The sequence below is a fragment of the Paenibacillus sp. FSL H3-0310 genome (genome assembly GCF_038002785.1).
GTDB lineage: Bacteria > Bacillota > Bacilli > Paenibacillales > Paenibacillaceae > Paenibacillus_AQ > Paenibacillus_AQ odorifer.
Genome location: NZ_JBBODC010000002.1, coordinates 922742 through 980412, shown reverse-complemented (window position 1 = coordinate 980412; position 57671 = coordinate 922742). Strand labels below are relative to the sequence as shown.

The 57671-nt window shown below is 45.6% G+C and carries 52 protein-coding genes, 1 tRNA gene, 3 rRNA genes, 1 other RNA gene and 2 riboswitches (1 of these 59 cut by a window edge); of the genes, 44 read left to right on the top strand and 13 right to left on the bottom strand.

What is annotated here, in order from left to right:
• Positions 1-294: 294 nt before the first annotated feature.
• The 22 genes from MHH63_RS23765 (at position 295) to MHH63_RS23660 (ending at position 22528) form a co-directional block, all read left to right on the top strand.
• Entirely contained in the window at positions 295-1908 is a 1614-nt protein-coding gene (locus MHH63_RS23765; RefSeq protein ID WP_445321774.1) for an anthranilate synthase component I family protein, read from the top strand.
• Complete coding sequence (gene pabA, locus MHH63_RS23760; protein ID WP_036678733.1) at positions 1905-2486, top strand: aminodeoxychorismate/anthranilate synthase component II; 582 nt, start codon at positions 1905-1907, stop codon at positions 2484-2486. Before MHH63_RS23765 ends, pabA begins: the two co-directional genes overlap by 4 nt.
• A complete protein-coding gene (locus tag MHH63_RS23755) occupies positions 2483-3364 on the top strand; it encodes an aminotransferase class IV (RefSeq protein ID WP_341172163.1) in 882 nt (293 codons plus the stop codon). The genes pabA and MHH63_RS23755 overlap by 4 nt, the downstream gene beginning before the upstream one ends.
• The gene (folP, locus tag MHH63_RS23750; protein ID WP_076305368.1) at positions 3361-4218 is read left to right on the top strand and encodes a dihydropteroate synthase; all 858 of its coding nucleotides are present in this window, start codon (positions 3361-3363) and stop codon (positions 4216-4218) included. The genes MHH63_RS23755 and folP overlap by 4 nt, the downstream gene beginning before the upstream one ends.
• 30 nt (positions 4219-4248) lie before the next feature.
• Positions 4249-4611 carry a dihydroneopterin aldolase gene (gene folB / locus MHH63_RS23745; RefSeq protein WP_076138480.1) on the top strand — a complete coding sequence of 121 codons (363 nt, stop codon included), beginning with the start codon at positions 4249-4251 and terminating at the stop codon, positions 4609-4611.
• An 11-nt stretch (positions 4612-4622) separates the two neighbouring features.
• Positions 4623-5174, top strand: a complete 552-nt coding sequence (gene folK / locus MHH63_RS23740) for a 2-amino-4-hydroxy-6-hydroxymethyldihydropteridine diphosphokinase (protein WP_076186832.1) — start codon at positions 4623-4625, stop codon at positions 5172-5174.
• Positions 5126-5335, top strand: a complete 210-nt coding sequence (locus tag MHH63_RS23735; protein WP_076099929.1) for a helix-turn-helix domain-containing protein — start codon at positions 5126-5128, stop codon at positions 5333-5335. The genes folK and MHH63_RS23735 overlap by 49 nt, the downstream gene beginning before the upstream one ends.
• Before the next feature lie 33 nt (positions 5336-5368).
• Positions 5369-6385: a tRNA dihydrouridine synthase DusB gene (gene dusB / locus MHH63_RS23730; protein WP_076130084.1), complete on the top strand. Its 1017-nt coding sequence runs from the start codon at positions 5369-5371 to the stop codon at positions 6383-6385.
• Positions 6386-6586: 201 nt separating this feature from the next.
• Entirely contained in the window at positions 6587-7066 is a 480-nt protein-coding gene (gene greA, locus MHH63_RS23725; RefSeq protein WP_036678719.1) for a transcription elongation factor GreA, read from the top strand.
• 248 nt (positions 7067-7314) lie between these two features.
• Complete coding sequence (gene lysS, locus MHH63_RS23720; RefSeq protein WP_341172162.1) at positions 7315-8832, top strand: lysine--tRNA ligase; 1518 nt, start codon at positions 7315-7317, stop codon at positions 8830-8832.
• A 406-nt stretch (positions 8833-9238) separates the two neighbouring features.
• A 16S ribosomal RNA gene (locus tag MHH63_RS23715) occupies positions 9239-10796 on the top strand.
• 232 nt (positions 10797-11028) lie between these two features.
• Positions 11029-13954, top strand: a 23S ribosomal RNA gene (locus tag MHH63_RS23710).
• Between the two features lie 73 nt (positions 13955-14027).
• Positions 14028-14144, top strand: a 5S ribosomal RNA gene (rrf, locus tag MHH63_RS23705).
• The 16S, 23S and 5S rRNA genes sit together here, the layout of an rRNA operon.
• Before the next feature lie 432 nt (positions 14145-14576).
• On the top strand, positions 14577-16034 hold the full coding sequence (guaB, locus tag MHH63_RS23700; RefSeq protein ID WP_036679982.1) for an IMP dehydrogenase: 1458 nt from the start codon (positions 14577-14579) through the stop codon (positions 16032-16034).
• A gap of 125 nt (positions 16035-16159) precedes the next feature.
• Positions 16160-17554, top strand: a complete 1395-nt coding sequence (locus MHH63_RS23695; protein WP_076130392.1) for a D-alanyl-D-alanine carboxypeptidase family protein — start codon at positions 16160-16162, stop codon at positions 17552-17554.
• A gap of 112 nt (positions 17555-17666) precedes the next feature.
• Complete coding sequence (pdxS, locus tag MHH63_RS23690; protein WP_036679980.1) at positions 17667-18548, top strand: pyridoxal 5'-phosphate synthase lyase subunit PdxS; 882 nt, start codon at positions 17667-17669, stop codon at positions 18546-18548.
• An 18-nt stretch (positions 18549-18566) separates the two neighbouring features.
• A complete protein-coding gene (gene pdxT, locus MHH63_RS23685) occupies positions 18567-19163 on the top strand; it encodes a pyridoxal 5'-phosphate synthase glutaminase subunit PdxT (RefSeq protein ID WP_076130391.1) in 597 nt (198 codons plus the stop codon).
• A gap of 74 nt (positions 19164-19237) precedes the next feature.
• Positions 19238-20524: a serine--tRNA ligase gene (serS, locus tag MHH63_RS23680; RefSeq protein ID WP_341172161.1), complete on the top strand. Its 1287-nt coding sequence runs from the start codon at positions 19238-19240 to the stop codon at positions 20522-20524.
• A 67-nt stretch (positions 20525-20591) separates the two neighbouring features.
• Positions 20592-20680, top strand: a tRNA-Ser gene (locus MHH63_RS23675).
• Between the two features lie 145 nt (positions 20681-20825).
• Positions 20826-21167, top strand: a complete 342-nt coding sequence (locus tag MHH63_RS23670; RefSeq protein ID WP_036679977.1) for a hypothetical protein — start codon at positions 20826-20828, stop codon at positions 21165-21167.
• An 11-nt stretch (positions 21168-21178) separates the two neighbouring features.
• Complete coding sequence (locus MHH63_RS23665) at positions 21179-21331, top strand: small acid-soluble spore protein P (RefSeq protein ID WP_076138623.1); 153 nt, start codon at positions 21179-21181, stop codon at positions 21329-21331.
• Between the two features lie 105 nt (positions 21332-21436).
• The gene (locus tag MHH63_RS23660; protein WP_076130388.1) at positions 21437-22528 is read left to right on the top strand and encodes a hypothetical protein; all 1092 of its coding nucleotides are present in this window, start codon (positions 21437-21439) and stop codon (positions 22526-22528) included.
• A 104-nt stretch (positions 22529-22632) separates the two neighbouring features.
• On the opposite strand, the gene MHH63_RS23655 is transcribed toward MHH63_RS23660, so the two are convergent.
• A complete protein-coding gene (locus MHH63_RS23655; RefSeq protein ID WP_076187218.1) occupies positions 22633-23202 on the bottom strand; it encodes a GNAT family N-acetyltransferase in 570 nt (189 codons plus the stop codon).
• Positions 23203-23718: a tRNA adenosine(34) deaminase TadA gene (tadA, locus tag MHH63_RS23650; RefSeq protein WP_256716154.1), complete on the bottom strand. Its 516-nt coding sequence runs from the start codon at positions 23716-23718 to the stop codon at positions 23203-23205. It lies immediately after the preceding gene.
• A gap of 310 nt (positions 23719-24028) precedes the next feature.
• Between tadA and MHH63_RS23645 the strand changes: the two genes are divergently transcribed.
• The gene (locus MHH63_RS23645) at positions 24029-26356 is read left to right on the top strand and encodes an ATP-binding protein (RefSeq protein WP_312150937.1); all 2328 of its coding nucleotides are present in this window, start codon (positions 24029-24031) and stop codon (positions 26354-26356) included.
• Positions 26346-27047: a 23S rRNA pseudouridine(2604) synthase RluF gene (rluF, locus tag MHH63_RS23640; RefSeq protein ID WP_036679985.1), complete on the top strand. Its 702-nt coding sequence runs from the start codon at positions 26346-26348 to the stop codon at positions 27045-27047. Before MHH63_RS23645 ends, rluF begins: the two co-directional genes overlap by 11 nt.
• A gap of 113 nt (positions 27048-27160) precedes the next feature.
• On the opposite strand, the gene motB is transcribed toward rluF, so the two are convergent.
• Both motB and motA read right to left on the bottom strand, forming a co-directional pair.
• Positions 27161-27976 (bottom strand): flagellar motor protein MotB, encoded by an 816-nt coding sequence (motB, locus tag MHH63_RS23635; protein WP_076130384.1) that lies wholly within the window; start codon positions 27974-27976, stop codon positions 27161-27163.
• A complete protein-coding gene (gene motA, locus MHH63_RS23630; protein ID WP_036679967.1) occupies positions 27960-28760 on the bottom strand; it encodes a flagellar motor stator protein MotA in 801 nt (266 codons plus the stop codon). The genes motB and motA overlap by 17 nt, the downstream gene beginning before the upstream one ends.
• Positions 28761-28966: 206 nt before the next feature.
• Here motA and MHH63_RS23625 point away from each other — a divergent pair, with 206 nt between their 5' ends.
• Both MHH63_RS23625 and MHH63_RS23620 read left to right on the top strand, forming a co-directional pair.
• On the top strand, positions 28967-29260 hold the full coding sequence (locus MHH63_RS23625) for a hypothetical protein (protein ID WP_036679966.1): 294 nt from the start codon (positions 28967-28969) through the stop codon (positions 29258-29260).
• A gap of 228 nt (positions 29261-29488) precedes the next feature.
• Positions 29489-29776, top strand: a complete 288-nt coding sequence (locus MHH63_RS23620) for a 4a-hydroxytetrahydrobiopterin dehydratase (protein ID WP_076130383.1) — start codon at positions 29489-29491, stop codon at positions 29774-29776.
• Between the two features lie 81 nt (positions 29777-29857).
• Here the strand turns inward: MHH63_RS23620 and MHH63_RS23615 are convergent, their stop codons facing one another.
• The 6 genes from MHH63_RS23615 to MHH63_RS23590 all read right to left on the bottom strand — a co-directional run bounded on the left by MHH63_RS23615 (position 29858) and on the right by MHH63_RS23590 (position 35710).
• Positions 29858-30214 carry a c-type cytochrome gene (locus MHH63_RS23615; protein WP_036679962.1) on the bottom strand — a complete coding sequence of 119 codons (357 nt, stop codon included), beginning with the start codon at positions 30212-30214 and terminating at the stop codon, positions 29858-29860.
• A 127-nt stretch (positions 30215-30341) separates the two neighbouring features.
• Positions 30342-30827, bottom strand: coding sequence for a GNAT family N-acetyltransferase (locus MHH63_RS23610; RefSeq protein ID WP_076280416.1), 486 nt, complete (start codon positions 30825-30827; stop codon positions 30342-30344).
• Positions 30828-31016: 189 nt separating this feature from the next.
• Positions 31017-31508, bottom strand: a complete 492-nt coding sequence (locus tag MHH63_RS23605; RefSeq protein ID WP_036679958.1) for a C40 family peptidase — start codon at positions 31506-31508, stop codon at positions 31017-31019.
• A gap of 5 nt (positions 31509-31513) precedes the next feature.
• Positions 31514-31656, bottom strand: a riboswitch (cyclic di-AMP (ydaO/yuaA leader).
• Positions 31657-32018: 362 nt separating this feature from the next.
• Positions 32019-32447, bottom strand: a complete 429-nt coding sequence (locus MHH63_RS23600; protein ID WP_076130394.1) for a C40 family peptidase — start codon at positions 32445-32447, stop codon at positions 32019-32021.
• A 57-nt stretch (positions 32448-32504) separates the two neighbouring features.
• Positions 32505-32643, bottom strand: a riboswitch (cyclic di-AMP (ydaO/yuaA leader).
• Positions 32644-32861: 218 nt separating this feature from the next.
• Positions 32862-33692, bottom strand: a complete 831-nt coding sequence (locus tag MHH63_RS23595; RefSeq protein ID WP_076130393.1) for a hypothetical protein — start codon at positions 33690-33692, stop codon at positions 32862-32864.
• A gap of 11 nt (positions 33693-33703) precedes the next feature.
• On the bottom strand, positions 33704-35710 hold the full coding sequence (locus MHH63_RS23590) for a M1 family metallopeptidase (protein ID WP_076187210.1): 2007 nt from the start codon (positions 35708-35710) through the stop codon (positions 33704-33706).
• A gap of 103 nt (positions 35711-35813) precedes the next feature.
• On the opposite strand from MHH63_RS23590, the gene MHH63_RS23585 reads away from it, so the two are divergent.
• Complete coding sequence (locus MHH63_RS23585) at positions 35814-36320, top strand: YwhD family protein (protein ID WP_341172160.1); 507 nt, start codon at positions 35814-35816, stop codon at positions 36318-36320.
• A 79-nt stretch (positions 36321-36399) separates the two neighbouring features.
• Here MHH63_RS23585 and MHH63_RS23580 read toward each other — a convergent pair whose 3' ends face one another.
• Both MHH63_RS23580 and MHH63_RS23575 read right to left on the bottom strand, forming a co-directional pair.
• A complete protein-coding gene (locus tag MHH63_RS23580; RefSeq protein ID WP_038568063.1) occupies positions 36400-36873 on the bottom strand; it encodes an AbrB/MazE/SpoVT family DNA-binding domain-containing protein in 474 nt (157 codons plus the stop codon).
• A gap of 204 nt (positions 36874-37077) precedes the next feature.
• Complete coding sequence (locus tag MHH63_RS23575; protein WP_076278004.1) at positions 37078-39144, bottom strand: transglycosylase domain-containing protein; 2067 nt, start codon at positions 39142-39144, stop codon at positions 37078-37080.
• A 181-nt stretch (positions 39145-39325) separates the two neighbouring features.
• On the opposite strand from MHH63_RS23575, the gene MHH63_RS23570 reads away from it, so the two are divergent.
• The 3 genes from MHH63_RS23570 to argS all read left to right on the top strand — a co-directional run bounded on the left by MHH63_RS23570 (position 39326) and on the right by argS (position 43255).
• Complete coding sequence (locus tag MHH63_RS23570) at positions 39326-40504, top strand: hypothetical protein (RefSeq protein ID WP_341143718.1); 1179 nt, start codon at positions 39326-39328, stop codon at positions 40502-40504.
• Positions 40505-41129: 625 nt separating this feature from the next.
• Positions 41130-41573: a DUF1934 domain-containing protein gene (locus tag MHH63_RS23565; protein WP_076218776.1), complete on the top strand. Its 444-nt coding sequence runs from the start codon at positions 41130-41132 to the stop codon at positions 41571-41573.
• The gene (gene argS / locus MHH63_RS23560) at positions 41570-43255 is read left to right on the top strand and encodes an arginine--tRNA ligase (protein WP_341172159.1); all 1686 of its coding nucleotides are present in this window, start codon (positions 41570-41572) and stop codon (positions 43253-43255) included. Before MHH63_RS23565 ends, argS begins: the two co-directional genes overlap by 4 nt.
• Positions 43256-43383: 128 nt before the next feature.
• On the opposite strand, the gene MHH63_RS23555 is transcribed toward argS, so the two are convergent.
• A complete protein-coding gene (locus MHH63_RS23555) occupies positions 43384-44550 on the bottom strand; it encodes a S8 family peptidase (protein ID WP_036679942.1) in 1167 nt (388 codons plus the stop codon).
• A gap of 460 nt (positions 44551-45010) precedes the next feature.
• On the opposite strand from MHH63_RS23555, the gene rpoE reads away from it, so the two are divergent.
• The 14 genes from rpoE to MHH63_RS23485 form a co-directional block, all read left to right on the top strand.
• Positions 45011-45559 carry a DNA-directed RNA polymerase subunit delta gene (gene rpoE, locus MHH63_RS23550; RefSeq protein ID WP_036679939.1) on the top strand — a complete coding sequence of 183 codons (549 nt, stop codon included), beginning with the start codon at positions 45011-45013 and terminating at the stop codon, positions 45557-45559.
• A gap of 325 nt (positions 45560-45884) precedes the next feature.
• Positions 45885-47492, top strand: coding sequence for a CTP synthase (locus MHH63_RS23545; protein WP_076130377.1), 1608 nt, complete (start codon positions 45885-45887; stop codon positions 47490-47492).
• Positions 47493-47762: 270 nt separating this feature from the next.
• A complete protein-coding gene (locus MHH63_RS23540; RefSeq protein ID WP_036679935.1) occupies positions 47763-48149 on the top strand; it encodes a response regulator in 387 nt (128 codons plus the stop codon).
• A gap of 207 nt (positions 48150-48356) precedes the next feature.
• Positions 48357-49211, top strand: coding sequence for a class II fructose-1,6-bisphosphate aldolase (fba, locus tag MHH63_RS23535; protein ID WP_036679934.1), 855 nt, complete (start codon positions 48357-48359; stop codon positions 49209-49211).
• A 188-nt stretch (positions 49212-49399) separates the two neighbouring features.
• Positions 49400-50653 (top strand): UDP-N-acetylglucosamine 1-carboxyvinyltransferase, encoded by a 1254-nt coding sequence (locus tag MHH63_RS23530; RefSeq protein ID WP_036679932.1) that lies wholly within the window; start codon positions 49400-49402, stop codon positions 50651-50653.
• Between the two features lie 164 nt (positions 50654-50817).
• On the top strand, positions 50818-52170 hold the full coding sequence (rho, locus tag MHH63_RS23525) for a transcription termination factor Rho (protein WP_036679930.1): 1353 nt from the start codon (positions 50818-50820) through the stop codon (positions 52168-52170).
• A 25-nt stretch (positions 52171-52195) separates the two neighbouring features.
• The gene (locus MHH63_RS23520; protein ID WP_038568079.1) at positions 52196-53473 is read left to right on the top strand and encodes a radical SAM protein; all 1278 of its coding nucleotides are present in this window, start codon (positions 52196-52198) and stop codon (positions 53471-53473) included.
• A gap of 121 nt (positions 53474-53594) precedes the next feature.
• Positions 53595-53792: a 50S ribosomal protein L31 gene (gene rpmE, locus MHH63_RS23515; protein ID WP_036679927.1), complete on the top strand. Its 198-nt coding sequence runs from the start codon at positions 53595-53597 to the stop codon at positions 53790-53792.
• A gap of 117 nt (positions 53793-53909) precedes the next feature.
• Positions 53910-54178: signal recognition particle sRNA large type (ffs, locus tag MHH63_RS23510), an RNA gene on the top strand.
• Positions 54179-54315: 137 nt separating this feature from the next.
• Positions 54316-56085 (top strand): DNA polymerase III subunit gamma/tau, encoded by a 1770-nt coding sequence (gene dnaX / locus MHH63_RS23505; RefSeq protein ID WP_076187199.1) that lies wholly within the window; start codon positions 54316-54318, stop codon positions 56083-56085.
• A 47-nt stretch (positions 56086-56132) separates the two neighbouring features.
• A complete protein-coding gene (locus tag MHH63_RS23500) occupies positions 56133-56444 on the top strand; it encodes a YbaB/EbfC family nucleoid-associated protein (RefSeq protein ID WP_036679924.1) in 312 nt (103 codons plus the stop codon).
• Positions 56445-56482: 38 nt separating this feature from the next.
• Positions 56483-57082 carry a recombination mediator RecR gene (gene recR, locus MHH63_RS23495; protein WP_036679922.1) on the top strand — a complete coding sequence of 200 codons (600 nt, stop codon included), beginning with the start codon at positions 56483-56485 and terminating at the stop codon, positions 57080-57082.
• A 137-nt stretch (positions 57083-57219) separates the two neighbouring features.
• Positions 57220-57471 carry a DUF2508 family protein gene (locus MHH63_RS23490; RefSeq protein WP_076187197.1) on the top strand — a complete coding sequence of 84 codons (252 nt, stop codon included), beginning with the start codon at positions 57220-57222 and terminating at the stop codon, positions 57469-57471.
• Between the two features lie 42 nt (positions 57472-57513).
• Positions 57514-57671, top strand: partial view of a pro-sigmaK processing inhibitor BofA family protein gene (locus tag MHH63_RS23485; RefSeq protein WP_370510561.1) — the 5' portion only. 100 nt of this gene lie beyond the right edge of the window; 158 of the gene's 258 nt are visible here — the first part of the coding sequence; it begins with the start codon at positions 57514-57516; its stop codon lies off the right edge, out of view.

Below are 57671 nucleotides of genomic sequence, written 5' to 3'. Positions count from 1 at the left end.
TTGGTGGTGATGGAGACTCTTTTCGTTGATTTAAAAGGCATTTGGTTCTGTTCATATATGAAGGACCAGACGTGGTGATTTTATTATTGTTGAAAAAAGCTCTGGTTTTTGCAGAAAACGAAAAAATCATAATAATTTCCTATCGCTGAGGGCTTTTCAATAATGCCTTAAGTACAGTATACTGACAGGCAATATACTACTGACGATTGGACAAAACTAAGCAAATGCTTACGAAGCGAGTTTTATTGCGAAGTGATGTCTACGAAGTAATGGCTTCATAAAACTTTTAGGAGGATGGCTTTGGAAATCATAACAACCTGGAACGAGTGGGAACAATGGGCTGCTGAAGACTGGAGCATGTTTCCCTTGATTATAAAATCACCCCGGTGCACCAACGAATTACCCGCGTCCTGGGGGCAAGCCTGGGAGTTAGCTTCCCAGTATTCTGTAGTTTTAGAAAGTGGTAAGGGTGGCCGTTATACGTACTTGGGCTTAAAACCTGTTTCGATATTGAAAGGCAAGGAGGATAACGCGGAAGTATTTAGCTTCCCTACTGAATCTTTGGAATCAGCATCAGTGGACGAGGAGAGGACACCTGAGGCAACAACACTGCATGGACAACCGCTGGAGCTACTGCAGCAATGGATGTCGGATTTTACGTCGCCTAAGTTAAAGGATGAAGATGTTCCTCCTTTCTCTGGTGGATGTATTGGATTCCTTGGTTATGATGTGGTTCGTTCTTTGGAACGGTTGCCGTCTCTTGCCCAAGATGATCCTGATTTTCCTGATTATCTTTTTATGAGGTTTGACGAGATATGGATTTATGATCACGAAGAGCATGTGCTGTATTGTGCTGTCCACGTTCCAGTTCCAGCAGACTGTGGGCTGGAGGATCTGCAAAATCTCTATCTTGGCAGTATAGAACAGGCTGGACAAATGGTAGAGCAGTGGCAGCTGATATCTTCAGCTGCAGGATTGGATGATGAGGCCGTGGGCAGCATTGAGGCCCTTACAGTTTCATCAGGAGAGTGGCCGGGCATGGCCTCGGCTTTCTCGCCTGAGAAGTTTCAGCAGGCAGTGCTGGACGTTCAGGAATACATCCGCCAAGGCGATGTCTTCCAAGTGAACCTCTCGCTGCGCCAGGAGACGCAGCTGAAGTCCTCGCCGGAGGATGTTTACGAGTGGCTGCGCAAGCTCAACCCGTCCCCGTACATGGGGCTCTTGCGGTCGCCCGGCTTCGCGCTGTCTAGCGCTTCACCGGAGCTGCTCGTCAAGCTGCACGGTGACAAAGTGAGCGCCCGGCCCATCGCCGGCACCCGGCGCCGGGGACTCACTCCCGCGGAGGATGCCGCCATGGAGGCGGAGCTTCGCGGGAGCGAAAAAGAGATCGCCGAGCATATCATGCTTGTCGATCTGGAACGCAACGACATCGGGCGTGTCGCTGCATACGGTTCCGTCAGCGTGCCGGAGCTGATGACGGTGGAGCGCTACTCTCATGTGATGCATCTCGTTTCGCAGGTAGAGGGCCAGATTTCACCGGATAAAGACGCGTATGCGGTTATCGCAGCTTTATTCCCCGGGGGGACTATTACAGGGGCTCCCAAGGTAAGGACAATGGAGATTATTGAAGAACTGGAGCCGGTTCGACGTGGGCCCTATACAGGATCGATGGGTTTTATTGACTATAACGGCAATATGGAATTAAATATTATTATAAGAACGCTGGCTGTAAAAGACGGGGTCGGATATATTCAGACAGGTGCCGGCATAGTGATCGATTCTGATCCCTACCGTGAATACCGTGAATGCCATAATAAAGCCAAAGCGGTAGTGAAGGCAGTACTCTGTAGTGAACTGCAGCAGGAATTGCCAGCTACCAGCGGAGCCGAAGGGGGAGTAGCACTGTGATCTTGGTCATCGATAATTATGATTCCTTTACGTATAACCTCGTACAGTATTTAGGTGAGCTTGGGGAAGAGGTTAAAGTGCACCGCAATGATGAAATTACCATCGAAGAGATTGAAAAGCTGGCACCTGACCATATTCTAATTTCACCAGGCCCATGTACGCCAAATGAAGCGGGAATTAGTCTGGAATTGTTGCATCATTTCAAGGGGATCATTCCGATCTTCGGCGTATGCCTTGGACATCAAGCGATTGGACAAGCATTTGGTGGCAATGTCATCCGTGCTGAGCGTTTAATGCATGGAAAGACATCGCCTATTTACCATAACGGGACCTCAGTTTTTGAAGGTCTGGAGTCTCCATTTACAGCTACCCGATATCATTCACTGATTGTAGAGCGGGAGAGTCTCCCAGATTGCTTGGAGATTACGGCTGAGACTGAAGAGGGGGAGATTATGGCATTGCGCCATAAAGAATACCCTATTGAAGGTGTGCAGTTCCACCCGGAATCTATTATTACGGATCATGGTCATACGATGCTGCGTAATTTCTTGAAACGGAGAGCCGGAGAAACGGCATGAAATATATAGGATTTAACAATGGTGTCATTGACGCCCGAGAAGCCGTGGTTTCTGCCTTGGATCACGGCTTTTTGTACGGCATTGGCTTGTTCGAAACCTTTCGGACCTATGGGGGAGTTCCCTTTTTGCTGGAGCGTCATTTGAAGCGTATGGCAGAGGGGTGCAAGGAACTGGGCATTCCATTTGAGGCAGAAGCGGCACATCTACTTGACTGGATTAAGCGCGTTATGGACAAAAATGAATTAAAAGAAGCTTATATACGCTATACCGTAACAGCTGGTGAGGATATTCTCGGATTACCTGCTGGTGATTATCAAAAGCCCAATCATTTGTTGTACATCAAAGCGCTGCCGAAAGTACCAGATAAGCTTTACAGTGAAGGCAAAGAGCTGCAACTGTTGTCCTTGCGGCGTAATACTCCTGAGGGAACAGTGCGATTCAAGTCGTTGCATTATATGAATAACATTCTGGCTAAGCGTGAGCTTAGAGGGTATGCTTCTGCGGCAAATGGTGCTGAAGGACTAATGCTGACGGCAGAAGAATTTATTGCGGAGGGCATTGTCAGCAACATCTTTTTTTTAAAAAACAACAGGCTCTATACCCCAGATCTCACCACAGGCATTCTTCCGGGAATTACCCGGGAAATGGTGCTGGAGCTGGCTCTTAGTGCAGGCCTTAGTGTTGAAGAAGGAACATATCACTGGGAGCAGTTGAAAGCTGCTGATGAAGTGTTTCTTACCAATTCCGTACAAGAAATTGTTCCTGTTACCGGGGTGTGGCACGGAGATGCAAGATTTACTATAGGTACTGGCCAGTGTGGAACAATTACTGCTGGCTTGATTTCATTATATAGAGATAGGACGGCGATTGCGAAATGAGACCAGTCCTCTTTAAGCGGACATACCGTTGTGGAAATACAGACTTGGAGTTAGGAAATCGAACATTGATTATGGGCATCCTTAATGTTACCCCTGATTCTTTTTCAGATGGAGGACTTTGGGATCATCCGGACAAAGCCGTTGAGCATGCGCTGCGTATGGCTGCAGAGGGTGCGGATATTATTGATATCGGCGGTGAATCTACTCGTCCTGGTCATCAACCGGTGGGACTTGAAGAGGAGTTAGCCCGTGTATTGCCTGTGATCGAGAGTATTCATAAGGCGGCACCTCATCTTCCGTTATCCATCGATACCTATAAAGCTGAGGTAGCCCGCCAAGCTTTAGCTGCGGGTGCTCATATCATTAATGACATATGGGGTTGTAAGGAAGATCCGGAAATGGCGGCAGTGGCCGCTGCTGCTGACTGTCCTATTATTTTGATGCATAACCGGCAGGACCGTAATTATACGAATCTGAGTGCGGATATGTCGGCTGATCTTAAGGAAAGTATTGATCTTGCGTTAGCCGCAGGTGTTAAGCCGGCCAATATCATATTGGATCCAGGTATCGGCTTTGCTAAGGATTATAATGAAAACCTGCAGGCAATGATGCTTTTAGACGGGTTGACTGAGTTAGGCTATCCGTTGTTACTGGCGACATCCCGCAAAAAATTCATCCGCACGGTACTTGATTTGCCGTCTGATGATGTTGTGGAAGGCACCGCAGCTACAGTAGCTTTTGGTATTGCTCAGGGTTGCCAGATCGTCCGTGTACATGATGTATCTCTAATTAAACGAACGGTTAAGATGTGTGATGCGATGTTGTATGCTGCACCTCCAGTGGTGCGTGAATAGCTATATTTTACGAAAAAGGGCGGATTAATCATGGATAAAATGACAATGCATCGCATGGAATATTACGGATACCACGGTGTATTTGAGGAAGAGCGTAAGCTGGGACAACGTTTTTACATTGATTTAGAGCTAGAGCTTGATTTGCAGGGTGCGGGCTTGAATGATGATTTGAATCAAACTGTGAATTATGCTGAAGTTCATGAATTAGTCAAAAACATTGTCGAAATAAAGTCTTTTAAGTTGATCGAAGCTTTGGCAGAATATATTGCATCCTCCGTACTGGACACTTATACTGTTATCAATGCAGTAACGGTTAAGGTAACTAAACCTCATCCGCCTTTCGACATTCATTTTCAGGGAGTGACTGTAGAGCTGCGCAGAACTAGAAAGTGAGAACAAGGTCCATGAATATACATTCCACCTCTGAAGAATCAGAGGCTTATATTGCTTTAGGGGCTAATTTGGGTGACCGCGAGGGCACACTGTCAGAGGCTTTGAACAGACTGGACGCTCATGATGAAATATCGGTGGTCCGCTGCTCCAAAGTTTACGAGACAGAGCCAGTAGGTTATTTAGATCAGCCGCAGTTTCTCAATATGGCAGCAGCTTTGCGAACGACACTTGCGCCCGAGTCCTTGCTGGAAGTGATGTTGGGGATTGAAACGCAGTTGGGTCGTATCCGGGATATCCGCTATGGACCGAGAACGGTAGATTTGGATTTGTTGTGGGTTGAGGGTCAGATGCTCGATACACCACATTTAACGTTACCGCATCCACGCATGTTAGAGCGTGCTTTTGTATTGTTTCCGCTCAGTGACATCGTTCCACAGAATGAACAATCTTCCGGACTTCGCAAGCTGATTACAGCAGCGCTTCAAGACATAGACGGGAAGGAAGGAATTCGGTTGTGGACAACAAGCGTTTGGGACGGAGGGTCAGGGCATTCCGTAAGCTAAAAGGGTATACTCAACAGGATCTTGCGGATCTTGCCGGAATTTCCTTGGCTGTGCTTGGTGCAGTCGAGAGGGGTAACAGACGATTAGAAGATCAAATTTTAGATAAAATTGCGAATGTTCTAGGGGTTACAACAGAAGAGCTTGTGGATCCCAACTCATAATTTCCAAGAATTAAAAGGCAGGAAGTGATACGAATGCTGAAGATTGGCGATATTGAGATGAAAAATCAGGTTGTTCTGGCACCTATGGCTGGCGTGTGCAATCCGGCTTTTCGTCTGATCGCTAAGGAATTTGGTACAGGTCTGGTCTGTGCGGAAATGGTAAGCGATAAGGCCATTATTCACGGAAATACACGTACTCGCGAAATGTTGTTTGTAGATGAACGGGAGAAACCGCTTAGTTTGCAGATTTTTGGCGGGGATAGAGCATCACTGGTGCAAGCAGCTAAAGTCGTTGATAAAGAAACCAATGCTGATATTATCGATATCAATATGGGATGCCCAGTGCCAAAAGTGACTAAATGTGATGCGGGAGCCCGCTGGCTTTTGAATCCCGACAAAATCTATGAAATGGTCTCTGCGGTTGTCGATGTTGTCGATAAACCGGTAACCGTGAAAATGCGGATTGGCTGGGATAGCGAGCATATTTTTGTCGAAGATAATGCGCGTGCGGTTGAACGTGCCGGGGGTAAGGCTGTCAGCGTACACGGTCGTACCCGCGAGCAGCTTTACACAGGCCATGCGGACTGGAACTACATCAAGATGGCAAAAGAAGCAGTTTCCATTCCCGTTATTGGCAACGGGGATGTTAATACACCTGAAGATGCTCGGGCTATGTTGGATCAGACTGGCTGCGATGGCGTAATGATCGGGCGTGGAGCACTCGGTAATCCTTGGATGTTGTATCGTACCATTCAATATTTGAGCACCGGCGAGCTTATGCCTGAACCTGGTTTGGATGAGAAGATTAAGGTTGCTATTCTTCATATGGATCGTCTGGTAGCTCTTAAGGGAGAAGCTGTAGCTGTCCGTGAGATGCGTAAGCATATGGCTTGGTATTTAAAAGGCTTGAAGGCTGCCGCTAGAGTGAAGGATGTCCTTATGACAGAAACAAAACGCGATGGAATGGTGAGGATATTGAATGATTTTGTCGTTCAATTAAAGCATGAAGAAGAGAGCAAGGGCATTGAAATGTCTTCTTCTGCTGTATAATCGCCTTTTTTCTGCTGATATTTGAACACATCTGACTTTATATGTGGTGTCATTGACATTTTGTAGCGGTTCCAATATAATTTCACAGTATAAAATCGCCGTTACAGTAAGAGCAATGCAGCAGGGAGGGTTCTTATCCTTCTAGATTAGCATATAGTATGGTGTTTTCAATAATTGTATACGACAGGAGAATCGGTTGAGATGAGCGATAAAGAAGTCATCCTTACGCCGGACGGGCTAAAACGTCTGGAAGATGAGCTGGAGACCCTCAAATCCGTAAAACGCCGTGAGGTTGCTGAACGGATTAAGGTAGCGATTGGCTACGGAGATATCAGTGAGAACTCGGAGTATGAAGACGCGAAGAATGAGCAAGCTTTTATCGAAGGACGCGTTCTCACTTTGGAGAAGATGCTTCGCAACGCGCGTATCATCAATAGCGACGAGATCGTTACTGACGTAGTAAGTATTGGTGTTACTGTAAGTGTCGAGGATTTGGAATATGGGGACACTATGGAGTATACGATCGTAGGTACAGCAGAATCTGATCCACTGAATAACAAGATTTCCAACGAAAGTCCGGTAGGCAAAGCTATTATCGGAAAAAAAATAGGTACGGTAGTTGATGTTTCTACACCTGCAGGAGTTATTCAATATAAAATTCTCGATATCAGAATGAAGTAATATACAGACCTTAATGTCTGTAAATAGATGTGCTGCCATATGTATTAGTCATTTCACTGTACATAGGTAGATAAGGGAACATGTTTGGGAAAGCTTCCTTAGGGAAGCTTTTTTCAAATCATCCAGAAACGATAGGTAAAACAAACTGCTTATATTTTGAGCTGGAACGGGACTGTCCTCTAACTATGGAGACGGAGCCGTTTCTTCTTGTGTATATGATATTACTGAGTTATAAGGGGATGAATCGCATGACCGAGGAAATGAACAATGTGGACAATGCAGAGAATGAACTTAGTGAGCTTTTGCAGATCCGCCGTGCCAAACTGGACGAGCTAAGAGGACTTGGTATTGATCCTTTTGGCAAAAAATACGAGCGCACAGCTAACGCTGGCGATATCGTAGCTAAGTATGATGGACTTTCCAAAGAGGAATTGGACGAGCTTTCTGTTGAAGTGAGCATTGCTGGGCGTATTATGGCAAAACGCGTTATGGGTAAAGCCAGCTTTGCGCATATCCAGGACCTTAGCGGAAGAATTCAGCTTTATGTTCGTCAAGACAGCATTCCTGAAACTCAATACGCGGCTTTTAATGTTCTCGATCTGGGAGATATTATCGGCGTTCGTGGAACAGTATTCAAAACCAAAACAGGCGAGACCTCCATCAAAGTGCATAATCTCGAAGTCTTGTCCAAATCCCTGCTGCCACTTCCTGAAAAATATCATGGTCTTAAAGATGTAGAACTGCGTTATCGCCAGCGCTATGTTGATTTGATTATTAATCCGGAAGTTCAACAGACCTTTATTGCCCGTTCAAGAATTATTCAATCGATGCGTCGTTATTTGGATTCACTTGGTTATCTTGAAGTTGAAACACCTACACTTCATACGATCGCCGGTGGAGCAGCTGCGCGTCCATTTATTACTTACCACAACACACTTGAAATGCAGCTGTATATGCGGATTGCTATCGAGCTTCACTTGAAACGCCTTATCGTTGGCGGTTTGGAAAAAGTGTACGAAATCGGTCGTGTCTACCGTAACGAGGGAATGTCGACTCGTCATAATCCAGAGTTCACTATGATTGAGTTGTACGAAGCATATGCCGACTACAAGGACATCATGAATCTCACGGAGAATATGATTGCACATATTGCCCAAGAGGGATTAGGTACACAACTGCTGGATTACCAAGGCAAAGAGGTAAATCTGTCTCCAGGATGGCGTCGTGTAACTATGGTTGATGCTGTTAAAGAAGTAACCGGTGTTGATTTCAGCGTTCACATGACAGATGACGAAGCACAAGCTTTGGCAAAAGAACATCGTGTGCCTGTTGAGAAACATATGACGTTCGGTCATATCCTTAATGCTTTCTTCGAGCAATTTGTAGAGGAAACTCTAATTCAGCCAACCTTTGTAATGGGACACCCTGTTGAAATTTCACCACTTGCGAAGAAAAACGATGAGGATCCACGCTTTACCGATCGTTTTGAGCTGTTTATTGTGGGTCGTGAGCACGCTAATGCATTTAGTGAATTGAATGATCCGATTGACCAACGTCAACGCTTTGAGGCACAGATCCAGGAGAAAGAGCAAGGTAATGACGAAGCTCATGAGATGGACGATGATTTCATCCGCGCCCTGGAATATGGTATGCCACCTACTGGCGGACTGGGAATCGGCGTAGACCGTTTGATCATGCTGCTTACCAATTCTGCATCGATTCGCGATGTATTGCTGTTTCCACATATGCGTAACCGTACTGAATAGTATCTATACAACATAGGGCTTAAGGGAGCTGTCTAAGGGCAGTTCTCTCAGCTACTGTTGATTAGAAGCGGTGCTTTCACTTCATTGCTCCTATAGAATGTAGAGATTTAATATTAGTTTCAAAAAAACTCTTGCAATGCATCTCCATACATGATATATTCTAAGTCCGGCCAAGAAGTACACATGCCGAGCTCGAAAAAGAAGTTAAAAAAAGAGCTTGACATTAAATAGCCGAACATGATATAGTATAAGAGTTGCTGCTGAGACATTAAACGGCGCCAACGAGAACTTGATCTTTGAAAACTGAACAACGAGTGAGTAGGAAATCACGCAAGTGAAATCCAAAATTAGAGAATTAATTTTCTCGTCAGATGTTTCAAAATGAGCATATCGCTCTTTTCAATACTAATTGGAGAGTTTGATCCTGGCTCAGGACGAACGCTGGCGGCGTGCCTAATACATGCAAGTCGAGCGGAGTTACTTTGAAAGCTTGCTTTCAAAGTAACTTAGCGGCGGACGGGTGAGTAACACGTAGGCAACCTGCCCTTCAGACTGGGATAACTACCGGAAACGGTAGCTAATACCGGATAATTTCTTTTTTCTCCTGAGAGAAGAATGAAAGACGGAGCAATCTGTCACTGAGGGATGGGCCTGCGGCGCATTAGCTAGTTGGTGGGGTAACGGCCCACCAAGGCGACGATGCGTAGCCGACCTGAGAGGGTGAACGGCCACACTGGGACTGAGACACGGCCCAGACTCCTACGGGAGGCAGCAGTAGGGAATCTTCCGCAATGGGCGAAAGCCTGACGGAGCAACGCCGCGTGAGTGATGAAGGTTTTCGGATCGTAAAGCTCTGTTGCCAGGGAAGAACGTCCGGTAGAGTAACTGCTACCGGAGTGACGGTACCTGAGAAGAAAGCCCCGGCTAACTACGTGCCAGCAGCCGCGGTAATACGTAGGGGGCAAGCGTTGTCCGGAATTATTGGGCGTAAAGCGCGCGCAGGCGGCTATTTAAGTCTGGTGTTTAAACCTTGGGCTCAACCTGAGGTCGCACTGGAAACTGGGTGGCTTGAGTACAGAAGAGGAAAGTGGAATTCCACGTGTAGCGGTGAAATGCGTAGATATGTGGAGGAACACCAGTGGCGAAGGCGACTTTCTGGGCTGTAACTGACGCTGAGGCGCGAAAGCGTGGGGAGCAAACAGGATTAGATACCCTGGTAGTCCACGCCGTAAACGATGAGTGCTAGGTGTTAGGGGTTTCGATACCCTTGGTGCCGAAGTTAACACAGTAAGCACTCCGCCTGGGGAGTACGGTCGCAAGACTGAAACTCAAAGGAATTGACGGGGACCCGCACAAGCAGTGGAGTATGTGGTTTAATTCGAAGCAACGCGAAGAACCTTACCAGGTCTTGACATCCCTCTGAATCTGCTAGAGATAGCAGCGGCCTTCGGGACAGAGGAGACAGGTGGTGCATGGTTGTCGTCAGCTCGTGTCGTGAGATGTTGGGTTAAGTCCCGCAACGAGCGCAACCCTTAACTTTAGTTGCCAGCAGGTAATGCTGGGCACTCTAGAGTGACTGCCGGTGACAAACCGGAGGAAGGTGGGGATGACGTCAAATCATCATGCCCCTTATGACCTGGGCTACACACGTACTACAATGGCCGGTACAACGGGAAGCGAAGCCGCGAGGTGGAGCCAATCCCATCAAAGCCGGTCTCAGTTCGGATTGCAGGCTGCAACTCGCCTGCATGAAGTCGGAATTGCTAGTAATCGCGGATCAGCATGCCGCGGTGAATACGTTCCCGGGTCTTGTACACACCGCCCGTCACACCACGAGAGTTTACAACACCCGAAGTCGGTGGGGTAACCCGCAAGGGAGCCAGCCGCCGAAGGTGGGGTAGATGATTGGGGTGAAGTCGTAACAAGGTAGCCGTATCGGAAGGTGCGGCTGGATCACCTCCTTTCTATGGAGAATCGTTCTCTGCAATGAGGACATTCAAATCGGAAGTTTAACTTCCAAAACTCAGGTTTAGGCCTGTTACTCACTCGTTGCTCAGTTTTGAGAGTTTAAGCTCTCAAGTAAGACTTGATCCTTGAAAACTGGATACCGAAACGAATTTGCGTTTTAGAACATCTTTTAGCAACTTGTGCAAACAAGTAAATGTTATTAGTGAGATTTTTCTTTGGAAGAATCAAGGTTAAGCTAATAAGAGCACACGGAGGATGCCTAGGCGCCAGGAGCCGACGAAGGACGTGGCGAACAACGAAACTGCCTCGGGGAGCTGTAAGCAAGCTTTGATCCGGGGGTGTCCGAATGGGGAAACCCAGCTGTGGTAATTCGCAGTTACTCATTTCTGAATACATAGGAAATGTAGAGGCAGACCAGGGGAACTGAAACATCTAAGTACCCTGAGGAAGAGAAAACAATAGTGATTCCGTCAGTAGCGGCGAGCGAACGCGGAACAGCCTAAACCTAAGAGCTTGCTCTTAGGGGTTGTGGGACGTCTCACATGGAGTTACAAAGGAATATGGTAGGTGAAGAGGTCTGGAAAGGCCCGCGATAGAGGTAAAAGCCCTGTAACCTAAACTGTATTCTCTCCGAGACGGATCCCGAGTAGTGCGGGGCACGTGAAACCCCGTATGAATCCAGCAGGACCATCTGCTAAGGCTAAATACTACCTGGCGACCGATAGTGAAACAGTACCGTGAGGGAAAGGTGAAAAGCACCCCGGAAGGGGAGTGAAATAGAACCTGAAACCGTGTGCTTACAAAAAGTCAGAGCCCTATTAATGGGTGATGGCGTGCCTTTTGTAGAATGAACCGGCGAGTTACGTTTAACATGCAAGGTTAAGCCGAGAAGGTGGAGCCGCAGCGAAAGCGAGTCTGAATAGGGCGAATTAGTATGTGGACGTAGACCCGAAACCGTGTGATCTACCCCTGTCCAGGGTGAAGGTGCGGTAACACGCACTGGAGGCCCGAACCCACGTACGTTGAAAAGTGCGGGGATGAGGTGGGGGTAGCGGAGAAATTCCAATCGAACTCGGAGATAGCTGGTTCTCCCCGAAATAGCTTTAGGGCTAGCCTCGGTATAAGAGTAGTGGAGGTAGAGCACTGATTGGGTGCGGGGTCCGCAAGGATTACCAAGCTCAGTCAAACTCCGAATGCCATATACTTATTGCCGGGAGTCAGACAGTGAGTGCTAAGATCCATTGTCAAAAGGGAAACAGCCCAGACCATCAGCTAAGGTCCCCAAGTGTGTGTTAAGTGGGAAAGGATGTGGAGTTGCACAGACAACCAGGATGTTGGCTTAGAAGCAGCCACCATTGAAAGAGTGCGTAATAGCTCACTGGTCGAGTGACTCTGCGCCGAAAATGTAACGGGGCTAAACACACCACCGAAGCTATGGCTAGATACTATGTATCTGGGGTAGGGGAGCGTTGTGTAGGGGTTGAAGGTGTACTGAAAAGAGCGCTGGACACTACACAAGTGAGAATGCCGGTATGAGTAACGAAAAGATCAGTGAGAATCTGATCCGCCGAAAGCCCAAGGTTTCCTGAGGAAGGCTCGTCCGCTCAGGGTAAGTCGGGACCTAAGGCGAGGCCGAAAGGCGTAGTCGAAGGACAACAGTTTGAAATTACTGTACCACCGTAATCCGCTATGAGCGATGGGGTGACGCAGGAGGGTAGTGACGCGGACTGATGGATGTCCGTCTAAGCAGTGAGGCTGATGTGTAGGCAAATCCGCACATCATTAAGGCTGGGCTGTGATGGGGAGCGAAAATTGTAGTAGCGAAGGTCATGATCTCACACTGCCAAGAAAAGCCTCTAGCCAGGAGAAGGTGCCCGTACCGCAAACCGACACAGGTAGGCGAGAAGAGAATTCTAAGGCGCGCGGAAGAACTCTCGTTAAGGAACTCGGCAAAATGACCCCGTAACTTCGGGAGAAGGGGTGCCCCGGTAGTGTGAATAGCACGAGGGGGCCGCAGTGAAAAGGCCCAAGCGACTGTTTAGCAAAAACACAGGTCTGTGCGAAGCCGCAAGGCGAAGTATACGGGCTGACGCCTGCCCGGTGCTGGAAGGTTAAGGGGAGTGGTTAGGGGTAACCCGAAGCTATGAACCGAAGCCCCAGTAAACGGCGGCCGTAACTATAACGGTCCTAAGGTAGCGAAATTCCTTGTCAGGTAAATTCTGACCCGCACGAATGGCGTAACGACTTGGGCGCTGTCTCAACGAGAGATCCGGTGAAATTTTAATACCTGTGAAGATGCAGGTTACCCGCGACAAGACGGAAAGACCCCATGGAGCTTTACTGCAGCTTGATATTGAATTTGGGTACGATCTGTACAGGATAGGTGGGAGCCGTAGAAATCGGAGCGCAAGCTTCGGTGGAGGCGCCGTTGGGATACCACCCTGATCGTATCTAGGTTCTAACCTAGTACCCTTATCGGGTACGGGGACCGTGTCAGGCGGGCAGTTTGACTGGGGCGGTCGCCTCCTAAAGAGTAACGGAGGCGTTCCAAGGTTCCCTCAGAATGGTTGGAAATCATTCGCAGAGTGCAAAGGCATAAGGGAGCTTGACTGCGAGACCTACAAGTCGAGCAGGGACGAAAGTCGGACTTAGTGATCCGGTGGTACCGCATGGAAGGGCCATCGCTCAACGGATAAAAGCTACCCTGGGGATAACAGGCTTATCTCCCCCAAGAGTCCACATCGACGGGGAGGTTTGGCACCTCGATGTCGGCTCATCGCATCCTGGGGCTGAAGTAGGTCCCAAGGGTTGGGCTGTTCGCCCATTAAAGCGGTACGCGAGCTGGGTTCAGAACGTCGTGAGACAGTTCGGTCCCTATCTGTCGTGGGCGCAGGAAATTTGAGAGGAGCTGTCCTTAGTACGAGAGGACCGGGATGGACGTACCGCTGGTGCACCAGTTGTTCCGCCAGGAGCATGGCTGGGTAGCTACGTACGGACGGGATAAGCGCTGAAAGCATCTAAGCGTGAAGCCCCCCTCAAGATGAGATTTCCCAATTAGTAAGACCCCTTGAAGACGACGAGGTAGATAGGTTGGAGGTGGAAGTGCAGTAATGCATGGAGCTGACCAATACTAATCGGTCGAGGGCTTATCCTATACGTAGAATGCAGATTCGTTTCGGATTCAGTTTTCAGGCATCAAGCCTGAGCATTTACGCTGTAAATGCCCGTTTGGTGGCGATAGCGGAGGGGTTCCACACGTACCCATCCCGAACACGACCGTTAAGCCCTCCAGCGCCGATGGTACTTGGACCGAAGGGTCCTGGGAGAGTAGGACGTTGCCAAGCACGCAAGACCACTGTTGAGTAATCGACAGTGGTCTTTTTGTTATGTAAATAGAGAATTCATTGGGCTATATTTTGAGATACTAAGATGGAGATAAGCGTGGTTTAAAAGGTGAACAGAGGCGAACTGTAAATTTTTAACACACTAAATTGTCCTCTCAGCACGGACTAACGTCCAATAATTCGCTTACTCGGCGGCCGTTTTTTGAATACCTACTCTGATGATGTAATGTTCTTGACAGTCCAAATGCCCTTTGCTAAGATGGCAATAATATATTTTTGGATAAGCATCTCAAACCTTAATTGAAGATCTACACTTGTTCAGCCCCCAGATGTACAGAATTGTCTGTCGTGAATGGACTGGAGTCAAAGGTTCTTCTTTCATAAAGTTTGTAGGCGGGTATAATTTAAAACAACCGAGGAGGAATGACCCAGGTGTGGAAAGATAAGTTTGGTAAAGAAGGTCTAACTTTTGATGATGTGCTGCTGGTTCCGCGTAAATCTGAGGTACTGCCTAAAGAAGTGGATTTGACCACAGTTCTAAGTAAGAATGTGAAGTTGAATATTCCACTTATGAGTGCAGGTATGGACACAGTCACAGAAGCAGCCATGGCCATTGCAATTGCTCGTGAGGGTGGCATCGGGATTATACACAAGAATATGCCTGTAGAGCAGCAAGCGGAAGAAGTAGATCGTGTGAAGCGTTCCGAGAGCGGAGTTATTACGAATCCATTCTCACTTACGGCAGAACACATGGTATCTGATGCAGAGCTTTTAATGGGTAAATATCGCATTTCCGGAGTGCCGATTGTAGACAGTGACAATAAACTTGTCGGTATTCTGACTAATAGAGACTTACGCTTTATTCATGATTTCAATATTCAAATTAAAGAAGTTATGACACATGAGAATCTTGTAACAGCTGCTGTGGGTACAACCCTTCAGGAAGCAGAAGGTATCCTGCAACGTCATAAGATCGAGAAGCTTCCCCTTGTGGACGAGAATAATATTCTTAAGGGCCTCATCACCATTAAGGATATTGAAAAAGCTATTCAATTCCCTAACGGAGCCAAAGATGCACATGGCCGTCTACTTGTTGGAGCAGCTGTTGGTATCTCTAAAGACACCTTCGAACGTACTGCAGCATTAGTAAAAGCTGGTGTGGACTTGATCGTCGTCGATTCTGCACATGGTCACCACATTAATATAATTGAAGCGGTTCGCCAAATTCGTGAGCTGTATCCTGATCTTACGATTGTTGCTGGTAACGTAGCTACAGGCGAAGCAACCCGTGAACTTATTGAAGCTGGTGCATCTGTAGTTAAAGTAGGTATTGGACCAGGATCGATCTGTACTACACGCGTTATCGCTGGTATCGGCGTACCACAGGTTACAGCCATTTATGATTGTGCGACAGTTGCTCGCGAGTACGGAATTCCTATTATCGCTGATGGCGGTATTAAGTATTCTGGGGAGATCACTAAGGCTATCGCAGCTGGTGCTCATGCTGTAATGATGGGAAGTATGTTTGCGGGTACAGAAGAAAGCCCAGGGGAATCTGAGCTTTATCAAGGCCGTAAATTTAAAGTATATCGTGGTATGGGCAGCATGAGTGCCATGAAACAAGGCAGTAAAGACCGTTATTTCCAAGATGATGATAAAAAGCTCGTTCCTGAAGGAATTGAGGGACGTATTGCTTTTAAAGGGCCTCTTTCGGACACTGTTCATCAATTGATCGGCGGATTGCGCTCAGGTATGGGCTATTGCGGTACGAAGTCATTGGAAGAACTGCGTAACGATACTTCTTTCATTCGCATCACAAGTGCTGGACTTCGTGAAAGCCACCCGCATGATGTGCAAATTACAAAAGAAGCACCAAACTATTCCGTATAATGGACTAACCGTATTATTTTTTGGACAGACAGGACTATTTCGTCCTGTCTGTCTTTTTTTGCGGGTACCCCTGTGTTAGAATAGAACAAGCTATTGATATGAGATTTAAAGGAGAGTCGTAATCATTGAAGCACAAACGAAAATTTAATGGTAAGCAAATTGTAATTAAGACAGCGACTGTAGGTCTGCTTTTAAATATGTTAATGAACCCTGTAATTCCAGCATTGGCTGAAGCGGGCAAAACTCCGGCTACAACCGAGGGTGCCGCAACTACTACTGAAACTGCACCCAAGACCAACGCAGTTAAGATCCCTTCTGTGGAATCTCTTAACTTGGAATTGAGTTCTGCTATTCTAATAGAACCAACTACAGGCCAAGTACTTATGGCTCTAAATCCAGATACACCACTCCCACCTGCGAGTATGACCAAGATGATGACTGAATATCTTGTATCTGATGCCGTGAAAAAAGGAGACATCTCTTGGGATCAAAAGGTTATCATTCAAGAGAATGCTTCCAAACAGGTCGGATCACGAATTTTTCTGGCAGCTGGAGATGAACATACGGTTAAAGAGCTATACATAGCGATGGCCGTAGGATCGGCGAATGATGCCACAGTTGCTTTGGCAGAATTGGTATCGGGTTCAGAAGAACAATTTGTAGAACTAATGAATCAGACTGCACAGAAGATGGGCATGAAAAATACCTATTTTATTAACTCAACTGGACTTGATCGGGCAGACATGCCGAAGAAATTCCGTCCTGATCTTGATAAAGAGACTGTAATGTCAGCTAGAGATGCAGCTACTCTTGCTAAATTTATAGTTACTGACCACCCGGACTTCACTGAATTTACAACGATTCAGTCTTATAAATTCCGTGATCGGGATACAGCGCCGATCATTAACTACAACTGGATGCTGGAAGCTAACAAAAGTATCCCCAACTTTAAGGCATATGCTTATCCAGGTCTAGATGGACTGAAGACTGGCCATACCACAAATGCAGGTAACTGCTTTACCGGTACTGCTGTGCGTGATGGAATGCGTCTAATCAGTGTTGTTATGGGTGCTAATTCAGAGGCACATCGATTCACAGAAACAAAAAAAGTGCTCGACTACGGATTTAACAACTTTGAAATCAAACAGGTTGTAGCTCCGAAGGCTGTTATTGCTGGCACGGAAACAGTTCCGGTACTGAAAGGAAAGAATAAAGATGTTTCTATAGTTACTGATGAAGGAGTTTCTTTCATTGTTCCTAAGGGAACGGTTTCTCCTGAAGTTACTACAACTGTTGTAACAAATGACCCTGCAACTTTGGTTGCTCCTATAGCTCAATCCTCTAAAGTAGGTAAAGTTACCTATTCCTACAAGGCTGAAGGCATGCAAGCAGCACAGGAGAAAACAGTTAATCTGATCACAGTAGAGGAAGCTGAGAAGGCTGGCTGGTTCAAGTTGTTCCTTAGAGCGATTGGCGATTTCTTCGGTGATTTATTTTCAGGGATCAAGAACTTGTTCTAATGCAGGTTGGTGTCGAAATCAGCAGTAAATCCGAGTAAATGGGTTGTAGATTTCCCTTCATTGGGGTAAAATTACAAGTTAGATTAAGATAGATCATTCGGGGGGTTAGGACATGGAAACAGGTACATCGCGAGTTAAAAGAGGCATGGCAGAAATGCAAAAAGGCGGCGTCATTATGGACGTCATGAATGCAGAGCAAGCAAAAATTGCTGAGGCTGCTGGTGCAGTTGCTGTTATGGCTCTGGAACGCGTACCTTCTGACATTCGTGCAGCTGGCGGTGTAGCACGGATGGCCGATCCTACAATTGTAGAAGAGGTTCTCAAGGTGGTAAGTATCCCTGTTATGGCTAAGGCTCGTATCGGCCATTATGTAGAAGCGAAAGTTCTAGAATCTTTGGGTGTTGATTACTTGGATGAGAGTGAAGTTCTTACTCCTGCTGATGAAGTATTCCATATTGATAAACATGAGTTCACCGTTCCTTTTGTATGTGGAGCGAAGGACTTGGGAGAAGCACTGAGACGTATTAACGAAGGTGCCTCCATGATCCGTACAAAAGGTGAACCAGGAACAGGCAACATTGTTGAGGCCGTGCGTCACATGCGCTTTATCAACAGTCAAATCCGTAAAGTAACGAATTTGTCCAAGGACGAGCTATATAATGAAGCAAAGAACCTGGGAGTTTCCTACGAGCTGTTGCTCGAAGTACATGAGCTTGGCAAACTGCCGGTTGTTAACTTTGCCGCTGGGGGTGTAGCTACTCCCGCAGATGCTGCTCTTATGATGCATTTGGGTGCTGATGGTGTATTCGTAGGCTCGGGTATTTTTAAATCGGACAATCCTGAGAAATTTGCGCGTGCGATTGTTGAAGCCACTACACACTATACTGATTACAAACTGATTGCTGAAGTATCCAAGAACCTTGGTGCACCAATGAAGGGGATTGATATTGCAACTCTCACCCCGGCTGAACGTATGTCGGAGCGTGGCCGTTAATAGAGAGAAGGTTGTAGGATGAAGATAGGAGTATTGGCGCTGCAAGGCGCTGTTACGGAGCATATTGTTAGTATAGAGAAGACCGGTGCAGAAGGCGTGCCTATCAAGCGTGTGGAGCAGCTAGAAGAGGTTGAAGGCCTGATTATCCCCGGCGGAGAAAGTACAACGATTGGAAAGCTAATGCGGAAATATGGCTTCATAGAAGCCATCCGTGATTTTTCTGATCAGGGCAAGCCTATTTTTGGCACATGTGCGGGTATGATTGTGCTGGCCAAAAAAATTGCCGGTGGTGAACCGGGGCATTTGGAGCTAATGGATATTACCGTAGCCCGGAATGCATTCGGCCGCCAACGGGAAAGCTTTGAATGTGATCTGGAGGTTAAAGGCATTGATGAGCCGGTTCGTGCTGTGTTTATACGTGCACCGCTTATCAACGAGGTAGGACCGGGAGTTGATGTGCTTACAGTCTATAATGATGAGATTGTAACCGCGCGCGAAGGCAACTTGCTGGTGTCTTCTTTTCATCCAGAACTGACCGATGATTTCAGACTGCACCAATATTTTGCCGATATGGTAGAGGCGAATAGGGAAGTCCAACAACAAAATCGCATATAAAGAACATCCTGACTCTTTCAAAGCTGTAATCAGCATTTTGAAAGAGTTTAGGCTGTTTTCAGGAGGGAAACTTTGTGTTAGATGTAAAAATACTACGTAGTGATTACGCAAGAGTGGAAGAGGCTTTAGAAAAACGGGGCAAATCACTGGACTTAATTGCTGATTTTCCACAACTTGATTTGCGCCGACGTGAATTACTGCAAGAAACCGAAGGTCTTAAGAACCGTCGTAATACAGTTTCAGGTGAAGTAGCGAAAAAGAAAAAGAACGGCGAGCCAGCAGATGATCTAATTACAGAAATGCGTACAGTATCTGACCGAATTAAAGAGCTTGATGATGAAGTACGTGAACTGGAAGCTCAGATTGCTGATCTTACTATGAATATCCCTAATATTCCTCATGATTCAGTTCCAGTAGGGAAATCCGAGGATGATAACGTTGAATTACGCCGCTGGTCGGAGCCCAAAGAGTTCGGATTCACTCCGAAATCACATTGGGAGCTTGCGCAGCAGCTTGATATTATTGATTTTGAAGCTGCAGCAAAGGTTACAGGATCCCGGTTTGTTTTCTATAAAGGACTTGGAGCACGTCTAGAACGGGCGCTGATTAACTTTATGATGGATCTTCACAGTGGTGAGCATAACTATGAGGAAATGCTGCCGCCTTACATTGTAAACAAAGACAGCTTGTATGGTACAGGACAACTGCCTAAATTCGAAGAGGATCTGTTCAAGCTGCGGGATACCGAATACTATTTGATTCCTACAGCTGAAGTACCGGTAACGAACTACTATCGCGAAGAGATTTTGACGGCAGCTGACCTGCCTAAATACCATGTAGCTTACAGCTCTTGTTTCCGTTCTGAGGCGGGCTCGGCGGGCCGTGATACTCGCGGTTTGATTCGCCAGCATCAATTCAACAAGGTAGAGTTGGTGAAGCTCACCACCCCTGAATCCTCTTATGAGGAATTAGAAAAAATGACAGCAGACGCTGAAAGTGTGCTGCAGCTGTTGGGACTGCCTTATCGTGTACTTGGGTTATGTACGGCTGATATGGGCTTTACATCGGCTAAGACGTACGATTTGGAAGTGTGGTTGCCTGAGAGTGGGATGTACCGTGAGATCTCCTCTTGCTCAAATACAGAAGACTTCCAAGCACGCCGGGCAAATATTCGTTTCCGTAAGGATCCAAAATCGAAGCCTGAATTTGTTCATACGCTGAACGGCTCTGCTTTGGCGGTTGGACGTACGGTTGCTGCAATTCTTGAGAATTATCAGCAAGAGGATGGCAGTGTTCTGATTCCAGAATGCCTACAACCTTATATGCGCAATGTAAAATCGATACAACCAGAAACTATTTAAAGATATAGTTGCTTTTTCTTTGCATTGTATGGTACAATCCTAATGCATGTGAAATTTAAATGCATTTGGAGAGGTACCGAAGCGGTCATAACGGGGCGGTCTTGAAAACCGTTAGGGTGCAAGCCCACATGGGTTCGAATCCCATCCTCTCCGCCATTCCTTTATGAACTTAAAGAATAATTAGATAGAAACCGTTCCCTCTGGGGGACGGTTTTTTGTTTTGTTTGGTAGACCCAGTTCTATTGAGAATAAAAAGCTTCATTTCTCCGCAATGTATTAGAGAAGGAGGATGATCATAATCATGGATAGATCATTAGAAGTTGATCAGCATAAGCTTGTCTCAGCCTGGCAGGAGCGCTTGCCGGCGTTGATGGATGATGGGGATAGTTTCAGTGTGCTGGCGGATAATGGGGATCCGAATAGCTTGCTGATTCATTTTAATGCGGCAGGTCATCAAGGCTATTCGCTGGATTTTCGCTGCAAGTATGTAGATAGCAGAGAAGTGGCAGTGGATCTGCTGGATGTGGAACAGAGCGGTCTCCATATTGATGAGCGTAGTGATGCCGTACAGCAGCTGGCACAGCAATACTCACGGCAAATTCATGAATGTGCTCAGGCTCTTCAGAACTTGACCAATCCTTAGGAGGAATGAAAATGTCGAAACCAAAAAGTATCCCTGTTCCTGGGGCAGAGCCAACAAGTGGTGAGCGGAGAAAAGACCATACTCCTTCAGGCCCAGAACCACTTTCAGGTTCTAAAAAGGTGAAACAAGCGAACCATGTTGACCACCATAATCCACAAGGTTAACAAATAAAAACGTTAAGAATTTTAAAGAAGTGTTTCTTGATTTTTACAAATGGTTTATCATAGGAGGGGGAGAGATTTCTTTTACAATGGGAGAGGAGAACAATAATGAACAAAAAGTGGGGTTTGTCGGCCGCTGCATTGCTGCTTACAGCAGCAGTAATTCTGCCGGGATGTGCAAGTAAACAGGAGGCGCCAAAAGAGGCCTTAAAATCAGCCGCTACTAAAGCGACTACAATGTCATCTTATGAGATGAAGAGTAAATTCACGATCAACGATCTTACGATCGAGACTTCTGACGCTGAATCTGCTGCAATGACTACACAGGTACTTAGTATGCTTAAGAATGCTGATATTACCATTGATGGGGTATATCAAGCAGAGCCAATGCAGACAGAACTAACTATGGTTCTGAATCTGAAAGGCGATATGAGCATGAGCTTTAATGTTCCTATGGTAATGACTGCCGAGAAGTTGTATGTTAAGATTCCATCTATTCCTTTCGTACCGATTCCTGAGACAATCCTCAATAAGTTTGTAGAGGTTGATCTGAAGGCGTTGGCAGAGCAGGAGGGTGCAGAATTTAACCCAAGTACGATGGATACTCAAAAAATGCAGAAGCTGTCTAATGAAGTGGTGGACACTGTCCTAGCTGAATATGACGAAGAAAAATATTTTAACGAGATTGATCCCAAAGATGCTAATTTACCAGAAGGTGTGGAAGCTAAACAAGTCGTTCAGTTCCAAGTGACTAACGATAATGTTAAAGAAGCAATCACTATCTTGGTGAATAATGCCCTGCCAAAAATCATTGATATCGTAAGCAAGGAAGAATACAAGGATATGCTGCAGATTAAAGATGCAGATCTAGCTAAGGCTAAAGAAGAACTGACATCAGGTGAAGCTAGAACTGAATTGGATAAGGGCTTAGCTGATCTTGATAAGTACCTTACCATCAACCAGTTCCACTATAATACTGCGATCAATAAGGACGGATACGCTGTGTATCAGGATTTATTGATGGATGTTAAAGTAAATGATCCGGAAGATGGCACAAAAGTGGCCTTCTCAGTAAATGGAACGGGCCAATACAGCAAGATCAACGAAAAGCCGGTATTCAAGATTGGTATCCCTCAAGGTGATGATGTAATTACAATGGATCAACTTGGAGAAGAATTCGGTGGTTTGGGAACTTATTAATCCCAGTTCGCAAGATAAAGACCCGCATGAGGCGTATATTATACGCCCATGCGGGTCTTTTTTTAGGAAAAAAGTAGCGCTGATTCCTGCGACAATGCAGAATCCTATTTCTGTTCCTCTGTCAGCACATCTTCAGTTAAGATTGCGTAGGTTTGGTGATCCTGCCACTGTCCATTTATTTTAAGATACTGACGGGCAACCCCTTCAGGTTTAAACCCACTCTTCTCCAGGACTCTTCGGGAAGCTTCATTATGCAATAAAATAGCTGCCTGAACTCTATGTAGACCTAAGGCTCGGAAAGCATAGCCAAGGACTAATCCGACCGCTGCTGTCATATAACCTTGTCCTTGCATCCGATGATCCATTAAATATCCTAAATCAGCATATTGTGCTACACCTCGTGAGACGTTGGACAATGTGATCTGACCGATTAGCTGTCCATCCAGCAGATAAATGCCGAACATATAAGCTCTGTCCTGTAGGGCGTCCTCAATACGCTGATTGATGATCTGTTGCTGACTCTCCAGGGTAAAGAAGTGCTCATCACGTTTTGGCTCAAACGGTTCGTGGGTTACCCGGTTATTTAAACGAAGCTCCAGCAGGCTTTGTGCATCCTTAAGCTCAAGTGGAGAAATATAGATCCCTTGAGAGGTATGATATAGAGTAAGGGTCATTTAGGAGTCCTCCTTTTGTTTAATTGGCTTTTTACGTAAACGGCGAAAGAAGGAGGTGAGTAGATCTGCACATTCTTCTTGTAAAACATCCTGTATTACCTCAGTTCTATGATTAAATCGCGGCTCTTCAAGCAAGTTCATGAGGGTCCCGGCACATCCAGCTTTAGGGTCAGGCGTTCCATATACCGTGAGAGGCACTCTGGACTGCACTATTGCTCCTGCACACATCGGACAAGGTTCTAGGGTGACGTACAGCTGGCAATCCAGCAGACGCCAAGAATTCATGACATTGCTGGCCTCGCGAATGGCTACCATCTCTGCATGGGCTGTCGAATCCATTGTCGTTTCTCGTAAATTGTATCCACGTCCTATAATTTCACCATGTCGAACAATGACAGCGCCAATAGGAACCTCACCTAATGCCTCAGCTTTACGTGCTTCTGCGATCGCCTGCCTCATCCAATATTCATGAACCGCTTGTATATCTTCTGGCGATTCATTGGCTTTAATATTCAAGATCATCTTCCCTTCTTCTGTAACCATTGTACAACGAACAAATATTCGTTCTTAACAAAATGTGCATAACTCTGTGGATAACAGCCTACTTATACACATTTTTGTACACACCGGACTTTAATAATTTGTTTATATGTGCATAAGATGTGGATGGTTTCTTATATATTGTAGAGAAACACCTTTTGAATTTCAATATTTCGTGAATTAATAGGCTTGTTTTAAATGTCCTTTTCAAATGAGGGGGCAAAAGGTATGATGTTTATTATAGGCTCCGCAAGGATTTACCAGTGGATAAGAGGTGAATAACAGTTTGTCCATAAAGACAAAACTATCTGCTATTATTTTTGGAGCGGTACTGCTAATTTTAGCATTAAACCTGACATTTAACCTTTATGCCGCTCAGAATAATCTAAGAAATGAAAACGCAAATAATATGCAGATCACCGCTATGCAAATGGCTGTTTCTGTAGAACAAAGTAACTATAGCTCTAACTATGTAGAATATCAAATTGCGCATAACTTAAGAATGGCTGCCATCTTTGCCTCTAAGGAATTGGGTCCGGATTATAAGAATATAACCAATGCTCAACTTAAGGCCCTAACTTCCAAGTTGGGCGTGTCTAATATTTCAATTCTGGTAAAGACTGATAATGATATCGTGGTGACAAAGGCATCAAATCCTATTGATATTGGAATGTCCACTCAAGGTTGGGGGTACTGGTACCTTGCCCTTTTGGAGTTATTTGATAATCAGGAAGTCACTGTGGGGCAAGGTCAGTCATTGGATCATTTTTGGTCAGGCCCATTTGAATATTCAACCTACAATCCCGATTTCATTGAGAAGTGGGGTTATTATCATGATGAAGCAAGCAACTACATCATTAATCCTGTTATTCTCAATACTGCGGCTAGTGAATATGTCAAAATCACCAATCCCGATCAAATTGTAGAGCGAACCAAAGAAGTTAATCCTGGGATTTTAGAGCTTACAGGATTTAATCCAACAACATTTGGTTTAGCGAGTATGGCGGGCGATGGAAGCGATGCATTTAAAAAGAAACTTGGCAACCGCCCAATTAAGTTCGGTACCTATACTTATGGTAATGTGGAGCAAGATAAAGCGGCCATTCTATTAGCTCAGCAGAAGCAGAAGCCAGTTACACTGGAGACGAGAGTACATGGAAAAAGAGTGCTCAAAAGCTTCATTCCTATCCAGACTGCTAAAATGGAACCTTATGTAATCGGTGTAGTTTTGGATTACTCTGTGATTTCATCCGTAGTTCATGAACAATTAACTAATTATTTGACTACGTCTCTGTTGTTGCTGGCATTATTTTTGCTATGTAGTTACATACTTTCGGGTTTTGTTACCCGTCCAATTCAGGCTATACTTGCCAAAGTCAATGATGTAGCGCGAGGTAAGTTCGAACCTCCATTAAGCGTAACCTCTCGTGATGAGTTAGGTCAGTTAGCCTTACGGATTAACGCTATGACTTCTCATCTTATGCAACGCACCAATCGTCTTAAACAGACGCTGGAAGAGAACCGGGCGGTTAAGGAGCATTTGGAATCCGTAATTAACGGTACGTCGGATGCGATTCATACGTTGGATATGGAGGGACGAATCACTAGCACTAACAGAGCCTTTGAGGAGCTGTACGGATGGAGTGCAACAGAAGTGATAGGCAATATGCCATATCTTGTACCCGCGACAGCGCTTAAGCAAGAGGAAGAGCGGCTTGACGCGTTAAGAAATGGTGCAGTTCTGCCGCCGATCGAGACAGTGAGACTTAAACGGGACGGATCATTAGTTGAAGTTAGCGTTAGTACCTCGATAATTCGAGATGAAGAGGGTTATCCCCATTCCTTTATTCACGTTTCTCGTGATATGACGGAACGCAATCGAATGGAGGAGCTGCTTAGACGCTCTGAGAAACTAACTACAGTCGGCCAATTGGCCGCAGGAGTAGCTCATGAGATTCGTAACCCTCTTACCACGTTAAAAGGATTTCTACAGCTTCAACAGGAGAAGGAGCTCTTGGTTCCGCTTCATGTAGAGCTGATGTTATCCGAGCTGGAGCGGATTAATCTTATCGTCAGTGAATTTTTAATCCTGGCTAAGCCGCAAGCCGTTCATTTTCAGGAGAAAGATCTTCGCTACATATTAGGTGATGTAGTTTCTCTATTGGATAGTCAGGCTCATCTACATGATATTCAATTTAGTACGAAATTCTCTGAACAACCTGCTACTGTACATTGTGAAGAGAACCAGCTGAAGCAGGTATTTATTAATATTGTTAAAAATGCAATTGAGGCTATGCCTGAGGGTGGCGTCATTTCAATGGAACTGTGGAACTCTGTGGATTGCGTCTTTATTGTAATCAAAGATCAGGGTGAAGGGATTCCAGAGGACGTGCTGCCTAAGCTGGGTGAACCGTTCTTCACGAATAAGGAATCGGGGACTGGTCTTGGGTTAATGATTAGCCAGCGTATTATTCAGGCTCATAAGGGTCATTTGGAAATACAAAGTGAAGTTGGCCGGGGGACAACCGTTATGATTAAGCTGCCTGCAGCTGGAGGGGTTACACCTTGGCTTAACATTAAGGATGAACGGAGTGAAGAACAACGTGAGAATTAATAAATTCATCAGTGAGACAGGATACTGTTCACGCCGAGAAGCAGACAAGCTTGTGGATGCCGGCAGAGTTACGATCAACGGAGAGCCTGCTGTGCTGGGCAGTCAGGCTGTTCCGGGCGATGATGTGCGAATAGATGGTATAGCGCTTGAAACCTCAAGCCAGACGGTCTACATTGCTCTAAACAAGCCGGTTGGGATTACATCAACCACAGAACAGCATATCAAGGGGAATATTGTCGATTTTGTAGGTCATCATGAGCGTATATTCCCGATTGGTCGTCTCGATAAGGATTCGGAAGGATTAATCTTGCTTACTAATGATGGTGATATCGTTAATAAAATTTTGCGGGCGGAAGGCCGGCATGAAAAAGAATATGTGGTTACCGTGGACAGACCCATTACGCCTTCATTTATTACCGGCATGTCGAGCGGTGTGAAAATATTAGGTGAGAAGACGCTGCCCTGTGAGGTCACGCGTATTACGGAGCGTGTCTTCCGTATTATTTTGACAGAGGGCAAAAATCGCCAGATTCGTCGTATGTGCAGCGCTTTTGGCTATGAGGTGCGAAAGCTGCAACGCATTCGGATTATGAATATTCGCCTGGGGGCATTGCAAACGGGAGAATGGCGGGAGCTGTCTGCTGATGAGAAGAAAGAGCTTGGAGCTACGCTGAACTACGAGTTACTGTAGGAATGTTATTACAATGTTACAGGTCCATATAGAATGTAGTACTCGCAACAAAAAAAGAGCTGTCCGGGGTCTAAGACCTTTGGACAGCTCTTTTTATTACCTTACGAAATTACTTATTCAGCAGAGGGAACAATCCCTGTAAACTCTTTGGATTCTTGATATTTGCGAATAATGGAAACCTCTACCCGGCGATTCTTGCTTCGGCCGGTAGCTGTGTCATTATCCGAAATAGGATGATACTCGCCGTATCCAATCGCACTAAATTTGCGCGGATTTAGATTTGTGTTCTGCAGCAAAATCTTCATGAACTGAAGTGCCCGATCCGCACTCAGATCCCAGTTGGATGAATAGTTGCTATTGGAAATCGGAATATCGTCGGTGTGCCCTTGCACTACTACATCATAATCCGGGAATTGCTGCAGCATCGTTGAGATGGATTTAGCTAATTGCCGCGAATCATCCTTAACAATGGCTTGGCCAGAGGCGAACAATGCGTTATCACTGATCGTAATCATTAGCTGAGATTGATTAAGCTTCGTACTGAGCAGATCAGTTAGACCGTTGCTCTTAATATATTGATCGAATTGTTTCTTAAGCTTCTCTAAATCCTCTTGTTCCTTTTGTCGTAGCTTTGCCATTTCTGCTTCTTCAGCTTTCTTGGAAGTAGAGCTACCCATCTTATCATTTTTCCCCAGATCTTCTTGAGTTTTACTAGGCATTGCTGCCCGCTCTTCAAGAATGCCTGTACCGCCATTAAGTGCGGAACTGAAGGCTTGACTCATCTCTTCAAATTTCTTGGCATCCGTTGCGCTCATAGAATACATAACGATGAACAGAGCCACCAGAAGAGTCATGAGGTCGGAATAAGGTAACAGCCACGATTCATCGGCATGTTCTTCATGCTCTTCGTGTCTAGTCTTTTTGCTCACCTGATCCACCGTCCTTCTCATTTAACTTAACGCGTTGCGAAGGTGTTAGGAATACAGCAAGCTTCTGATTGATGGCAATAGTAGATACACCGGACTGTATGGACAAAAGACCTTCGACCATCATCATTCGAACTTCGATTTCTTGTTTGGAGAGACGTTTCAGCTTATTAGCAATAGGATGCCATAATACGTAACCTGTAAAGATACCAAGCAAAGTGGCGATGAAGGCAGCCCCGATTGCCGCAGCCAATTTGTTCATATCACTCATATCAGCCAGAGCGGCGATGAGGCCGATAACCGCCCCGAGCACCCCAAGGGTAGGAGCATACATACCTGCCTGTGAGAAAATGAGCGCTCCTGCTTTATGTCTATCCTCTGTGGCGTGGATATCCTCCATGAGGACATCGCGGACAAAATCCTGATCATTTCCATCAATGATCATCCGCATGCCATTCCTGAGGAAGTTATCTTCTATTTCATCGACCTTTGATTCTAGAGCCAACAGACCTTCACGCCGTGTGATAGAAGCCCATTCCATGAACATAGTGATTAATTCGGGTTTACTGATTAATTTCTTTTTGATAAAAATCATTTTGAACAGACTTGGAATCTTTTTGACCTCGTTGAAAGGAAAGGCCATGAAAATAGACGCTGCCGTACCCACCAAGATAATAACGTAAGCAGCAGGTGTGGCCAAAGCATGAAGTGGAGCGTGCTTGAGGATCATGCCCCAGATTACAGCAACCAAACCAAAAATTAAACCAATTATTGTTGAAATTTCCATTTTGCACCTCGTCCGTGAGATTTAAGATGTGTTCCGACAATGCCGCGTATATCATCCTTGAAACAGCGGCAGGGCACTCTGTGCGAAACCGAATTAACGTATATTCTTATTTATCGACATCATTCGGTTTTTTGTGAAGTCATTTTTTCGGCTATAATGGATAAGGTAAGTAATTATTCATCTGTGAAGAAAACGGAGTGATATACGTGGGTGTAAAGCATGGTAGAGATTACGGTGAAATTCTAACAGATTTGACCGAAGCCGTCGGACGAATTTCCGATGGATATTTATTTTTTGAGATGGATCCGGACGAGTGGCAGGAACTACCCCAAGAATCAAAGCTGGAGGTATGGGAAGCATTGGCTGAGGATCTTTTCTTCGCGCTGGGTAATGAACCTATGATTGAAGTGGGGAGCGGTGTAATTATTTACGATAAGGACACGCATCGCATTAATATTTTAGTTGGCGAAGAGGATTTGGCTTCAGTGGTTTTAATTTAGGCAGAGGAGACGTCTGGACGTAATTTGCCCGTAGTTAGTAGCCCGTGTTAAAATTGATAAAGCCGAGTTATAATCGCTGGGATTTGTGAATACATTAAATCGAAAATATCGCCTTTATCCTGGCACATCCCTTGGACCTCAGAAGCTAAGGGATGTTTTGTTTAACGCCTAAGTCATGTAAAGGGAACTGCGCACTTTACTGCAATTTTTTGTAAGGGAGGAAACGAATTGTTATTTACGGAAGAGGAACTGCGTGAGGAGATCACCAAGCTGGAGGGGTGGAAGCTGGATAATAATGTTATGGTGCGAAAATATATGTTCAGCCAATATATGAAGGGCATTGCGTTCGTTGATGAAGTAGCCACGATTTCAGAAGCCTTCGATCATCATCCACATATTACGATTGATTATAAAACAGTTACCCTGCGACTTGAATCTAATGAAGAAGATGGGATTACGGCTCTAGATCTTCGAGCGGCGCATGAATTTAATGAAGCCTTTGAAAAAAATCATTAGTTTAGCCAAAATCATAAAATAAACGCCCGTGCATAGATAGTCACCTATCTCATACACGGGCGTTTTTAGTTGCTTGATGGGTTACTTTTTCTCTGAGAGCCAGAGTGCGACGTTGGCGATCTCTTCAGGGGCTAGCTTCTCCTTAAAGGAAGGCATTTGACCACGTCCTTTGGTGACGATGCTGTAGATTTCCTCAGCGTCATGCTGGCCGCCTTCATTCTGAAGACTTGGTCCAACTCCACCTTGAAGCTGATCGCCGTGACAGGTGATACAGCTGGCTTTCACGGTTGCTTCTGCCTTTGCTGCGTCCAGTTGAACTACCGGCATCGTGGGCTTATTTTCTTCCGCTACCTCTTCTTTACCCGGAAGTGTAAACATGAGTACTACCGCAAAGGCACAGGCGGCAAAAAACAAACCGCTCATGATCCATTTCTGCATCCCAATTCGTCCCTTCTATGTAAGCTGCTCCCTACATTATAGCTTATGGTGAAGCGTTATCATAGGGTTTGTGACAAAAAAATGAACGAGAATACAATCATTCTTATGAAATATCTGGTATTTAATATCATTTGTCATAGACCATGCAATAAAAAGGTTTGTCTCCTGTAGGTGTGCGGCGTTCATACGTATCTGTAATCGTAAATCCACATTTTTGATAAGTTCGAATGGCGCGTTGGTTCCAGGTCAGGACTTCTAGATCTATCTCTCGATCAGGATAACGACTCAAGGCTGTCTGGACGATGGCATCTACGAATAGTTTGCCTAAACCATGGCCGCATAGATCGGGGCGCATCCCAACTCCTAAACGGACGACTCCTTCCATCGGGAACAACTGTGCGAATCCGCACAAAACCTCTTGTTCATTTAATATGGAGATATATTGTTCCTCCCGGAGCTGCGGATCGCCAAACTCGATGCCAAGAGCCTGCATCTGCTCCCACGGCATCCAGCCATAAATATTATATGGGGGCGTATAGCTCCACTTACAAATAGCTTCTCCGTGAATTGCCTCCATAGGAACAACATGAAAAGTTACCGAGGGATTTATCATAAAGTCAACGATCTCCTTTCACGAGGACATTGCTATATTACTAATTATATACAAAATGGGGGAGGTTCGACTCAGAAACTTTATATGAGAGGAATGTTTTACAAATTATGAGAGGGGTAAATAAGTAATAAGACAAAAAAACAAGCTCTCCTCCAAGAGTTACCTTGGAAAAGAGCCTATGTACGTTACTTATTGAACATCATCATTGTCTTCCGATTCAGCAGCAACCGATTGGTAAGCGTCTGTGCTCATAATGCGCTTAGCACCAACGTAGCGTTTCACGTAGTAGCTATCACTCAGAGAGCTAATCGTAACACCGCGTGAGGTAGAAGCGTGTGCGAACTTACCTTCACCGACATAAATGCCGACATGGGAGACACCTTTGCCACTTGTATTGAAGAATACAAGATCTCCGGCTCTTATATCATCACGGGAGATTGCTGTGCCCATTTGATATTGGGAACCTGATTGGTGTGGAAGGTTAATGCCAATCTTATCAAACACATACATTGTAAATCCGGAGCAATCAAATCCGTTAGTGGATATACCGCCGGATACGTATTTAGTACCGATGGCCTTGTCAATCACTTTATCCATTTTGGAATCTGCGAAAGCGCTTCCTGCTCCGATGGTGAGGATGATGGAAAAGCTTAGTACTGCTGCTGCTAACTTCTTCTTCAAAAGTGTATACCCCTTCCAAATGCCTACGAGGTTAGCTTAAGGGTTCGGTTGAAGGTCCCCTATGACCCCTCTATATAATGGAGGTCAATTCACCCAAAGTTGGTTCCCCCGTTTTCCTAATAGTTAGGAAACTCGGCTCATACTGTTGATTAGGATTAGCTTGTAATCAATACATGACAAAACCTTTGTAAATAACAACTTAATGATTACAAAAATGTTACTAAAATCTCACTGCGCTAATTGTAACAAACAGAAAGCCGCTTGGCAATCGTTTTTAACATATTAATGCAGAAAAATTGGCATTTTTACGGTAGAAAGGCATATGTAAGCGTTAATAATGACCTAATTTTTAATATAATTGCAATTTTTATCAAATAAACGTGTTTCAATTGGGCTCTATTAGTGTAAAAATATATTATGGAAAAAAGAAAAACCCGAATTTGATTACGGGAATAATCAGATTCAGGTTCATATAGTTGTAATTATGAGGTTATAGTTGTGAGGAAGGTTTCAATCGAAGGCTACAGCTTGATAAGCTGAAGTACTCATTACTCTTTTAGCGCCAACATAACGATTGGCCCAGTAGGCCTGACTGAGTGAAGTGATGGTCACTCCACGCGAAGAGGACGATTGTGCGAATTTTCCGTTTCCAACATAAATGCCGACATGGGATACTCCATTGCCAAGTGTGTTAAAGAACACTAGATCACCAGAACGCAGATTGCTTTTGGATACAGCAGTTCCAACGCTATATTGAGCTTTTGATGTACGAGGTAAAGTAAGACCCACATTCTTGAATACATATTTTGTAAATCCAGAGCAATCAAATCCGGCAGTGCTTGTACCTCCGGTTTTATAGGCAACTCCAATAGTCTTTGAGATTACAGTGTCCATCTTAGAGTCGGCAAAGGCGCTTCCTCCACCAATAGATAATGCCATTACAAGTCCTAGCGCCGCAGCGACGCATTTTTTTCTTAAATTATGTCTTTTCAAAAGATGTACTCCTTCCAAGGCCTGCGAGGTTAGCTTAAGGGTTCGGTAGAAGATTCCCTATGATCCCTGTAAAGCGAGATCAATTCACCCAAAATATGGTTCCCCCACTTCCCGGTGCAAAGGAATTAGGCGTGTTAAGCACCAAGAGAATGACGTTTCGACAGTTACACTTACGATAAATACATTTAGTTATGTAGGAATCGTTTCAATTGATTACAAAATTGTTACTAATAGCACAGGACTTATTGTAACAGAGCTTTTATGATTTTGCAAATACTCTTAAGTTATCCGTAATGAGAAAAAGTCCCAGCTCCTGAATACAGGAATTGGGACCTTTTTATTACGTCAAATAAGGTTAATTTATTGTGGAAATGCTTTGCTACACCATAGATGATATTGTGCAGAGATTCCCCACATTTTTAAGAGCGTAGAAGGTAGTGGTGAGATTTGCCGTATTATAAGTGCCGGCAGGCCGGGACAGAACAGACCCGTCAGTCCGCACACTAGCAGTAAGAGCAAGCCTCCCGCACCAAGTACAATGGAAACACCTATAGCAGGAATCAGTGACCGCAAGCAGATGAACAGTGAGGAGAACATTCCTGTACCGCCGGTGTAACCAAACTGCATATATAGAAGAAACAGGCGCACGATAAAAATATATATAAGCCATGCCAATACGTATGGTACTAAATGAAGTAACAAAGTGTAGTTAAACAAAGAGGATAAGAACAGCCCGTACATTTTTGGAGCAAGCCAGTAAAGCGGCAGCAGGGTCAGCACCCATTCGATTAGGCTAAAGACTAAGACAGGTAGTCCATAGATCTTCATGCCGGGGAAAAAGAACAACCCGCGCTCGCCCTTTCGCTCCTGGTGCAGCTCATGCAGCAATCCTGCCCTTATGAAAGGAGAAAGCAGAAGTCGCAAGACAACAAGTCCTAGAAGCATCCATAACCAAGTGCGTATCGCAGGGTCAGTATTCAAGCTGAACTGTCCCTCGATATAATACAACAGTCTGCCCATACCGCTGCCGCCGGCGTCTTTATCTGGATAGCGCAGTAGAATTGGAATAATAGCAGATCGGATGAAACCATACATAAAGTAGCCCCAGAGCAGTCGGTAGATGAAGAGCAGAATTAAAATATAAAATTGCTCCTTCATGCTTTGCCAGCCGCGGGTTATCGATGTTCTCACAATCATTCACCTCACCAGACAAGAGTTCCGAGCACGGTTTCAAGTAGTTTAGTTACACTTAACGTCCAGCGAGAGAGCGTCTTGGGCTCTATTTCCGCCAGCCTAAAGTTGTTTAAATGTTTGCTCTCCAATAAGATGGAATGCTCAGGGTCAATCTCAGCAGAGAGAAGAGGCTTATCGCTTAACAATTGAAACGTAGTCTCTGCTCCTTCACCGTTCCAGACCCGCTGCACCGAAGAGCTGTCGGCGAATGTGAATTTCACGGGAACATCAACGTAATGGCTCCCTTTATTTGAAATCTTCACTAATGATTCGTAGCTTTGAGCATCGCCGCTGTTATTTTTTTTAAAAGTAATCGTATCTACTGAGAAGTCAGGCGCACCATCACCATAAATGTAATCATCGAAATAGGCCTGCCATGATTTTTTGGTTACCTTCTCAACGACTTTCTGAAAATCTGACGTAGCGGGATGCTGGAAACGGAACTTACGAGCGTAGGAGGACATGATGTTGTTCATTGCTTTGGTACCTACCTGGCGTTCGATATCTTTAAGTACAAGCTTGCCGCGGATATAAACATTTCGGCTATAGGAATCCGCCCCTGCATATTTCCACGTTTCCAGATTTAACGGCTCAGGTATAGTTACCAGGCTGGCCTGTAAAGGCAAATTAGACTTGATACCGTATTCTTGTTCCATAAGTCTGTCTTCGGCATAGGAAGTAAAGCTTTCATCCAGCCAGGCCTCCTCGAATTCATTGCTGGCTACCATACCGTAGAAGTATTGATGGCCGATCTCATGAATGACGGTTCTTTCAAGTGAGGTATCTGGCGAAGAATCTGCGGCCCCAAAGGCTGTAATAAGGGTAGGATATTCCATTCCTCCAGCGCCGTTTCCCTCCTTAGGTGGGACGATAATAGACAGCGTAGAGTAGGGATAAGGGCCATACCATTTGCTGAAGTAGGTCAGGGCAGCCTTGGCAGCTTGAAGGTAACGCTCTTGTAAGTCTTTGTGCAGTGGGTCGAGATACACCTTAATTCGTACTCCAGGCACTTCCGGCGTAGAGAAAGCTTCCTCTGCTACTGTAAAATCAGGGGATGCAGCCCAAGCGAAGTCGTGGACATCATCGGCGTAGAACTGATATATTTTTTGATCTTGTTTGAGCTTGGCATTTTTTACAGGAAATCCGGTCGCAGCCACCGTATAGTTGGAAGGAACGGCAATCGTTACATTAAAGATGCCAAAATCACTGTAAAACTCAGAGGTCCCGTGATACTGATGCAGGTCCCAGCCTTCTTCTTTAACTCCGCGTGTGCCCTTAGGCTCGTATACACTAAGCTTAGGGAACCATTGCCCAGCCATAACGAAGTTACCTGAAGCACCCATGCGAGCAAAGATTTTGGGCAGCTGGACTTCATACTGAAGCTTAAGTGTTACACTTTCCCCACCATTAACAGGCTGAGGAAGATGTACCTTTAGAAGCGTCTTATCGTTGATATTGCCGTCATCAGGTTGAACATATTGCACTCTTTGCATTAGCGAAGTTCCCTCTGTCGTGCGCAGATCGGTCAGCGTCATATTTCCGAAGCCGTTCTCAGGCATGCTGTCGCCTCTGAGCGTCCCCCCGGATTCCTTCATAAAGGTGGTATCTGATGAGGCGAATGCATTTGGATACATGTGAAAATATAAATCACTTACTGGCTTTACTCCGGGGTGTGTCCAGGTTACTGTCTCAGAAGCTTTTAAGGTTTCTGTGTCAGGAACAAGCTGGACATCAATGTGATACTCGACTACCCGCTGGCTTAAAGCCTCCTCTGCCGGGACGGGTGCGCTCTCAGGCAATACCTGCTGTGGTACGGCTGCAGGCGCTGTGCCGCTGGAGGACTTGGCCTCTTTTGAAGCAAAGCTAGTAACAGAAGCTGTTGAGCTATCCCCTGAAAAGGCCCATATTCCTCCTCCCAGCAGCGCGAGGATGGCCAGGGTCGCAAAGATGATGTACTTTAATGACAGTGACTTCATAGTGTGATTCCTCCCGTGACAAGCATCTACGGGATGTATATGTTTGCAATCGCCGCATTATTAGCTAAAATTAAATTATTCGTAAGAGGAAGGGTGTGCACTCGTGGACAACATACAACCGGAGGGCAAGAAACAGATTGCCTTAAATATTGTGAACGCTAAAAGTAAACATAAAGGCTTTGGAGCAGGCTCTATAGATCTCAACAACGTTTCACCTGTCATTATTGATGGTGATGTGGCGGTTATTGATATCGGTGCCATGCATGCCAAGAGCAAGGTGGAAAAAGGAATTAAATTTTCCATGAATCGTGAAGATGTACCGAATGGAAGACAGGTTTGGGTGGTATGGGTAGCGGTAGACCGTACATTGGAAGCTCAATTTTATGGTGGAATCACAGCCTGTGAAATGTGGATTGATACAGAAGCGCGCCGCGGATGGAAAATTCTTGCCGAGCATGTCAATAAGCTGGATGCATCTCTTAAACGCAAGATCGATGTGGCAGGGCTTGGAGCCATTGAGAAGTCGGCGCTCAAATCCCTTCTGATCTCTCATAATGAAGCATGGTGGAATGCATCCTCAGATGAGCTTAAAGCTGCACTGACTGAATAGTATAGGAGCCTCCAGAAGGGTTATCCGATATAGAAAAAGCTTCGACCTCCGGAAATAGGAGCGTCGAAGCTTTTTTAATTTATGATTTGCTTGTACTGCTAAGCTTGCGTTTGAGCTGACTCACTCTGGCTTGGCTAATCCCGAGGATTTCTGCAAGTTCTTTTTGGTTGGCATAGGGATGATCTTCAATAGCTTGTTCCAGACGTTGGCACATTTCCTCTGTCTTCGACTTTCGGATGCTGGTGTTGTGCTCTGGTGCCTCAACAACAAAATCCTCACGTGACTCTGGCAATTGAGACATGCGTTCAGGATCGACAATTTCTTTTAGACAGCTGCTACAAATAAACTGCTCTTTATAGTAGGTGACATGGTCGTGGCTTCTGCAAAATGTACACTCTGTCGAGGTGTACTTCCTAAGGACGATGATTTTTTCGTCTAAAACAAAAAATTCGATAGGATCACCAATGTCGATATTACGCGTCATACGGATTTCTGCGGGAACCACAATTCTCCCAAGACTGTCTAAACTCCGGATCATGCCTGTATCCTTCATCCCATGTCCCTCATTTACATCAATTTATTTTGGTTTCTAATAACTATTATAGCAGTAATTGAGAGTTAAGAGAATGGGGTAAGCATAATAAATAAAACGGTTACATCCCTTATGTGATAAGTGATATTTGAATTTGGAAATTCTGTTGTTACTACAATATATAACTTATAAAAAAGAAAAACCCCTTCAATATAAATGAAGAGGCTAATTCAACCACCAGCGTTTGATGTTCTTCCACAGGGAACGGTTCTCTTCCGCAGGATCAACCTTGCTTTGTGTGTCATCGACAGCAGGAGCGGCGCCAGTTCCATGCAATTCGCAGTATTCGGTGGGCTCAGTTCCACTAATAAAGGTTTCCAGTTCTTTGTCGGGACATGCTGCTGTAGCAAGTTTACCGGATTGTGGATTGACGTATACGCTGACCACTCCATCTGGAATGGGGAAAATTTTTGGAGGGACATTTTCCAGCGCTTTTTCAGTAAATTGGGCGAAAATAGGAGCCGCACGCCGTCCGTCGGTAGTTGCGATGTCGCGCCCCTTGTCGTATCCAACCCAGACTGCCGTGGATAGCTCCGGGGTGAAACCTACCATCCAGCCATCTGTATCCGTAGTACCGGTCTTGCCGGCTACCGGACGTTTGATTATGGAAGCCACACGATTGCCCGTCCCCCCAGTCTCGAATACCCCCTCCATTAAACGAGTCAGGACATAGGCAGCTGAAGGTTCTACGACGGTTACTCCTTTGGGTTGAGGTGCTTCATACAGGACCATGCCATTTGAATCGGTTATTTTTAGAATGGCTGTGGTCGGCATTTTCTGACCGCTGTTTCCAATTACAGCAAAAGCCGCAGCCATTTCAAGCGGACTGATCGGTGAAGTGCCTAGTGCCAGCGAAGGTACGCTTTGAAGTGGACTGTCAATGCCCATTTTCGCAGCCATTTCGCTCACTTTATCCGCGCCGATCTTCATAATTGTATTAACAGCATAGATATTGTCCGATGCTGCGATAGCTTGCCGCATATTAATTTCACCCAGATACTTATCCCCAAAGTTTCGGGGCTGATACGTTTTGCGGTTGTTATCATAATGAAACATCGTTGGCTGACTATTGAAGACCGAAAGTCCTGTCATCTCTTTGGAAGAGAGTGCGGCCAAATACATAATCGGCTTAAAGGAAGAACCCGGCTGGCGTGTGGTGGCCAAAGCATGATTGTACTGGTTGGTACGATAATTTTTTCCGCCGACCATTGCTTTGATGTAACCGGTGCGAGGATCGATGGATACAAGCGCAGTCTCCAGATCACTAGTTTGATCCATCTCTTTGTCAACGGCATTTTCTGCGGCATGCTGCATGTCAGGGTCAAGGGTGGTATAGACATTTAGTCCGCCTTGCTCCAGCTCATCATTACTGATGTGGAGCGATTCTATAGCCAAATTGCGGATATAATCCCGGAAATAAGGCGCAGCTACAAGCGTATCCTTTTGTCCTTGCGGCTTGAAGTTTAAGTTCTCTTGGACAGCTTGTCCAGCTTCTTCCTGAGTGATATTACCTAAATTCGCCATGACGGTCAGGATGATTCTCTGGCGCTTTTTAGCATTGTCCATGTGGTTGTATGGTGAATAATAGGTAGGTCCCTTTGGAATTCCAGCCAGCATGGTACTCTCTGCCAGGTCTAAATCAGCTGCAGATTTACCAAAATACATCCGTGAGGCTGCTTCAATGCCGTAAGCACCGTGGCCATAATAGATATTATTTAAATACATGTTCAGGATTTCATCTTTGCTGTATTTCATCTCCAGCTGCATCGTATAGACAGCTTCTTTAGCCTTGCGCGTCCACGTTTTTTCATGGGATAGGTAGAGGTTACGTGCGAGCTGTTGAGTTAGCGTACTAGCACCCTGCGACCGGTTCCCCTCTTCCAGATTGACAAGAACAGCTCGTGCCATCCCTTTCAGATCAAATCCGGAATGCTCATAAAATTTACGATCCTCGACTGCTAGTGTAGCTTCAATGAGCAGGGGAGAAATTTGACTTAATTTGACGGGTTCACGGCTGCGGCCGTCTGAGGTAAAGGTGGCAAGAACATTGCCCCGGGAGTCAAACAGCTTGGAGCGCACATCATCGCTAATCGGTGGAAGATCTTTTTGATATAGATAACCGAGCAGAGCTCCGGTGGTTAATACAAATAATATGATCAAGGCTGCCAGCAGCCGAAATAATCGCCGGAAGCGGCTTTTTCGTTTCGGTGGATTCGTTGATTCGCGTGTCATGGCACCAGACTCCTTTCTTTCATATTATGGGGAAGGATCTGGAAGGATATTCATTAGGGATATGGAGGGTAACAAATTGTTTCTATTTTGTGATTGTTTAAGGTAGATAGGGTATCCTCTCTGGCGGTATAACAGAGTAGGGATTGTGAGTAAGGGTATATACATATTAGGAGGTGTCATCATGAAATGGACGAAAAGGATTCATAAGACGACAATAACCGCCCTCTCGGCGACGCTTATTATGGTTTCAGGCTGGAGTGCACCTGTAACTTCTGTACATGCTGCACCAGCACCAGCGACTTGCGGCACGGGAGATCACGGCTTGCTACAGGCCCTGCAAAACAAGCATTCAGGCGATGTATCCACACCGCTTAGCTTTTCTGATGTTCAGTTTTTGAATGGGAATACCGGACGGGCAGCAGGTAATGGATTTATGATTGGTACCTCTGACGGAGGTTGCCATTTTCAAGAGATCTATCAAGGCCAATGGAGCTTCAAACAATTCGATTTTCCCGATAATGTACATGGCTTTGCTCTTGCTTCTGTAGAGGAGGGGCAGGCTCAATATTTAATTGGTACCTCTAACGGTGGCTCGGAGTGGAAGAGACTTTCGAACAATGCCGTCAGCTTTGAAAGAATAAATTTTATCGATAGTAAGAAAGGTTTTGCTTATGAGAGAGCCGCCACGTTTTACACCAAAGACGGGGGGCTGAGCTGGAGTAAAATTTCCACCCCACCCAATACACGAGGCGCTTATTTTAGTGACCGGAATACCGGCTGGGCGGTTGTAATCGTGCCGGGAAGCGGATATCGGGTAATGAAGACCACAGATGGAGGGGGAACTTGGAGCCTTTCACTGAAGGCGGCTTTTGCCGAGCCCGAGTTTGGACAAATCTCCGCTAAGGGAGATCAGGTCGCTGTAGTGCTCTATGGCGGTACGGGGATGAGTCAGACCTCCTACTCGCTGTATGAAAGTGCGAACAGGGGGAAAAGTTGGAATCGTGTGATCGCTCAGGAAACTGCCGGCGGCGGACCTGCACCAGGCAGTGGCAAGGCTGAATTCAATAAAGGGCCAGCCGCTGGCAAACCCGGGAACCTGCAGCTTGTGGGAAACAGCACATCTTTTTTAGTGGGATTTTCTCCAGCAGCAGAGAAAGTGGCAGTTGGACGCTCTTATAACGGCGGTAAGCAATGGACTAATCTTCCGGAGCTCGCTGGTTATGACGGGGTAATCTCCTTCACTAGTAATAAAGAGGGCTGGCTCGCCATCCGTGAGCTTGATTACTCTTCCTTGTATGTGACCAAAGACGGCGGAGCTTCATGGGAACGCAGGTTTTCTTTAAAAGTGATGACCCAATAATTCTCTTCAATAAAAAATATAAGGGTCCGAAGTATTGTGAACATCGCAAATAAACAGCAGAGCAGCGATTCTACGGATACTTGGAGAATCGCTGCTCTGTATTTTTTATCCTTGGTTGCTTGCTTGAATAGTACCCTTATCAGTGGCCTTATCAGATCCCTCATCCTCGGAGGGGTACGGACCCAGTTGACGTTATTTGCAAATTTTCGGCCTTTGGGATAGGGTTTCGGACTCCAGTAACACTATTGCCTAGAAAGAGGTTCAAATGGGTTGCTTTTTATGCCAATAGCGACTAAGGGGTCCTTTATCACACCGAATATGGAATCATACTGCGTTTAAGGTCATCTATGTCCGATAGGTGCTTGGTAGGTGCAAATATAATCGAAGTAAATGATATACATAGAGAATGGACGTTCAAAGTGTGCTTTTAATCATCAATATGGTAATATTTTATGTGCTTATGAAGATATGCTTGATTCTGTATTGAAATGCTTCTTTGAACTGGATTATAGTGTACAATGGGAAAGCGAAATAGGCCTTTGATTAATATAAAAATGTTTAAGCTTTGCCATTAGACGTTTTTCTTATGCAGAATGCAGAGGCTTGCAGAATGGAGGAACGTGTGATGCCTGAAATACAGTCTGACAAATATGATGTCTCTATTACGCTCGTGAGCCTTCAAGATGGTCAGCGAAATGTTATGGAAGCGAATGGAGAAGTAACATCCAAGGGACCGCATCTATATATTCAATATGAAGAATTAGAGCAGGGTCCTCGCGGAGAGGAAGTTTCTGTTCGTACAACGATAAAGATTGCAGGCAATCAACTGAAGCTAATCCGCCATGGCGGGATTCAGTCGGAGCAGAGCTTTGAAGCTGGACGGCGTCTGCCAGGATTCTACCGCTCGCCATATACGCAGTTCAATCTTTCTACGGAAACGAAAAAGCTGGAAGTTGTGCGCGAAGGGCGTTCTTTAACGGTTGCCTGGGAATATGATTTGTACGTTTACGAGGAATTGACAGGAAAGTTCGCTATTAGTTTGCATATACAGGAGGAACCGAAATTATGACACATAGTAAGAATCCGTTAGAGCTTGTAAATGAACGGGTAAAAGAAGCCATCGCCGATGCGATTGTAAATGCTGGGCTGGTTGCACCGGAAGAGGTTCCGGATATTGTACTTGAAGTGCCAAGAGATAAGGCGCATGGTGATTTGGCTACGAACGCTGCTATGCAGCTGACCAAAATTGCAAAACGTAATCCACGCCAGATTGCTGAAGCTATTATTGAGCATTTGGATACGAGCCGAGCTTCTATTGAGAAAGCGGAGATTGCAGGACCAGGCTTTATTAACTTTACCCTGTCTAAGAATTACTTGTACCCAATCATCAGCCTTGTTGCTGAACAGGGGGATGACTATGGCCGTATTAATCTGGGTCAAGGTCAGAAGGTTGAAATGGAGTTCGTCAGTGCCAATCCAACGGGTAGCCTACATTTAGGGCATGCCCGTGGTGCTGCTGTCGGTGATGCGCTGTGTAATGTGCTTGATTATGCAGGTTACGAGGTGACCCGGGAATATTATATTAATGATGCCGGTAACCAAGTGGCTAATCTGTGTAAATCCATTGAAACCAGATACCTGCAGGAGCTGGGTCAAGAGGCAGAAATGCCGGAAGATGGTTACCATGGTGAGGATATTAAGGGTTTTGCGAAGGAGCTTGTGGCAGAAAAGGGCGATACCTTGCTCGAGATGAGCCCTAGTGAGCGCGCTGCTTTTTTCCGGACCTATGGACTTAATAAAGAGTTGGATAAAATTAAACGTGATCTAGGTCTTTTCCGTGTAAACTTCGATATCTGGTTCAGTGAAACCTCGCTGTATGAGAACGGAGAAGTACTGCGCTCGCTGGACGAGCTCCGTGATCGTGGAGAAGTGTATGAGCAAGATGGGGCAACCTGGCTGCAAACGACAAAATACGGGGATGATAAAGACCGTGTCTTGATCAAAAATGATGGCACATATACCTACCTTACCCCGGATATTGCTTATCACAGCGATAAGTATGGCCGCGGTTACGATAAAATGATTAACATTTGGGGCGCTGATCACCATGGTTATATTCCGCGGATGAAGGCGGCAATGTCAGCCCTTGGCAATGATCCTGAGAAGCTAGTGGTTCTGATTGCTCAGATGGTCAGCCTGTTCCAGAATGGTGAAAAGGTCAAAATGTCCAAACGTACCGGCAAAGCGGTTACGATGGAAGATTTGATGGAGGAAGTAGGGATCGATGCGATTCGTTATTTCTTCACCATGCGCAGCATGGATTCTCATCTTGATTTCGATATGGATTTGGCGATCTCTACTTCTAATGAAAATCCTGTATTCTATGTTCAATATGCGCATGCGCGTATTTGCAGTATTTTCCGTCAGGCAGAGGAGCAAGGGATTTCTATCCCTGATTACGCGGAAATTGACTTCTCCAAGCTGACAGCAGTGCATGAATATGACCTGCTGCGCAAAATTGGTGAGCTCCCGGCAGAAATCGCTGTTGCGGCTGAAGGTTATGCTCCACATCGCCTCATTCGTTATGTATATGAGCTGGCTGCGATGTTCCACAGTTATTACAAAGCTGAACGTGTAATTACTGAGGATGCTGCTCAAACCGTGGCGCGTCTTGTTCTGCTGGGCGCAACACGTACTACTATTGCCAATGTACTGCGTCTTGTCGGAGTTTCTGCACCGGATCGCATGTAAATCAACAGCAAACGACAAAAAATCCGCCTTCCGGTTTCCTGGGGGGCGGATTTTTCTTTGCTGCCGTTCTTCGCACCGGCATCAGCTGCGCTAACGTCAGAGTGACCCACCCGGTGCCCGGGCGGGGTCTACACGTTCGCGGAGACCGAACGCTTCGCCCTTACTCCTGCTCTCAGCAGGCGTAGGGCATCGGCAGAGCCGCCGCCTAGGGATGCGCGGCGCTGCCCCTTACGCAGCCGCACCGGGGACGCGGTGCGGCGCAAGAGCAGCTTCAGCTCCCTTGGCGTGAGGCCCGGTCGCAGTGCGAGCAGCAGTGCGGCGGCTCCCGTGACATGCGAGGTCGCCATGGAGGTGCCGCTCATTTCTTTGTAGCCCTCCTTCAGCCAGCAGGAGGGCACGCCTTCGCCGGGCGCGTATACATCGATATATGAACCGCGATTGCTGAAGCCGGCAACCCGGTGTCTTTTATCGATGGCGCCCACGGCTATCGTCTCGGGATAACGTGCGGGATAGTCCCCGCCACGTTTGCCGTCATTCCCAGAGGAGGCAATGACGGCGATTCCGGCCCGATACGCTTTTATAACCACATTGTGGAGCGCCTTGCTTCTAGTCTTCATTCCAAAGCTCATATTAATGACGTCGATTCGGTTCTGCACACACCAATCAATACCTAGCACAATATCGGATACATAGGCTGATCCACTATGATCAAAAGCCTTGACTGGATATAGCAGCGCTCGCGGCGCCACTCCCATCATTCCGCGATTCCCCCCTGCTGCCGCTAAGGTTCCGGCGATATGAGTTCCGTGCCCATTATCATCCAGCGGCAGCATTCCGCGGTGTAGTAGGTTGACTCCAGTGGCTAATGAATGCTTCAGATCGGGATGACGGTAATCCGCGCCGGTGTCAATGACGCCGATTTTGACGTGAACTCCGGTTGATTTAGACCATGCCTGAGGAGCATGAATCGCTTTCACCCCCCATGGGAGCGCTGCGATTCCGCTTTTTTCGTTAGCTATGGAATGGATTTGGATTTGCAGATCGTCTTCGACATTTAGAAGGTCTGCAAATCGGTTCATCAGCTTTCCGGCGGCAGCGGGCACGAAGAAGGCCCGAATCAGCGGAGATACCTGTACTTGCCGCAGCTCGGGCTGCTTTGCTTTTAGAGCCTTCCATTGGGAGAAAGCTCCGGCATACTGGCGGGGATCGTTGAAGGTAAGAATACGCCGCTCACCATTTTTGGGGGCAACCGATATTTCTTCAAGAAGCATGTTCCAAAATTTGTAATAGTCCATAGGTTTCGCTGTCCCTCCTCGGTGCCCTGCTGCCATATTGTATGAGCGGAGGGAGGGGTCCGAATGGGAACTTGCCCTTTTTTAAGGAAATGGGCTGCCCAGCGTGTCAAAAGACGGCGCTTTACATAAAATAAACAGAAGAGATTAAAACTCTCTTTGTAACATCCCGTAAGGAGCCGATCCTTGGCGTGGATACAGTCATGCGCGGAGGTCTTCCTCCGCCTTTTTAAATCCCATTTCTAAAAACTTTGGGTGCGGCGAACCTTGCTACAATTACATATCAACTCTTCTTGATGAAGACAGGTTTCCTGTATGGATAATAAGCAGGAGGCTTTTTCTGTTGGGCGGTTCTTGCATTTGACTTGCATTTTGTTGTTAAATAGGTTTTACTTAGTTTTGTTAATGGATATTATTGAAATAAACCGTAATGTGAACAATGCGTGAGAGGAAGTGTCCTTTAGTGAGTACGCCACTCAATTTAAAGCTAGACCCTGAGAAAGTTAAAGAAATGCCAATGGTGGATCTTGCCTTTCTGGTGCTTAAAGCAGCCAATACACCGTATTATTACCGTGATCTGATGGTCGAGGTAGCCAAGTTACGCGGCATGACCGATCAAGAAAGCCAAGATACTATTGCCCAGTTATATACCGAGATTAACATTGACGGGCGTTTTGCCTGTGTCGGAACCAACCTTTGGGGACTGAAACGCTGGTATCCTCTTGAGCGCTCCGATGATCCGGTTGGTAACACTAAACGGGTGCGCATCATCAACGATGAAGACGATGATTTGGAAGATGACGATTTTGCTGATGAAGAAGAAAACTACACAGCTGAAGAAGAGGATTTCGACGCTATCGATGAAGATCGCGACGACCTCTATTCTGACGACGACAGCGAAGAAGAAGTCGACGAAGATGTCGTGATCGATGAAGATGACATAGACGAAGACGATACGGACGAAGACGATGCAGAAGATGGCGACGATGAAGATTCCGAGGATGACAAGTAAGATCAATAATCAGAAGAGTCTTGTCTGTGGCATAATTCCTCCCTTGACAGTGGGGGATCGTCAGAGTAAACTATTGCATGGGCTTATCATGTAAGTTAATAAACGTGTTTTCTAAAATAAAAAGTGCCCCGGTTCTACGGGTGTCACTTTTTTGTTTTTTTAGATGCAAAGTAGCTGTAGATTAATGGAATTTGAGGGATGACGGTTTATGTTTTCCCCGGTGAATTAAACTTTTGATTTCCCCTGTTTTGATGATAGTAAAACGGGTTACGATAAACACCATGTGCCGCTTTTATGTTTGGACTTTATTTAGGAGGGTTTTACAGTGACAAAGTATATTTTTGTAACGGGTGGCGTTGTGTCTTCCCTGGGTAAAGGCATTACCGCCGCTTCGCTGGGCAGGCTGCTCAAGAACAGAGGTCTAAAGGTAACGATTCAGAAATTTGATCCGTATCTTAACGTAGACCCTGGAACAATGAGCCCTTACCAGCACGGAGAAGTCTTCGTAACGGATGACGGTGCAGAGACTGACCTTGACCTTGGGCACTATGAACGGTTTATTGATATCAATCTGTCGAAGAACAGCAATGTGACGACAGGTAAGATCTATTCATCCGTAATCAGCAAGGAACGTCGTGGAGAGTACTTGGGTGGAACTGTACAAGTTATCCCGCATATTACGAATGAGATCAAAGAACGCGTGTTCCGCGCGGGCCGCGAGACCAACTCTGATGTTGTTATCACAGAGATCGGCGGTACTGTAGGGGATATTGAAAGTCTTCCGTTCCTGGAAGCGATTCGTCAAATCAAGAGTGATATTGGCCGGGAAAATGTGATGTATATCCACGTAACCTTGATTCCTTATATCAAGGCTGCTGGAGAAGTGAAGACGAAGCCGACACAGCATAGCGTTAAAGAGCTGCGCAGTATCGGTATTCAACCGAATGTCATCGTATGCCGTACGGAATATGAGCTTTCCGCAGATATGAAAGCCAAAATCGCACTCTTTTGCGATATTGATGCTAATGCTGTTGTGGAATGCCGCGATGCTTCGACGTTATATGAAGTTCCATTGAACCTTCGTGATGAAGGATTGGACGAGATTGTTGTTAATCATTTGAAGCTTACAACACCTGCGCCAGATATGCGCGAATGGGAAAGTATGCTTAGCCGGATTCAGAAATTAGAGAAGACAGTAGAAATCGCAATTGTAGGTAAGTACGTAGCACTGCATGACGCTTATTTGAGCGTTGTTGAATCACTTTCACACGCAGGTTTTGCTGCGAATGCAGAGGTTAAGATCCGCTGGGTGAATGCAGAGGAAATTACGGATGAGAACGTGGACGAAATGCTGCGTGGTATTGGCGGTATTCTTGTTCCTGGTGGTTTCGGTGATCGGGGAATCGAAGGTAAAATCTCCGCTATTCGTTATGCCCGTGAGCAATTGATACCTTTCTTTGGCATTTGCCTTGGAATGCAGGTTTCTGTAATTGAATATGGCCGTTCTGTTCTTGGACTACAAGGTGCAAACAGCTCCGAAATCGATCCAAATACACAATATCCATTGATTGATTTGCTTCCTGAGCAAAAAGATATTGAAGATATGGGCGGCACTATGCGTCTTGGGTTGTATCCTTGTAAGATTATTCCGGACTCTCTGGCAATGTCTTGCTATGATGATGAACTGGTATATGAGCGTCACCGTCACCGGTATGAGTTCAACAATGCTTACCGTGACGAAATTGAAAAAGCAGGACTGGTTATCTCCGGAACTTCTCCGGATGGCCGTCTAGTTGAGATCGTAGAGCTTCCAGAGCATCCGTGGTTCCTCTCGGTTCAATTCCACCCGGAATTCACTTCACGTCCGAACCGCCCGCAACCGCTATTCCGTGAATTTGTCAAAGCCTCTTTGACGCATTCCGAGCAGCAATAATTTATACACAGACAGAAAGAACCCTCGGTTCTTAAATAGTCGAAGAGAGCCTTCATCCGAAGGCTCTCTTTTTGTATTACCCTTTAATAGAAATATTGTAACTGACATTTATTTCATTTTAGACTCTTTATTTACCCATTTTATCCAATTAGCAGGATTTGGACAGTAAAGCACGAATAATAGGTTTCGTATGGAGTAGTTTCTAAAGGGGCCGGTCGCTGTGGAGAGCGCGGTATAGTCAATCTGCCTTAATTTCTGGGAGGGTATCGTATGGAAAAGAAGAAAGTATTAATTGTCGATGATCAGAATGGGATCCGGATTCTTCTTATGGAAGTGTTCAATAGTGAGGGATATACAACATTTCAAGCGGCTAACGGAAAATTGGCATTAGACATTGTTCGCAGCGAGTCACCCGATTTGGTCTTACTCGATATGAAAATACCGGGAATGGATGGACTCGAGATTCTGAAGCATCTAAAGGAGATCAATCCGTCCATTAAGGTCATTATGATGACGGCATATGGTGAACTGGACATGATTAAGGAGGCGACCAAGCTAGGGGCGTTAATGCATTTTACAAAGCCGTTCGACATAGACGAAATGCGCGTAGCGGTAAACATGCATCTTCATAACAAGTCTGTGGATCAATGCAGTTAGAACGGTGATTTCTGTATCGGTCCTATTTCGCGTGGTGACTCCGAAGAGGATGAGTGTAATTGTTATATGGGCTGGATAAAAATCGTCCCACCGGGACATTTTTTTGTTTACCCTATTTAGTATTTGACACAGGATGTGCTATAATAAGCCTGTATGTGATGTCGGTTTAAAAACATAGCCAACCAACATTCTTAGGAGGATGAAACCATGCCATTAGTATCTATGACAGACATGTTGAACAAAGCACTTGAAGGAAAATATGCAGTAGGTCAGTACAACATTAACAACTTGGAGTGGACTCAAGCTATTCTTGGTGCCGCTGAACAAGAAAAATCACCAGTAATCCTTGGTGTATCTGAAGGCGCAGCACGCCACATGGGCGGCTTCACTACTGTTGTTAAAATGGTTGAAGGTCTAATTATTGACATGAATATCACTGTTCCTGTAGCTATCCACCTTGACCATGGATCTAGCTTTGATAAATGTAAAGCAGCAATTGATGCTGGATTTACATCCGTAATGATCGACGGTTCCCATCACCCAATCGATGAGAACATCGATATGACTAAAAAAGTCGTTGAATATGCTCACGCTAAAGGCGTTTCTGTAGAAGCTGAAGTAGGTACTGTTGGTGGACAAGAAGACGACGTTATCGGCGGCATCATGTATGCTAAGCTTGATGAGTGCGTACGTATTGTGAAAGAAACAGGTATCGACACCCTGGCTCCTGCACTTGGTTCCGTTCATGGACCTTACCATGGCGAGCCTAACCTCGGATTCAAAGAAATGGAAGAAATCCGTGACGCTACTAACATCCCAATGGTTCTTCATGGTGGTACAGGTATTCCTGAACATGACATCAAGAAAGCCATCTCCCTGGGTACTTCCAAAATCAACGTGAACACTGAGAACCAAATCGTGTTCGCAAAAGTGGTTCGCGAAGTTCTAGCTGCTAAACCTGATGCTTACGATCCACGTACATTCATCGCACCAGGCCGTGATGCAATCAAAGAAACCGTTATTGGTAAAATTCGCGAATTTGGATCCAACAACAAAGCCTAATCATTGTAGCTTCCGCCTCAGGTGGACAAGCAATTTGTTAAAGGATAGGGCTATTACTCTGTCCAGTTGAATAGTTTGATGAGGAAAGCACACCGCTTAGCCGGTGTCTTTCCATTTTCATCACTAAAAGTCCACAGCACGTATTGCCCACCCAGCTGCAATACACGTAGGGGGAAATTGATAAATCTATGGAAAAATTAATGATTGGCGGTGGACGTCCGCTAGAGGGCGTTGTAACCATCAGTGGAGCAAAGAATAGTGCCATCGCGCTTATTCCTGCGGCAATTTTGGCCGAATCTGAAGTTGTTCTGGATAATTTACCGTCCCTTAGTGATGTAGCCGTTTACTCCGAAATCTTGCAAGAGCTTGGCGCTAATGTATCCTGGTCAGGCAATCAGATGAGAATTGACCCTTCACGTATTGTATCTATTCCAATGCCCAATGGGCCGGTTAAGAAACTTAGAGCTTCGTATTATATGATGGGAGCTCTGCTTGGAAGATTCAAAGAAGCGACAATAGGTCTTCCTGGTGGCTGTAATTTTGAACCTCGTCCAATTGATCAACATATCAAGGGATTCGAGGCTTTGGGAGCAACAGTTACCAACGAACATGGTTCTATCCACTTATATGCAAAAGAGCTACGCGGTGCGAAGATTTATCTGGACGTATCAAGCGTAGGTGCCACTATAAACATCATGCTGGCGGCTTCACGAGCCAAAGGCTCTACAATTATTGAAAATGCGGCTAAAGAGCCTGAGATTATAGATGTAGCTACCCTATTGAACTCTATGGGCGCTGTTATTAAAGGCGCTGGTACAGAAACCATCCGGATCGAAGGGGTCTCGGAAATGCACGGTTGCCGTCATTCCATTATTCCCGATCGGATTCAAGCAGGAACTTATATGATTGCCGCTGCGGCTACGCGCGGTAATGTGTTGATAGATAATGTTATTCCTAAGCACTTGGAAGCCTTAACAGCCAAGCTTTTAGAGATGGGCGTGGATATTGAAGAGCTTGATGAAAGTATCCGAGTTATAGGTAGAGCTAATTATGAACATGCAGATGTTAAAGCACTGACCTATCCTGGATTTCCTACAGATTTACAATCTCCTATGACAAGTATGCTGACACAGGCAGAAGGGGTTAGTGTGCTTAGCGATTTCGTCTACAGCAACCGCTTCAAGCATGTGCCAGAGTTGGTAAGAATGGGCGCAAAGATTCGTGTTGAAGGCCGATCTGCAATTATTGAGGGCAGTAAACTTAATGCTGCTAAAGTAAAGGCAGCTGATCTGCGTGCGGGTGCAGCCCTTGTCATTGCCGGGTTAACAGTAGAAGATGGTATTACTGAAGTGACCGGCGTAGAGTATATTGATCGTGGTTATGATAATTTAGTGAGCAACCTTCGGCAACTTGGTGCTCATGTTTGGCGTGAGAATGAATAATATTAGGATATCCCGCTTGGAAGGAGTATTAATTTGCGGCCAAACCGCATATTTCCTTCCATTTGGGGTAATACTAACCTAATGAGCATTTTAATAGAATCATATTTTTGCCTAGTAGATAGACTAGGAAGAACTCATTTAAAAATTGAATAGGTGGTTATTACATGGATCTTCAAATTTCCGATCTGGAAGAAATGAAGCTGACCGAGTTATATAAGCTGGCCAAGAAATACCAGATTCCTTATTACGGACAGCTGAAGAAACGGGAACTGATCTTTGCGATCCTTCGGGCACAGGCAGAGCAGAGCGGTCTCATGTTTATGGAAGGCGTACTAGAAATTTTGCCTGAGGGCTATGGATTTCTTAGGCCGATTAACTATTTGCCCAGTGCTGAAGATATTTACATCTCAGCTTCACAAATTCGTAAGTTTGATCTCAGAAGCGGAGATCTTGTGTCTGGTAAATGTCGGACACCAAAAGAAAATGAACGATATTTTGGCCTGCTTCAAGTCAATGCAGTTAATGGCGAGAACCCTGCTAGTGCAGCGGAGCGTCTTCATTTTCCAGCATTAACACCACTTTATCCGCAAGACAAGCTACCGCTTGAAACATCCCCTACTCATTTGTCTACCCGAATAATGGATTTGCTCGCTCCTGTAGGTTTGGGGCAGCGGGGTTTGATTGTAGCACCTCCAAAAGCAGGAAAAACGCTCCTCTTAAAAGAAATTGCCAATAGTATTTCCACTAATAATCCTGAGATTGAGCTCTTTGTATTGCTGATTGATGAACGTCCTGAAGAAGTAACCGATATGCAGCGATCTGTAAAAGGCGAAGTGGTTGCATCGACGTTTGATGAGCTTCCAGAGAATCATATTAAAGTGGCTGAGCTTGTGTTGCAAAGGGCACTTCGTTTAGTTGAGCACAAGAAGGATGTAGTTATTCTTTTGGATAGCATTACGCGTCTGGCGCGTGCTTATAATCTGGTGGTTCCACCATCTGGACGTACACTTAGCGGGGGGATTGACCCGGCGGCTTTTCACCGGCCGAAGCGGTTTTTTGGTTCTGCACGGAATGTGGAAGAAGGCGGATCATTAACTATTTTGGCAACAGCATTAATAGATACTGGCTCGCGTATGGATGATATTATATATGAAGAATTTAAGGGTACCGGTAATATGGAGCTTCATTTGGACCGCAAATTGGCGGAACGCCGGATATTCCCAGCTATCGATATTCGTCGTTCAGGTACACGTCGCGAAGAAGTGCTCTTGAGCAAAGAAGAACTGGATACGATTTGGGCGATTCGCAAAAATATGAACGAGTCCTACGATTTTGTGGAGGGATTCATCAAAAAGCTGCGTGATACGAAGACTAATGCTGAGTTCTTGGCATCCTTTGACGTTGCTGGGGCAAAAACAACACCAAACGGGACTGCAAGTAACGGAGGCACCTCCAACAGCGGTACAGCTGCTCGTCGTACCACACGGGCGAAGACACCTTCAGTACCTACAACTTGAGAATTGATAATAAGAGGAGACTAACATGTATTTGGTATATGCCGACGGGCAAGGAAACGTATATGATCATCCCGAACTGTACGGGCTAGCCCGTAGTGGGGATATGATTGTTGAAATGCTGGAGGAAGAATTAATTCCATTACCAGAAGGTGCTACGCTCGTGGGCTTGCCTAGTACACGTGCTGTGGGTATGAATCCTGAGACGGGTGAAATGATGTCTTTGCCGGAAGGTTCGCAGGCTGTCGGAGCGCTGCTGCCGCAAGGCTACACTCGTCTATGTCTTCCTGGTTATGTGAAGACAGATAAGTCTTATAAGCTTCCTCTGTTTGGGTATTCGGCTGTAGTGTGGAAGGATGGCGGGTTCTATGTTGCGGCAGACCCTACCGATAATCCAGAGAAATGGAATCCACTTAATTGTGACAAAGAAGATCTTGAAGTCAGTGTTGGTGAGATGACAGCCAAATATCCTGATAACCGCCTCTATGAGCATCTTTCTAACTGTGCGCTTGGCTATGAATGCCTGACTTCCTCCAATACCTTTTTAGGGCGTTGGGAGGGCGGTGTACCCGTCTCTTATTCATGTAATGCTGGATGTTTTGGTTGTATTTCTGAGCAACCTGATGATAGCGGCTTTGTATCTCCGCAGACTCGGATGAATTTCCGGCCTACGGTCAACGAAATTTCACAAGTTATGTTGGAGCATTTAAAGACGCCTGAATCGATTATCAGCTTTGGACAAGGCTGTGAAGGGGAACCTTCCACGCAGGCAAAACTTATTATAGAAGCTATTCGTGAAGTGCGCTCGATTACTGATATGGGCTATATCAATATCAACACCAATGCGGGATTAAGCGATCATATGCGAGGAATCGTTGATGCTGGGCTCGATTTGATGCGTGTCAGCACAATCAGTGCCCTTGATGACCATTATAATGCTTATTACAAACCACGCGGTTATACATTGGCCAATGTAGAAAAATCTTTGAAATACGCTGCTTCGCAGGGGGTTTACACATCGATCAATTATCTGATCTTCCCTGGAGTGACTGATCGCGAAGAAGAGATTGAAGCGATGCTGGAGTTTGTAAGACGTACTGATCTTAAGCTTATTCAGATGCGCAATCTAAACATTGACCCGGAGAGTTATTTAGAGTTGATTCCTCCTGCCCAGGGTGAAATCCTTGGGATGAAGACGATGCTTGATATTTTCCGCGATGAACTGCCGGATGTAGTTATAGGCTCTTATACACATGTGCCACCAGCAGATATGGCGCGGGCTAAGCGGCGGGGAATCAATATTTAAGCAGCTAAAATGTAAAAATGAAACATATTGCCCAATTTGATATTTCGTGCTAAAATACCACAGTGTAATCATATAACTCTGGGTCCGCATGAGGCTTAGGGCATGAGAGGTGAAATTCAAAATGCAAGAAGCAATTCAACCAAAGTATAATGTAACTAAGGTAACCTGCGCATGTGGCAACACTTTCGAAGCTGGCTCTGTTAAACAAGAGCTTCGTGTCGAAATTTGCTCCAACTGCCATCCGTTCTTCACTGGCAAGCAGAAGTTCTTGGATGCCGGCGGTCGCGTTGATAAATTTAAGAAGAAATATGGTATCTAATTTGAACAGTCGCTTTGCGGCTTAACGGTTAGATTGAGCCCCCAGTTGTATAGCTGAGGGGCTCATTTTATGTCTTGGAGTTGATTTTTGTCCGAGCGTGAGCTATACTTATCTTCGCCGTGCTAGACGGGGAGGTAGCGGTGCCCTGTAACTCGCAATCCGCTGTAGCGAGGTTGAATTCCTGTTAGAGGTGCTATCGATGTGAGGCCTTGGTTCCTACGGGCTGTGTTGACAGTTGGGTCCTCCGCAATGAGTGCTTATGAACCTGGTCAGGTCCGGAAGGAAGCAGCCATAAGTAAGATTACTCTTGTGCCGGAGGGTGGCCTAACTCGAGCAGTCATGTAGGGTTGCCGCTTGGATCGTAGCCATCAATAACAGGTGCACGGTTTATAATTCTGTTTATCATAGCATCTTTGCCACAAGCAAAGATGCTTTTTGTTTTTGGTCAATAGCCGATGAATATAGTATAATAAATTTGCGACAAATGCCGGGAAAGCGGCAGCTTAAGAGAGGGTAATGCATAGTGGAACATATCGCGCTGTACCGTGCTTGGCGGCCGCAGTCGTTTCAAGACATGGTTGGACAACAGCACATTATCCAAACGCTGCAGAACGCAATTCGTGAACAGCGGGTTTCGCATGCCTATCTGTTCAGCGGTCCGCGGGGAACTGGTAAGACAAGTGCTGCTAAAGTCTTAGCTAAAGCGGTTAACTGTGAACGTGGGCCAGGTCCGGAACCTTGTAACGAATGTCCATCCTGCCTGCGAATCGCTGCGGGTAATGTAATGGATGTGCAGGAAATAGATGCGGCATCAAACCGGGGCGTAGAGGAGATTCGTGATCTGCGTGAGAAGGTGAAGTATGCACCTACCGAGGTGCGCCGTAAAGTGTATATCATTGATGAAGTGCATATGCTGACGACAGAAGCTTTTAATGCTCTATTAAAGACTTTGGAGGAACCGCCGTCACATGCGATGTTTATTCTTGCGACAACGGAACCTCACAAATTGCCGGCGACAATAATTTCCCGTTGTCAGCGTTTTGACTTCCGTAGAGTGGCGTTAGAAGAACAGACCGCCCATCTGACTGCTATTTGTGAGAAGGAAGGGATTACAGCGGATAACAACGCATTGCAGTATATTGCCCGTCTATCTGATGGTGGTATGCGTGATGCATTGAGCTTGCTGGATCAGATTTCATCCTTTACAGATGGTAATGTTACGTACGAGCAAGTGTTAGGAATGACAGGAGGAATTCCCTCCGAGCAATTTGCACGTCTTGCCACTGCCATATTAGAAGGTGATATGGGTCTTCTTCTGGAGCTCGTTGAGCAGCTTATGCATGAAGGTAAAAGTGCAGATAAATGCCTAGAGAATCTCATGTATTATTTCCGTGATTTATTGATGATTAAGATGGTACCCGAGGCCGATCAATTAACAGAGCGGGTGCTGAATCCTGCTGAATTTAAAGATATGGCCACCGCATTTTCTCGGGAGCGTCTATTTCAGATTGTAGATACAATCAATAAATACCTAGGTGAAATGAAATACGCAACACATCCTCAGACACTGTTTGAAGTGGCGCTGATGAAGCTTTGCAGCTTGCAGCAAGAGGTAAGTCAGAGCGCCGCATTTGCTCCGTTAGGTGAAACAAATGCCGGAGTAAGCACGAATAATTCGAGCGTTGACTCTGGTGAACTGGATCTTCTCAAAAGACAGATCGCAGCACTGGAGAAGAAGCTGGAACAGGCAATGCAATCCGGTGGTATTTCCGGAGGAGGGCGTGATGGTGCTCCTGCACCGAAATCGCACGCGGTTCCAACACCGCGGGTTTCCTCAGCCTCGAAAATGCCTCCTAACGTAGATAAGTTTATTGCTGGTAAGGATAGTCCCGATTTTGCAGCTATCTATAAACAGTGGAGCCTTGTCCTGCAGGGAGTAAAAGAGGAAAAGGTAACGGTTCATGCATGGTTTGTAGACGGTGAGCCAGTATCGATTATGGAGGATGCGGTACTTGTTGCATTCAAGAACACGATTCACCGCGATACTACTGAGAAGCCGGCAAACAGACAGGTTATTGAGAGTGTGCTTGCAGCGCGTCTAGGCAAACCTTATAGACTTGTAACCATGATGCTTCGTGACTGGAATGAAGCTGCCCAGAAGTCTGTGGGACAGACTGGCAAAGAAGAACTGCAATTGGAGCATGAACACGATACTGCAGAAGCTAAACCTGAACCTTGGATTGATGAGGCTATCCAGCTTTTTGGAGAAGACCTTGTTGTCATAAAAGAGTAATATAAACATACTAGCGCTAATTGCGCATTCCAAAGGAGAGACGATGTATGAATAATATGAACCAAATGATGAAGCAAGTTAAGAAAATGCAGGAGCAAATGCTTAAAGCTCAAGAGGAACTCGGAGGCAAGGTTATTGAGGGTTCATCAGGTGGCGGCGTAGTTACTGTTCAAGTAAACGGCCACAAAAAATTGCTGTCTATTCAAATTAAACCGGAAGCCGTTGATCCGGAAGATGTTGAAATGCTGCAAGATCTTGTAATCACTGCTGTAAATGATGCATTGACTCAAGCTGAAGAGCTTGCTAACAATGACATGGGTAAATTCACTGGTGGAATGAAGATCCCAGGCTTGTTCTAATAGCCCACTCCACTTCAGTCTAAAGGAGAATTATTAATTTGTATTATCCCGAACCGCTAGCTAAGCTGATCGATGCTTTTACGCGTTTGCCCGGGATTGGACCGAAGACAGCCGCCCGGTTAGCTTTTCATGTGCTTAACATGAAAGAGGATGAAGTCATTGATTTTGCAAAAGCGCTAGTAAGCGTCAAACGCAATCTTCACTATTGCTCGGTCTGCTGTAATATTACGGATACGGACCCATGTAAGATATGTCAGGACAAAACTAGAGATCCTTCAGTGATATGTGTGATTCAAGACTCTAAGGATTTGGTGGCTATAGAACGAACCAAGGAGTTTAATGGATATTACCATGTTCTTCAGGGTGCTATTTCACCTATGGAAGGTATCGGCCCTGATGATATTCGCCTGAAAGAATTATTGACCCGTCTGAGTGATGAGAGAGTAAGCGAGCTTATAATGGCGACTAACCCCAACATTGAGGGAGAAGCAACGGCGATGTACATTTCTCGTCTTGTTCGGCCGTTTGAGATTAAAATCACCAGGATAGCTCATGGCTTGCCTGTAGGTGGCGATCTTGAATACGCTGATGAAGTTACTTTGTCCAAAGCGTTGGAAGGCCGTCGCGAGCTATTCTAGCAGCTCTATAGTGGTATTTTTCAAAAAGGAAGCCCTCGGGTTTCCTTTTTTTTGTTCTAAGTTTGTCCCTATCCCGATATGAATGAGAATAACGAGATGTGTATTTTGCATCAAAATTATTCTGAGGAGGAATTGAAATGGGATGGTGGAGAGAGCTGTGGTGGGGAGTGGATAAGGAACAAGGCGAAAAGGAAAGTGAGGGATGGGAAACCCTCTTAGAGGTCCGTAAGGCGCATTCAGAGTGGGAGAGGGCGTACTTGATGTTCGACGAGGCGTTGGGACAGGATCAGATAGATTACGCGATATATATTTTGGAGGCTGCAGAACGTAAATATCAGATACATCTCAAACATGCAAAAAGCTTGGGGTTGAACAGCAGTCAAATATAAGGGCTTATAAATAAATGTATAAGGGGGATCTACATGCTTAGAATGATAGCTATGGGCGTATTGATATTATCCGTTATCTTATTAGGTTTAGTTGTATTTAGAAAAAAGCTGGGTTTTGGGTGGCTAAGTTTATTTGGGGTTCATTTGGTATTGGCTGCACTCGGGATATATGTAGTGAACTTCTCAGGTTTGCTCACGCA

Bases quoted from the DNA above. Each gene is read 5' to 3' on its own strand.
- MHH63_RS23610 (WP_076280416.1), bottom strand. From the start codon at position 30,827: ATGATAAATCCCTCGGTAACTTTTCATGTTGTTCCTATGGAGGCAATT.
- MHH63_RS23660 (WP_076130388.1), top strand. From the start codon at position 21,437: ATGAACAAAAAGTGGGGTTTGTCGGCCGCTGCATTGCTGCTTACAGCA.
- MHH63_RS23765 (WP_445321774.1), top strand. From the start codon at position 295: ATGGCTTTGGAAATCATAACAACCTGGAACGAGTGGGAACAATGGGCT.
- MHH63_RS23500 (WP_036679924.1), top strand. From the start codon at position 56,133: ATGAATAATATGAACCAAATGATGAAGCAAGTTAAGAAAATGCAGGAG.
- rho (WP_036679930.1), top strand. From the start codon at position 50,818: ATGGATCTTCAAATTTCCGATCTGGAAGAAATGAAGCTGACCGAGTTA.
- MHH63_RS23575 (WP_076278004.1), bottom strand. From the start codon at position 39,144: ATGACACGCGAATCAACGAATCCACCGAAACGAAAAAGCCGCTTCCGG.
- MHH63_RS23530 (WP_036679932.1), top strand. From the start codon at position 49,400: ATGGAAAAATTAATGATTGGCGGTGGACGTCCGCTAGAGGGCGTTGTA.
- greA (WP_036678719.1), top strand. From the start codon at position 6,587: ATGAGCGATAAAGAAGTCATCCTTACGCCGGACGGGCTAAAACGTCTG.
- MHH63_RS23670 (WP_036679977.1), top strand. From the start codon at position 20,826: ATGGATAGATCATTAGAAGTTGATCAGCATAAGCTTGTCTCAGCCTGG.
- motA (WP_036679967.1), bottom strand. From the start codon at position 28,760: ATGGAAATTTCAACAATAATTGGTTTAATTTTTGGTTTGGTTGCTGTA.
- MHH63_RS23540 (WP_036679935.1), top strand. From the start codon at position 47,763: ATGGAAAAGAAGAAAGTATTAATTGTCGATGATCAGAATGGGATCCGG.
- lysS (WP_341172162.1), top strand. From the start codon at position 7,315: ATGACCGAGGAAATGAACAATGTGGACAATGCAGAGAATGAACTTAGT.
- rpmE (WP_036679927.1), top strand. From the start codon at position 53,595: ATGCAAGAAGCAATTCAACCAAAGTATAATGTAACTAAGGTAACCTGC.
- pdxS (WP_036679980.1), top strand. From the start codon at position 17,667: ATGGAAACAGGTACATCGCGAGTTAAAAGAGGCATGGCAGAAATGCAA.
- MHH63_RS23755 (WP_341172163.1), top strand. From the start codon at position 2,483: ATGAAATATATAGGATTTAACAATGGTGTCATTGACGCCCGAGAAGCC.
- pdxT (WP_076130391.1), top strand. From the start codon at position 18,567: ATGAAGATAGGAGTATTGGCGCTGCAAGGCGCTGTTACGGAGCATATT.
- MHH63_RS23615 (WP_036679962.1), bottom strand. From the start codon at position 30,214: ATGCAGAAATGGATCATGAGCGGTTTGTTTTTTGCCGCCTGTGCCTTT.
- MHH63_RS23580 (WP_038568063.1), bottom strand. From the start codon at position 36,873: ATGAAGGATACAGGCATGATCCGGAGTTTAGACAGTCTTGGGAGAATT.
- fba (WP_036679934.1), top strand. From the start codon at position 48,357: ATGCCATTAGTATCTATGACAGACATGTTGAACAAAGCACTTGAAGGA.
- MHH63_RS23600 (WP_076130394.1), bottom strand. From the start codon at position 32,447: ATGGCATTATCTATTGGTGGAGGAAGCGCCTTTGCCGACTCTAAGATG.
- MHH63_RS23655 (WP_076187218.1), bottom strand. From the start codon at position 23,202: ATGACCCTTACTCTATATCATACCTCTCAAGGGATCTATATTTCTCCA.
- MHH63_RS23520 (WP_038568079.1), top strand. From the start codon at position 52,196: ATGTATTTGGTATATGCCGACGGGCAAGGAAACGTATATGATCATCCC.
- folK (WP_076186832.1), top strand. From the start codon at position 4,623: ATGAATATACATTCCACCTCTGAAGAATCAGAGGCTTATATTGCTTTA.
- MHH63_RS23565 (WP_076218776.1), top strand. From the start codon at position 41,130: ATGCCTGAAATACAGTCTGACAAATATGATGTCTCTATTACGCTCGTG.
- argS (WP_341172159.1), top strand. From the start codon at position 41,570: ATGACACATAGTAAGAATCCGTTAGAGCTTGTAAATGAACGGGTAAAA.
- MHH63_RS23570 (WP_341143718.1), top strand. From the start codon at position 39,326: ATGAAATGGACGAAAAGGATTCATAAGACGACAATAACCGCCCTCTCG.
- folB (WP_076138480.1), top strand. From the start codon at position 4,249: ATGGATAAAATGACAATGCATCGCATGGAATATTACGGATACCACGGT.
- MHH63_RS23555 (WP_036679942.1), bottom strand. From the start codon at position 44,550: ATGGACTATTACAAATTTTGGAACATGCTTCTTGAAGAAATATCGGTT.
- MHH63_RS23590 (WP_076187210.1), bottom strand. From the start codon at position 35,710: ATGAAGTCACTGTCATTAAAGTACATCATCTTTGCGACCCTGGCCATC.
- MHH63_RS23665 (WP_076138623.1), top strand. From the start codon at position 21,179: ATGTCGAAACCAAAAAGTATCCCTGTTCCTGGGGCAGAGCCAACAAGT.
- MHH63_RS23490 (WP_076187197.1), top strand. From the start codon at position 57,220: ATGGGATGGTGGAGAGAGCTGTGGTGGGGAGTGGATAAGGAACAAGGC.
- dusB (WP_076130084.1), top strand. From the start codon at position 5,369: ATGCTGAAGATTGGCGATATTGAGATGAAAAATCAGGTTGTTCTGGCA.
- folP (WP_076305368.1), top strand. From the start codon at position 3,361: ATGAGACCAGTCCTCTTTAAGCGGACATACCGTTGTGGAAATACAGAC.